Raw genomic sequence first — 57671 nt, forward strand, 5'->3', positions numbered from 1 at the left:
CTCCAGCTGACGGGTCACCAGATGCACCCGCACTTCCTGGCAGGCGAACAGATCCAGCTGTTCGTCAGGCTCGATCAGTTGGTAGGCAAACAGGGACCAGGCAGGACGCGGCATCGGGGGCTCCAATCAGGGGGGCGCCACATTAGCCGAAAGCCTGCCGCTAGAAAAGCGTCATAACAGCGGTTTTAGCGTAGGCCAGACATTTTCCAGCAACCGGCCCTGAGCCCCGGCGGCCGGGTGCAATCCATCGGCCTGCATCAGATCCGCATGACCGCCGACGCCTTCGAGGAAAAACGGCACCAGCGGGATGTTTTTCTCATCGGCGAGTTTGCCGTATACCTCTGCAAAAGCGTCGGTGTAGCGCTTGCCGTAATTGGGCGGCAATTGCATGCCAAGCAGGAGCACCTTCGCACCGCTCTGGCGGGAGCTGTCGATCATCGAGGCAAGATTTTGTTGCAATTGTGTCGGCGGCATTCCACGCAAGCCATCGTTGCCACCCAATTCGAGGATCACCAATTCCGGCTTATGCTCTGCAAGCAGCGCCGGCAGCCGCGCCTGGCCTCCCGCACTGGTGTCGCCACTGATGGAGGCATTGATCACTTTATCGTCAAAACCTTCGTCCTTGAGCCGCTGCTCAAGCAACGCAACCCACCCTGTCCGGGTATCCAGGCCGAAAGCGGCGCTGATACTATCGCCAACGATCAGGACTGTACCCGCCGCTGCGTTCTGGGCCATGCACGTCAAGGCCAGGCCAGCACTCAATAACCACACACGCATCGGATTCTCCATGGGCGCAAGTATTCTCACCGCGAAGAACCTTAGCAAAGTGGTTCCCAGCGCGGAAGGTGAACTGACCATCCTGCACGAACTCAGCCTGGAACTGAACAAGGGCGACAGCCTGGCCATTGTCGGCGCATCCGGTTCCGGCAAATCGACCCTGCTCGGCCTGCTTGCCGGCCTCGACCTGCCCAGCAGCGGTGAAGTCACCCTCGCCGGCCAGGCCTTGAGCGCTCTGGACGAAGACCAGCGCGCGCGTATCCGCGCCGAGCACGTGGGTTTTGTCTTTCAATCGTTTCAGTTGCTCGACAGCCTCAATGCGCTGGAAAACGTCATGCTGCCGCTGGAACTCGATGGTCGCAAAGACGCCCGTGGTCGCGCCACTGAACTGTTGCAGCGTGTCGGCCTCGGCCAGCGCCTGACCCATTCGCCACGCCAGCTCTCCGGCGGTGAACAACAGCGCGTGGCGATTGCCCGCGCATTCGCCGCCGAGCCCGATGTGCTGTTCGCCGACGAACCGACCGGCAACCTCGACAGCCACACCGGCGAGCGCATCAGCGACTTGTTGTTCGAATTGAACAAGGAACGCGGCACCACCCTGGTGCTGGTGACCCACGACGAACGTCTGGCGCATCGTTGCCGGCGCCTGATCCGTCTTGAAGCCGGCCTTTTGGTCGCCCCCCTGGAGCCTTGATGGCACGTTTGCCGCTGTTGCGCCTGATCAGTCTTGCCTTGCGCCAATTGCTGCGCGACGCCCGCGCCGGCGAGTTGCGCGTATTGTTCTTCGCCCTGCTGGTCGCGGTTGCCGCGAGCACCGCCATCGGCTATTTCGGCGCTCGCCTTAACGGCGCGATGATGCTGCGTGCCACGGAGTTTCTCGGCGCCGATCTGGTGCTTGAAGGCAGTTCGCCGGCTCGCGAGGAGCAAATCCGCAGCGGCACCGATTTACGCTTGAATCACGCGCAGGTCGTGGAATTCTCCAGCGTCATCGCCACCGACAACGGCATTCAGCTGTCGAGCATCAAAGCCGTGGACCGCGCTTACCCGTTGCGCGGCGAACTGAAGAGCGCGCCCGCTCCGTTTGCCGAAGAGGTCGTCGGCGACGAGCCACAGCCTGGTGAAGCCTGGGTCGAGGCTCGGCTATTGACGGCGCTGGATCTGAAGATCGGCGACAGCGTCGACGTCGGTATGAAAACCCTGAAGCTGACCCGCGTGCTGACCTACGAACCGGATCGCGCCGGCAACTTCTACAGCCTGACGCCACGGGTGATGATCAACCTCGACGACCTTGCAGCGACCGGAGTGGTGCAACCCGGCAGCCGCGTCAGTTATCGCGAATTATGGCGCGGCGAACCGCAAGCGCTGGAAACTTATCGCCAACTGATCAAACCGGGATTGGCGGCGAATCAGCGGATTCAAGACGCCCGCGACGGCAACCGGCAGATCGGCGGTGCCTTGGGCAAGGCCGAACGTTATCTGAACATGGCCAGCCTGGTTGCGGTGCTGTTGGCCGGCGTGGCGGTGGCGCTGTCCGCCAACCGTTTCGCCAGTCGTCGATTCGATGCCAGTGCATTGCTGCGCTGCCTCGGCCTGTCGCGCCGGGAAACGATGGTGTTGTTCAGCCTGCAATTGGCTGTACTTGGCCTGCTGGCCGCCGTCAGTGGCGCGGTTCTCGGCTGGTTGGCGCAATTGGGACTGTTCGCGCTGCTGCATGATCTGGTACCGACCGACGTGCCCGCAGGCGGTCTGCTTCCGGCCATCGCCGGGATCGGCACCGGGCTTGTCGCACTGGCCGGTTTCGCCCTGCCACCCCTTGCTGCGTTGGGTCGGGTGCCGCCATTGCGCGTGCTACGCCGTGACATGCTGCCGATCCCGTCGAGTAGCTGGATGGTCTACGGCGCGGCGCTGGGTGCGCTCGGCCTGATCATGTGGCGTTTGAGTCTGGATCTGCTGCTGACCTTCGCCCTGCTCGGCGGTGGCGTCGTCGCGGCACTGGTGTTGGGTGGCTTGTTGTTGCTGCTGCTGCAAAGCCTGCGACGGATGCTCGCTCGCGCTTCCTTGCCGTGGCGTCTTGGCCTGGGCCAGTTGTTGCGCCACCCATTGGCGGCCGCCGGGCAGTCATTGGCGTTCGGCTTGATCCTGTTGTCGATGGCACTGATCGCCCTGCTTCGCGGCGAGTTGCTCGACACTTGGCAAAACCAGTTGCCGAAAAACGCACCCAATTACTTTGCGTTGAACATCCTGCCGGCGGACAAACAGGCGTTCACCGACCATTTGATCAACGTGTCGGCCCAAGCCGCGCCGCTGTACCCGGTGGTTCCCGGTCGGCTTATCAGCATCAACGGTGAACCGGTGCAGGAGATCGTCAGCAAGGATTCGGCCGGCGACCGGGCGATCCAGCGCGACTTGAGCCTGACCTGGGCGGCTGATCTTCCGTCGGGCAACAAACTGACCGCAGGCTCGTGGTGGTCCGAACAGGCCCCGGACGATGTTCCCGGCGTCTCAGTAGAAGGCAAGGTCGCCGAAAGCCTCAAGCTCAAGCTCGGCGATCACCTGGTGTTCACTGTCGGCGGCGTCAACCGCGAAGCCAAGGTCACCAGCCTGCGAGAAATCAACTGGGACAACTTTCAGCCGAACTTCTTCATGATCTTCCAGCCCGGCACCTTGAAGGATCTGCCCGCGACATACCTGACCAGTTTCTATCTGGCACCGGGTCACGATCAGCAGATTGTCGAGCTGTCACGGACGTTCCCGGCCGTGACCATCCTTCAAGTCGAGGCCTTGCTCGAACAGCTGCGCAGCATCCTCGCCCAAGTCACGTTAGCGGTGGAATACGTGTTGTTGTTTGTTCTGGCGGCCGGGATGGCGGTACTGTTTTCGGGATTGCAGGCAACCCTTGATGAACGCATTCGCCAAGGCGCGCTGTTGCGTGCATTGGGTGCCGAGAGGAAGTTGCTGGTGAAGGCCCGGCGCATCGAGTTCGGCTTGCTCGGCGCCGTCAGCGGTTTGCTCGCAGCGATCGGTTCGGAGGTTGTGAGTCTGGTGCTGTATCGCTACGCCTTTGACCTGCCGTGGCATCCGCATCCGTGGTTGCTGATATTGCCGTTGATAGGCGCGGTGCTGATCGGCGGCGCCGGCGTATTCGGCACTCGTCGCGCGCTGAACGCCAGCCCCCTGACAGTGTTGCGCGAGGGTTGATAGACTCCAGCGGACTTAATCACAAGAAGTTGCCATGAGCCGTTATCGCCCGCCCCGCCCTGCCGGCACCGCGCTGATCACCCCTGAGGGTGAAGCGCGGATGCGTGCCGAATTCCATGAGTTGTGGCACGTGCGCCGTCCGCAGGTCACACAATCAGTCAGCGAGGCGGCGGCCCAGGGCGATCGTTCGGAAAACGCCGAATACACTTACGGTAAAAAAATGCTGCGCGAAATCGACAGTCGCGTGCGCTTTCTCACCAAACGTCTCGAAGCGCTCAAGGTCGTCAGCGAAAAACCAAGCGACCCCAACAAGGTCTACTTCGGCGCCTGGGTGACCATCGAAGACGAAGACGGCAAACAATCGCGCTACCGCATCGTCGGGCCCGATGAGCTGGATCTGAAACTCGGTTTGATCAGTATCGACTCGCCACTGGCCCGCGCCTTGATCGGCAAGGCGCTGGACGCCGAAGTTCGGGTGCAGACGCCGACCGGCGAGCAGTTCGTTTATATCGTGGCGATCGACTATCCCTGACGCTCAGCGCCGGGCAATCAATCCTTGCCGCGCAACGCGGGTCAGTTGCTTGATCATTTCCGGCGCATCTTCCAGCGTCGGCGACTGAATCACCGCCAAGTCAAAGCTGTCACTGGCAAAACGCGCCAGCGACTCGCCGTCTTCGACAAACTGGATCAGGAATGCGGCAGGGCCGCCGGTACGACGTGGCCAGCCATCGAGATAACGCAACAGCGTCGGCTGATGTTTTCCGCCAAGGAGTATTTTTGGATTGCGCTGAGTGATGTGTGCCGTGATCGGCGCGGGACGTGCTGGAGGGCGTAGTGCGTTCATCGTGTCGTGTCTCTGCCTCAAAAGTCTGCATGGCAGGTGAGAGGCAACACCGAACCAGCGCTTTAGCGGTATTTCGAAGCCCTGTTCCGGCTTCTGACGGCAACTGAGATGAGTTGCCTGGCGCCCCGCAAGTAGCTGTTTAAATCGGCGCATGAGCGGCATCCTAGTAAACGTGACTGCCCAGTGTCAAGAATCGCGAACAACAAAAAAGGCCCGCGCAATGCGGGCCTGAGGCTTGAGCCAGAGAGGTCAGCCGGCGATGGCGCGATCCACCGACAGCTTGCCCGCGCCTTCGATCAGTACCGCGATGCTGCCGGCGAGCAAGGCCAGCGCGAACTCGTATCCGTTGTTGGCCATGAACAGACCGTTACCGATGTGCACCGAGAAGATCGCCACCAGCGACAGGACCGCCAGGCCCAGTGCCGCCGGACGTGCCAGCAACCCGATAATCAATGCCAGACCGGCGAAGAACTCAGTACCGCCAGCCAGCGTGGCCATCAGGTAGCCGGGGGTCAGGCCGAGGCTTTCCATGTACTGCGCGGTGCCGGCGAGGCCGTAGCCACCGAACAGGCCGAAAAGTTTCTGCGAACCGTGGGCGGCGAAGATCACGCCGACGGCAATGCGCAGAACAGTCAGGCCGAAGCCGGCGCGGGTGAACAGAACCTTGTTGACGATGGTGCTCATGGGTCATTCCTTGTAGGAAAAGTGCGTGTTGGTTGGCCGCCATATTAATCAGTAAAACGAATGTTAAAAGCGCAAAAAATCCGCCATAACAATCAGTTTATTAGATCATTTGCGTGAGACAACTTTCTGTCCCCGGGGCTCCAACGACTCCCGCTCCCGGTCGAACGCCAAGTAATACTTGTTCACGCTATTAACATAGCTGACGGCGCCCATTCCCACCTGCTCCATTGCAATGCGCTCGACCTGAAAGAACCACTGATTGGGATTCAAGCCCCGCCGCCGCGCTTCCGCCCGCATGCCCTGCACCCGTTCCGGGCCCATGTTGTAGGCGGCGAGCGTGAAGGCCATGCGCTCGCGCTCGTTGAGTTTGGGGCTGGCAAAAAACTTGCGGCGGATCATCGCCAGGTACTTGGCTCCGGCCTGCACATTTGCATCGAGATTCTGGATGTTGTTCACGCCAACCCGCTGCGCCGCCGACGGTGTGATCTGCATCAGCCCGGTCGGGCCGCTGCCGCTGCGGGCATTGGGTTGCAGGCGCGATTCCTTGAAGGCCAGCGCCGCCAGATTCAGCCAATCCATGTTTTGCGCGTCGGCGTGTTTTTGCAGCACCGGCCGCAATTTCTCCAGTCGCTGGCGATCAGCCTTGGCCAACGGATAGTGGACTTGATAGAGACGGCGATAGATACGCAGAAACGCCGCATCTTCATTTGACGGTTTTTTATAACCGGTCAGGAAGCGGTCGATGCTCGCCCGCAGCATCGAAGCATCGCGGCGCACAAACCAATATTCTTCGCCCGGTTCGCTGATCATTACCTGTCGATCAAAGCGCAACTTGGGCAGGATCTTGCCCCAACGTTCGGCAATCGGTTGCTCGACGATGGTCAGGTGGAAAATGCCGCCCTGCACCATTTCCAATACGTCTTCGACTGCCAGCGTCGGATCGACCCATTCGATCTTGATCGGCGCCAATTTGCGCAGCGCGAGTTTCTGATTGAGCTGGCTGACCGCATCACCCGCCGCACTGCCGGTCGGCAACGCGAGGGTTTTGCCCGCCAGTTGCTCGACCTTGGTGTAGCGGCGCTCGCCTTTAATGCCAACCAGCACCAACGGCACGTTGCTGACAATCGGTTCGCTGCTGGCAACCGCATAACCCGGTTGCAGATCAAGCAACTCACCCGGCGCCATCAGATCACCCTCGCCGCGTTGCAAAGCGCCGAGCAATTGATCCTTGGCTTTGGGAATGATCTTGAGGGTGATTTCCTGGCCGTCGCGAGCGTGGCCATTGAGGTATTGCTCGAAGGCGCGCAGGCGATGATATTCGACGCCGATGGCCTGCCCCTGAACTTCGCCGGAGCTGTTGCGGCTCTGATTGACCAGCACACGCAGCACGCGGCTGCTGCGGATTTGCGCCAGGTCGCGAACCTTGGCGGCCGGCACCGCTTGCAACGGCCCGGGCAGGCGCGCGACCGCCGTCAACGGCAGCAGCAACGCAGCACATAACAGAAACAAAACCGAGGGACGAACCATCCACTCTCCGGAAAAAATACGGGGCGATTCACCGTTGAGCGAGGCGAAATCACCGACGAAAACAGAGCGCCATGAGCGCTGGCAAAGTTTGTGAGACTGGCACAGTGATAGCATCTCTGCCAGCACAAGCCTCGTCGCGGCATCAAGAGACCGCCATAACCCATTGTAGTTCTTGGTTTTTCTTATAAATCTACAGCTCTGATATGCTTTCCGGCCTTCGGCCCGAGGAAGCACCATGCAACTCATCGATATCGGCGTCAACCTGACCAACCCCAGTTTCGCCGACAAACACCAGGCAGTGCTCGACCGCGCCTATGCCGCCGGCGTCTGCCAACTGGTGCTGACCGGCACCAGCGTCGACGGCAGCGAACAGGCTCTCGAACTGTGCCAGCAACTGGATCAATCCGGGCAACGCCTGTTTTCCACCGCCGGTATCCACCCGCATTCTGCCAGCGACTGGAACGGTGACAGCGCGCGGCGTCTGCGCAGTTTGCTGAAGGAATCCAATGTAGTCGCCGTCGGCGAATGCGGTCTGGATTTCAATAGGGATTTCTCGCCACGCCCGCAGCAGGAAAAAGTCCTCGAAGAACACTTGGCCCTCGCGGTAGAGCTGCAATTACCGGTCTTCCTGCATGAGCGCGACGCCAGCCAGCGGCTGCTGGAGATCCTTCGCGACTTCCGCGACCGTTTGCCCGCCGCCGTGGTGCATTGCTTTACCGGCGAACAGAAAGCGCTGTTCAGCTATCTGGACATGGATCTGCACATCGGCATCACCGGGTGGATCTGTGACGAGCGTCGCGGCACGCACCTGCACCCGCTGGTGAAAGAGATCAAGCGCGGTCGCCTGATGCTGGAAAGCGACGCGCCATACCTGCTGCCACGCAGTTTGCGACCGAAGCCGAAAAACGGTCGCAACGAGCCGGCGTACCTGACCGAAGTCTTGCGCGAAGTGGCGTTGCATCGCGGCGAAACCGAGGAAGACCTGGCGGCGCATACCACCGCGTGTGCCCGGGCGTTTTTTGGTTTGCCGGTTATGTCCGAATAACCCCACTACTACAAAGGTTCTGCTGTTGACCCATATCAAGATTTTCAGATCCGCGTAGCGGCACAATACTGGCACCTTGCCAATGCTGTTTCCGCTATCAGAGAAAACCTCCATGGGTGCCTGGCTTAGCAATATCTCGCTGAAATACAAATTCTGGGCGGTCAACGCCGTCGCGTTTGTCACGACATTGTTGTTGGTGCTGTTCGCCGTGCATCTCGAACAGCAAGCCCGCAGCCACGCGGCGCAAACGTCCGCTCAGGCGCAGGCGCAACTGCTCAAGGCCTGGCCTGTCGGGCAGCCATTGCCCAGAGCCGACCATGTGCTCACCTTCGAGCGCGGTCAGGTGCCGAAGCTCAACGATCAACCGCTGCTCGAAGTGACCGACACCAACGGCTGGATCGACATCAATCCCCTGCCCCTGTTCGGTGACAACTTGCTGATGGGCGCCGACGTGTTCAGCCGCGCCGCTGGTCAGCGTGTGGCGGTGATTGCTTATGGCCCGAGCCTCAGCCAGGTCTTCGCCGAGCGCTTCGCCCACTACGCCATGGCGGTGTTCATTCTGATGTTGGTGATGCTCGGCGCTTCGCAACTGCTGATCCGCTTCCTGCTGAGCCAACTCAACACGTTGAAAGACGTGATGCTGCACGTTGAGAAAAGCGGCGACCTTTCGGCGCGAGTGCCGCTGGCGGGCAAGGACGAAGTCGGGCAGATGGCCAATGCGTTCAACGCGATGCAGGCCGGTTATCAGCGGGTGGTCGCCACCGTTGCCGACACCGCCCGGCAATTGGACGTCGGCGCGGCCCGACTGGCATCGAGCATGAACGAAGTGCGGCACGGCATGCTCGGCCAGCAAAGCGAAACCGATCAAGCCGCCACGGCGATCAACGAAATGACCGCCACCGTTTACCACATCGCCCAGCATGCCGGAGCCACCCGCGACTTGTCGCAAACCGCCGACGGCCTGGCCACCAGCGGCCAGCAAGTGGTGACACGGGTACAGCATTCGATTACCGGACTGTCCAGCGGCGTGCAGCAAACCGCCGAGATGATTCAACGGCTGGCCGAGGACAGTCAGAAAATCAACGGTGTAGTCAGCGTAATCCACAGCATCGCCGAACAGACCAACCTGCTGGCCCTTAACGCCGCCATCGAAGCCGCGCGGGCGGGCGATATGGGCCGCGGATTCGCGGTGGTCGCCGACGAGGTGCGCAACCTCGCCAAGCGCGTGCAGACCTCGACCGATGAAATCACCACGATGGTGTCGGCGCTACAGGCCGGCACCCGTGACGCGGTGGACTTCATGCAGGAGAGTTCGTACAAGGCCGATGACTGCGTGCAGCAGGCGCAAGAGGCTGGGGCGGCGCTCGTGGAAATCACTGGCGCGGTGGCGCAGATGCGTGAGAGCAACACGCAGATTGCCGTGGCGGCGGAACAGCAGAGTCAGGTTGCCGAGGAGATGAATCGGGCGGTGGTGAGCATTCGTGATGTGACCGAAAACACCGTACGGCAGACCGTGGATTCGGCGATGACCAGCAATGAATTGGCGACGTTGGCCGGGGAATTGAACAAGGCTATCGGTCAGTTGAAACTTTGAGGGCCCCATCGCGGGCAAGCCCGGCTCCCACAGGATTACAGGTGCTCACAAAATCCCGGTTCACTGGGCATCCCAGTGGAAGCGGGCTTGCAGCCGAAACGCCATCGAATCCTGCCATCGCCGCTATGGTGTCGATAGCCAAGCTTGATTCGCCGGCCTCCTCGCCCGCGCCTATTCTTCAAACATGTGTCCAAACATGGAATGAGGAGTCGCAACATGGGCAAACGTCACCCTAATCTTCCCGCATGGCAATGGCGGGCGTACCCGGGCAATCATCAGCACCCGACGAACCTGGTGCTGCACCTGATTGCCGTGCCGCTGTTTATCGTCGCGTTTCTGCTGATCGTGTCCGGGGTGTTCAGCCTGAGTCTGGCGAATGTCGCCATTGGCGTGATCGGCGTGATTGCCGCACTGGGTTTGCAGCGTCATGGTCACAGCTTGGAGGCGCAAGCCTCCGAGCCATTCAGTGGTCGTCATGACGCCGTCTCACGCTTGCTGGTCGAGCAATTTCTGACCTTTCCTCGATTCGTTCTCAGTGGCGGTTGGTGGCGCGCGTGGCGTGAGCGCCACCGTCGGCATTGAGTCAGGCAAAAATCGTCACGGTCTGTCGGCTCATGGCGATCAACTCACCCTGCGCGCTCCACAGCTTGGCGGCGGCATGGCCGTAACCGTCAGCGGCGTACTCGATTTCCACCAGGTACTTGCACCAGTCCAGCGTGCTCAGTTGGCGTAACGGCTGAACGAATTCGATCGTCCAGGTCAGGGTGCTGCCGGCCGCCGGTTTGTTCAGATACGGCAACAGCGCCGGCGGCCAGGCATCCACCAGCGCGAGGATGTGCGATTCGTTGACCGGCTCGTCCTGCACATTCCCGCGAAATTGTACCCAACCGCCCATGTCCCGCGATTTGACGCCACTGAACGGCAGACCGCCGACACTCCAGCGCATGTCCAGATGCCGCATGAATTCCGGTGTCACGCCTTTGATATACGGCAGCGCCTGGCAGGCATCCCAGTGTTTCATCTCCGGCGCCGGATGGGCGTCGACTGCGACTTCAGAACTACGCGAGGCACCGAAGCTGCCTTGCATCAGCGCCACTACCTGGCCCTTCTGCACCGCCCGCCCCATGACCTGGCTGACCGCTTTGCCTTCGCGCAAGACTTCAGCCTGAAAACTCACCGGCACGTCCGGCTCGACCGGGCCGACAAAAGTGATCACCAGCGAACGCACCGGACGATCCTCGGGCACCTGCGCGCGCATGGCTTCGTATTGCAGCGCCGCGACCAAGCCGCCAAAACTTGCACGCCCCTGGCCCCAGTCAGCCGGAATTGAAACGTCCAGCGGTTGTCGGCGGACAGCGTCGAGCAGTTCGGAAAAATCCATGGCGACCTCAATTATTGAAAAATGATGCAGGGATCTTAACCAGCGCGGCACGGCGGCACAGCGCTTGTTTCAGCCAAAAAAACGGCCAGACAGGCCGCCTACTGCGTTAAGCGACGATGACCAACGTTGTAGGAGCCGGGCTTGCCCGGCTCCTACATGATCAGGCAGCGCCTACAGGGGAGTCGTGATGTTCAGGAGTTTGTCGAGCACACGGTCGGACTTGATTTCAGCCTTGACCATGGTTGTCTGCCAGGTCGCGACACAGGGTTGCAGATCGGCTTCGTGTTCCGCCCGCGCCAGCCATTGCCAGCAATCGTGCCAGTCGCCCAAGGCGCCTTGCGCAGCCTTGAGGCGCGGCATTGCCGCTTTGGGTAGACGATCGAGCTCGGGATAGGCATCGATGCCGTAACGCACGCGCTTGATCAACAGGCGCAAGCGGTGGCGGTCGTGGGCGGGATCGCGGAGCGCCTCGTTGAGTTTCTGCCATTGTTTATCGAGGCGTTTTTCAATGGTCTTCCGTAACCCTTCGAGCAGTTTTTCGCGCTGCGCAGCCCTCAGAAAACGCGGAAACGCATCAAGGATCATCATCAGCGACGCCAGCTCCGCACTCGCCGCCAGCGCCGGATAAGCCTCATCCATCTGCGCCATGCGCCGTTGCGCCGCGTCGGGTTGATCGTGTTCGAGCAGGTACGCCGCCAGCACCTCGCGATCACGCCACGGCGTGGTCAACTCGCCAACGCTGGACGCCGCACTCTCTAATTGCTCAACCCCGGGCAACCCGCGCAATGGCCGCAACAGACTGCGCAAGCGCCGCACCGTCGTGCGCAAATCATGCAACGCCTCAGGATCGGTACGCGCCTCAAGACGCGCCTGACACGCCAAAAGCCGCACCTCAAGACTCAGAATCCGAGCCACCAAACGATCAATCATTGGACAACTCCGTTGTCAGTGTTGAGCGGCAAGCTTTGAGCTGCAAGCTGAATGTGATTGCCTTTGACTTGCAGCTTGTAGCTTAAAACTCATAGCTGCTTCTACCGTCCTGCCCGGGATTCGCGAATGTAGAAACGGGCTTTTTCAGCCTTTTTCGAGCAACCTTCGAAGCCTTCGAATTGTTGTTGGGTCTTGGCGGCTGTCAGCAACGACAGGGCTTTGGAGTAGCTGACGGTGCCGGCAAAACCTTCGGCCTTGGCCAGATCCAGCTCGTGCCATGCAGCGTCGAGGCCGCTGCCGCAGCTGTCGCGGTAAGCAGTTTTACCGGCGCAACCGGCCAATGCCAGGGCAATCAACGGCACACAGATCCAGGCTTTCATCACTTACACCTCAAAGAATGGTCAACAGTCGTGCAGGTAAGACGATCCATCGGGGAAAAAGTGCCTCGCCCCGCCGCAAACGCCTTCGCCGGCAAGGATAGCGCCCCGGGCGTCGTGGCATTGTGAAAAAAACGACGCCCCTGCCCCAGCACCGACCTGAACAATTGAACCGTGGCCCTCGATGGGTGCATTGTGGAACCTTGTCGGGGAGGATACTGGATGAAGAAACGAGTCGCACTGGTGCTGGGTTCCGGCGGCGCCCGGGGCTATGCCCATATCGGCGTCATCGAAGAAATCGAACGACGCGGCTATGACATCGCCTGCATCGCCGGTTGTTCGATGGGCGCGGTGGTTGGCGGGATTTACGCCGCCGGCAAACTGGACGATTACCGCAACTGGATCGAGAGCCTCGATTACCTCGACGTGCTGCGCCTGGTCGATGTGAGCTTTCGCCTGGGGGCAATTCGCGGCGAGAAAGTCTTCGGGCAGATCCGCAAGATTGTCGGCGAGATCAACATCGAAGACCTGCGCATTCCCTACACGGCGGTCGCTGCCGATCTCACCAATCAGCAGGAAATCTGGTTTCAGGAAGGCTGCCTGCATCAGGCGATGCGTGCGTCGGCGGCGATTCCCAGCCTGTTCACTCCGGTGATGCAAGGCAACCGCATGCTGGTCGACGGCGGCATTCTCAATCCGTTGCCGATTGTGCCGGTGGTGTCCAGCCATTGTGATCTGATCATCGCGGTCAATCTCAACTCGACCAACCAGCGCCAGTACAGCCTGCCGGTGATCCAGCGCCCCGCCGCGTTTCGCACGCGCTTCGACAGACTGATCAATTCGCTGGGCTCGAAGATGCCGTTTCGCCGTACGCAGGCCGAGCAATTATTGAAGCTTGAGCAGGAGGCATTGCGTGCCGAGGCCGCCACTCTCAATCCCTGGGAAGGTGCCGAGCCCGAGAGCCAGCAACCGGCCGCCGCGCCAGAGCGCGCCGGGGCGCCGAAATCCGCGACCGGTTCGTTCATCATCGATAACGTCGGGCCGGCGTCGCTGCTGGATCTGATCAACCAGAGTTTCGAGGTGATGCAGACGTCGTTGGCACAGTACAAGATTGCCGGTTATCCGCCGGACATCCTGATCAACGTGCCCAAGCGTGTGTGCCGCTTTTTCGAGTTCTACAAGGCGCCGGAACTGATCGCGCTGGGGCGCGAGATTGCGCGGGATACGCTGGATAGATATGAAAGCGAGCAGGGTTGAAAGTCAAAAGATCGCAGCCTGCGGCAGCGCCTACATGAGGATTGCGTACACCGTGTAGGAGCTGCCGAAGGCTGCGATCTTTTAGCCATCCAACAGACGATACCCGACGCCCGCCTCGGTCACGATAAACCGTGGCCGGGTCGGGTCATCCGCCAGTTTCTGGCGCAGATGCCCAACGACGATGCGCAGGTAATGGCTGTCTTCGGTGTGCGTTGGCCCCCAAATGTCCTTGAGCAATTGCTGCTGGGTGATGACGCGACCGGGATGCCGCGCCAGTTGCGCGAGCACCGCGTATTCCTTGCGGGTCAAAGCCACTTCGATGCCGTCGAGCAAGACCCGTCGATAAGCCAGATCCACGGTCAACGGGCCGAAACTCAGTGACGCCGGCTGTGCCTCCCCCGCTGGCGCCTGGCGCAACAAGGCCCGCACCCGGGCGAGGAACTCCTGAATGCCGAACGGCTTGGTCACGTAATCGTTGGCGCCGCCATCGAGCGCCTGGACTTTTTCACCTTCGCTGGCGCGCACCGAAAGCACCAATACCGGCGTTGTCGCCCACTCGCGAAATTCGCGCAGCACTTGCTGGCCGTCCATGTCCGGCAGCCCCAGATCGAGCACCAGCAAATCCGGTTTGTTCAGTGCCGCTTGCGCCAGCCCATCGGCGCCGGTGCCGGCCTCCAGCACTTTGTAGCCTTGGGACGCCAGGCTGATGCGCAGAAACTTGCGGATCTGCGGTTCGTCGTCGATGACCAAAATGGTCGCGGTCTGGCTCATGGATTCACATCAACGCAAAGGATGGGCGAGAGAGTAACGCAGGCGCGATCAGGCTTCACTGTCCATTCCCGGTTGCGCCTGCAAGGGCAGGTGCAAGGTGATGCAGGTGCCGCGCCCATCGATGCCGTCGGCGACGCTGATCCGGCCGCCATGCGCACCGACCATGCCCTGACAGATTGCCAGGCCGAGCCCCGTGCCCTGCCCGCCGCGATCACCGCGCGCGGCGGTGTAGAACATGTCGAAAATCTTTTCCCGCTCGTCCTCGGGAATGCCCGGGCCTTCGTCGCTGACCGAGAAAAAAATCTCGTGCTCATCGGCGCCGGCAGTGAGTTGCAAACGGCCATGAGCCGGGGAAAACCGCGCGGCGTTTTCCAGCACATTCACCAGCGCCTGTTCGATCAGCGCCGCGTGTACATACAGCAACGGCAACTCGGCGGGCACATCGGTGCTGACCTGCAACGGCGCCAGCACCGCACGCAGGCGATTGAGCGCACTGCCGACGATGTCTGCCGGCGCCACCCAGTCCCGCGCCAGTTTCAGGGCACCGTGGCCGAGACGGGTCATGTCCAGCAGGTTTTGAATGTAGCGGTCGAGTCGTTCGGCTTCGTCGCGGGTGCCTTCGAGCAGCTCACGGCGATCCTCCAGCGGGATTGCCTCGCCGAGCGCCAACAGGCTGTCGATGCTGCCGCGCATGGCCGTCAGCGGCGTGCGCAAATCGTGGGACACCGAGGCCAGCAAGGCACTGCGCAATTGCTCGGTTTCGCCATGCAGGCGCGCGGCTTCCAAGTCGTCCGCCAGTTGCGCACGGGCCAACGCCTGCGCCAGTGGCTGGCTCAACGCGGTGAGCAATCGACGGCGCTGGCCGCTCAAGGTCTGGCCTTCTTTGGCGCAGACACCGAGCAGCGCCAACGGCCCGTCTTCGACCGATAACGGCCACCACCACCAACGGCCGAACGGCAGCGTGCCGGTGCCCATGCCCGCCGGTTGATCGTGCTGCCAGGCCCAATCGGCGGCAGCGCGCTCGGCGTCGGTCAATTGCAGCGGGCCGCCGGTTTCGACTTTCCAGTCACCCGCGCCGTCGCGATTGAGCAGGCACAGTTGAAGATCACTCCAGCCGTTGAGGTGCTGGGCGGCGGCACTGATTACGGCTTGGCGGTCGGTGGCGGCGGTGAGTTTGCGCGACAGATCGAGCAGCTCACTGGTTTCTTCCTGAGTGTCACGCAACGCCTGCAACTGCCGACGCTGGCGGGCAGCGAGGTTGCCTGTCAGCGCTGCCATCAGCAGGAAAAACAGCAAGGTCAGGACGTCTTCTTCGCGCTGGATGGTCAGGGAAAAATTCGGCGGAATGAACAGAAAGTCATAGGTCAGAAACGACAGTGCCGCACACGCCAGCGCCGGCCCGAGACTGCTGCGCACCGCCACCAGCAACACCGCCGCGAGAAACACCAGCGAGATATTCGGCAGTGGCAACACACTCGACACCGCCCACGCCAGCGCACTGGCCAACACCGTCGCCACCAGCGCCAGACCGTAATCGAACCAAACGAACGTCGGCGTGCTGCGCACTCGCGGTTGCGCAGGTAACTGGTCGCTGTCGAGAACGTTGATTTCCAGACCGTGGGCCTGACGCAGCAACCGCGCCGCGAGCCCGCCGCCGAACAATCGACGGCGCAAACGCGGCCGCGACTGACCGACCAGCACCAGCGTCGCGCGGCGTTCGGTGGCGTGCTGGATCAGGGTTTTCGCCACTTCACCGGCACGCAGCAACACCACTTCGCCGCCGAGGCGCTCAGCCAGTTGTTGAGCGCTTTGCAGGCGCAAGCGTGATTGCTCATCGCGCGCACTGCCGTTGTCGACGTGCACCAGACTCCAGGGCAAATGCCGACGCTGGGCGACGCGACTGGCGTGGCGCACCAGCCGTTCCGCCTGGGCATCGCCATCGACGCCGACCAGCAGACGCCCGCGCACGGCCGGCGCGGCCTGACCGAGTTGTCGGTAGCCCTGCGCCAGATCGTTATCGACTTGCGCGGCGGCGGTTTGCATCGCCAGTTCGCGCAGTGCGGTGAGGTTGGTCTGAGTGAAAAACGCATCGATGGCTGCCCGCGCCTGCTCCGGCACATACACCTTGCCTTCGCGCAGACGCTCCAGCAATTCGCGCGGGGGCAGGTCGATCAGCAGCAGTTCGAAGGCTTCTTGCAGCACCCAGTCGGGCAGGGTTTCGCGCACTTGCACTCCGGTAATGCCGCGCACCTGATCGTTGAGGCTTTCGAGGTGCTGGACGTTGACCGTGGTGAACACATCGATGCCGGCGGCGAGCAGTTCCTGAATGTCTTGCCAGCGTTTGGCGTGGCGGCTGCCAGGGGCGTTGCTGTGGGCGAGTTCGTCGACCAGTACCAGTTTTGGCATGGCGGCGAGCAGGCCGTCGAGATCCATTTCTTCAAGCATCACGCCACGGTATTCAGAGCGCAACAACGGCTGTTGCGGCAAGCCGCCGAGCAACGCTTCGGTCTCGGCGCGGCCATGGGTTTCGACCACGCCGGCGATGACTTTCACGCCCTGACGCAGTTGGGTATGGGCAGCCTGGAGCATGGCGTAGGTCTTGCCGACACCGGGGGCGGCGCCGAGGAAGACTTTGAGCCGGCCACGGCCGTCACGGGGCAGGTCTGCTAACAGCGCGTCGGCGCGGCCGGAATTGCTCATGCTTGATGCTCTCTCGTCCTGATGATCGTTCCCACGCTCTGCGTGGGAATGCAGCCCGGGACGCTCTGCGTCCCACCAAAGCGGACGCAGAGCGTCCATTGATGCATTCCCACGCAGAGCGTGGGAACGATCATCTTCTACAGTTTTTCCAGCGCCATGTTCAGCTCAAGCACATTCACCACGGGCGGCCCCACCAGCGGCTGTTCGAGGTGCGCATCGAGCAGTTGCTGCAAGGTCGATACCGGCAGATTTCGCGCCGCCGCGACTCGCGCCAGTTGATAGGCAATCGCCGCCGGTGGCAAGTGCGGATCGAGACCGCTGCCGGAGGTGGTCAACAGCGCCAGCGGCACCGGGCCTTGACCTGCGACTTGCAGCTTGTTGGCGTCATCGATCACCCGCGTGGCGAGCGCCGGATTGCTCGGCGACAGGTTGCTCGCGCCGCTCGATACGGTGGCGAATGCACCGGCGGATGGGCGGGGATGGAACCAGGCATCGCCAACGAAATCCTGAGCGATCAGGGATGAGCCGCGCACTTTGCCGTCGGCGTCGTGGATCAGACTGCCGTTGGCTTGCGCGGGGAATGCGACTTGCGCGATGGCGGTGACGGCGAGGGGGTAGGCGATGCCGGTGATGGCGGTCATCAGCAGCAATAGGCTCAAGGCCGGCCGCAATAGTTTGGACATGTTGGATCCTCGAATTCAGTGAGCGGATATGGCGTGAGGTCAGGTCGACCGCGCCGAGTTCTTCGCGAGCAGGCTCGCTCCCACAGGGGGAATGAATTTAAATGTGGGAGCGAGCCTGCTCGCGATGGCGTCAAACCAGATGCAACGCCGTCAACAGCATGTCGATCGCCTTGATGCCAACGAACGGCACCAGCAACCCACCCACCCCGTAGATCAACAGATTGCGTCGCAGCAGCGCCGACGCACTCGCCGCCTGCACCCGCACGCCGCGCAACGCCAATGGAATCAACACCACGATGATCAGCGCGTTGAACACAATCGCCGAGAGAATCGCGCTCTGCGGACTGGTCAACTGCATGATGTTGAGCACGCCCAGTTGCGGATAGATCGCTGCAAACAATGCCGGCAGAATCGCGAAGTATTTGGCCACATCGTTGGCGATGGAAAACGTCGTCAGCGCACCCCGGGTGACCAGCAATTCCTTGCCGATCTGCACCACGTCGAGCAGCTTGGTCGGATCGCTGTCGAGATCGACCATGTTCGCCGCTTCGCGCGCTGCTTGGGTGCCATCGTTCATCGCCATGCCGACGTCGGCCTGGGCCAGCGCCGGCGCGTCGTTGGCGCCGTCACCGCACATGGCGACCAAGCGTCCGTCGTTCTGTTCAAGGCGAATACGTGCGAGCTTTTTCTCCGGCGTGGCTTCGGCGAGGACATCATCGACACCCGCTTCAGCGGCGATGGCCGCAGCGGTCAGCGGGTTGTCACCCGTGACCATGACCGTGCGAATTCCCAGTTTGCGCAATTCGGCGAAGCGCTCGCGGATGCCGGGTTTGACCACGTCTTTGAGGTGGATCACGCCGAGCAGTTTGCCGTCGACGCACACCAGCAACGGTGTGCCGCCGCTCTGGGCGATCTTGTCGACTTCCCGCGACAGTGCCGGTGCGAGGTCGGCACGTTGCTGGCCGATAAAGCTCAGCAGTGAATCCACCGCGCCTTTGCGATAGACACGGCCCCGATAGTCGACACCGGACAAACGGGTTTCAGCGCTGAACGGGACGCCGGTCAGGGTTTCTGGCGCCGGCTCCGATTGTGGATGCAGGTTGCGCAAGTACTCGACGATGGATTTGCCTTCGGCGGTGTCGTCGGCCAGCGAGGCGAACAACGCGCCTTCGGCCAACTCCCGGGGGCTTACACCGGGCGCGGCGTGGACCGCGCTGCAACGACGGTTGCCGAAGGTGATGGTGCCGGTCTTGTCGAGCAGCAGCACGTGTACGTCCCCCGCCGCTTCCACTGCGCGGCCGGATTTGGCTATCACGTTTAACCGCACCAGGCGATCCATCCCGGCGATGCCGATGGCTGAGAGCAGGCCGCCAATGGTGGTGGGAATCAGCGTGACCAGCAGCGCCACCAGAAACACCAGCGGCAGGCTGCCGTTGGCGAAGTGGGCGAACGGTTGCAGGGTCACGACCACCAGCAAAAAGATCAGGGTCAGGCCGATCAGCAGGATGTCGAGGGCGACTTCGTTCGGGGTCTTTTGACGTTTGGCGCCTTCGACCAGCGCGATCATGCGATCGAGGGTCGATTCACCGGGATTGGCGGTGATCTTCACCAGCAGCCAGTCGGACACCAGACGCGTATTGCCGGTGACGGCGGATCGGTCGCCGCCGGATTCGCGAATCACCGGTGCCGATTCACCGGTAATCGCTGCTTCGTTGACCGCCGCGATACCTTCGATGACTTCGCCGTCGCCGGGGATCATTTCCCCGGCCTCGACGCGCACCACATCGTCCTTGCGCAGACTGGCGGCGGGTACGACCTGGAACGTGCCATTGGCCAGTTTCTTTCTCGCACTCAGGCCTTCGCTGCCGGCCTTGAGGCTGTCGGCGCGGGCCTTGCCGCGACCTTCGGCCAAGGCTTCGGCGAAGTTGGCAAACAGCACGGTGAACCACAGCCACAGGGCAATTTGCGCGGCGACGAACGTCGATACGCTGCTGTCAGGAATGAAGCACAACACGGTGGTCAAAATCGCAGTGAGTTCGACCACCAGCATCACGGGCGAGCGCTTCAACTGTCGCGGATCAAGCTTGACGAAGGCTTGTACCAGCGCCGGACGCCAAAGTGCGCTGATCGCGGTTTTTGCTTGTTCCGGCGCCTTGACGCCAGCCGGTTTGATCGCAGGCATATTCATCATCGATTCCTTAGAAGCCCATGCTCAGATGTTCGGCAATCGGGCCCAGCGCCAGGGTTGGCAGGAAGGTCAGGCCACCCACCAGCAAAATGGTCACGGTCAGCAACGTCACGAACAGCGGGCCGTGAGTTGGAAAACTGTTCTGGCCAACCGGCGCGGTCTTCTTCATCGCCAGGCTGCCGGCCAGCGCCAGCACCGGCAGGATGTAACCGAAGCGACCGATCAACATGCCCAGGCCCAGCATCAGATTGTGAAACGGCGTATTCGCACCGAAGCCGCCGAACGCCGAACCGTTGTTGGCGCCGGCCGAGGTGTAGGCGTAGAGCAACTGACTGAAACCGTGAGGGCCGGGGTTGCTCACCGCCGCGACCGAGACCGGCAGGCTCGCGGCAATCGCGCTGAGCACCAGCACGCCCACCGGCATCACCAGCAGCGTGACCACCAGCAATTGCACCTCTTTGGCCTGAAGTTTTTTGCCAAGGTATTCAGGGGTGCGGCCGATCATCAGGCCGGCGAGGAACACCGCGATCAGCACGTTGAGCAACATGCCGTAGAGCCCCGCGCCGACGCCGCCGAAGATCACTTCGCCGACCATCATGTTGACCAGCGCAACCATGCCGCTGAGCGGGCTGAGGCTGTCGTGCATGCCGTTGACCGAGCCGTTCGACGCTGACGTGGTTGTCACCGACCAGAGCACGGTCGCCGTGGTGCCGAAGCGCGACTCCTTGCCTTCCAGCGGCGCGGTCTGCTCGACGATCGGGTTATTCAGCGCAGGATTCGGCTGGTATTCGGCCCACAGGGACGTCGCACCGCCGATGATGAACAGCGCGAGCATGCAAGCGATGATTGCGCGGCTCTGACGTAGATCCTTGACGTAGTGGCCGAAGGTGAACACCAACGCGGCGGGGATCAGGATGATCGAGGCGAGCTCGAACAGGTTGCTCCACGCGGTCGGGTTTTCGAACGGGTGCGCCGAGTTGACGCCGAAGAAGCCACCGCCGTTGGTGCCCAGTTGCTTGATTGCAATCTGGCTGGCGGCCGGGCCGAGCGGAATGACCTGATCGACGCCCTGCATCGTCACGGCATTCACGTAGTGCGCGAAGGTTTGCGGCACGCCTTGCCAGACCAGAAACAGCGCAAGCAGCAGGCACAACGGCAACAGGCCGTAGAGCGTGGCGCGGGTCATGTCGACCCAGAAGTTGCCAAGGGTCTGCGCCGACTTACGGCCGATGCCACGGCACAGCGCGACCAGTACGGCGAGGCCGGTGGCGGCGCTGACGAAGTTCTGCACGGTGAGACCGACCATCTGGCTCAGGTAACTGAGCGATGCTTCGCCGCTGTAGGCCTGCCAGTTGGTGTTGGTCATGAAACTGACGGCGGTGTTGAACGCCAGCGTCCATTCCTGACCCGGCAGGTTTTGCGGGTTCAGCGGCAAGTGATCCTGGAACAGCAGAATCGTGAATAGCAGCAGAAAACCGGCAAGGTTGAAGGCCAGCAGCGCCAGCGTGTATTTCTGCCAGCTCTGTTCAGCCTCGGCGTCGACCCCGGCGATGCGATAGCAGCCGCGTTCGACCGGTCCAAGAATCGGCGACAGCCAGGTGCGCTGGCCTTCCATCACCTTGTAGTAGAAGCGTCCGAGGAATGGCGCTGGCAGCAGCACCAGCGCAAAAAACCCGAGGATCAGCCAATAGTCATTACTGTGCATAGCCGCTCCTAGCCCCGATCCGCGCGCAACAGCGCAACCAACAGATAAATGAACAGCCCCGCTGCCAGCAGCAGCGACACCCCGTCCAGAACGCTCATGGAAAATCTCCGTGTTACGGCGTATTGCCGCGTGTGGAGGGATTGTCGGGATGGAGGCTGTAAAGGCGCGAGATCGAGCCGAGTGGCTGGGCATAAAAAAAGCGTAAAGAGTGGGTTCAAGCGCGGGTTACAGCGGTGTGTGCACTGGCCTCATCGCTGGCAAGCCAGCTCCCACAGTGATCTCGGTCGTTCACAAAGTTTGTGTACACCTGGAAACCTGTGGCAGCGGCCTTGCCCGCGAAGACAGCAGCGCAGACACCATCGCACCCAACTGGCGCACGAGAATGTTCCCATCCGGCAGCGAACATCCCCAATACGACAGCTTTCCGCTCAATACGACCTGATCTCAAAGACTGGCATGCCCACTGCACGCGCCCTCCCCCGAGCTTTCCAAACCTTCAGGGAGCAAACGCATGAACACACAACTCAAACCCACGCTGGGCACTCTGCACTTGTGGGGCATCGCGGTGGGACTGGTGATTTCCGGGGAGTATTTCGGCTGGAGTTACGGCTGGGGCGTGGCCGGGACGCTTGGATTTCTGGTCACATCATTCATGGTCGCGACCATGTACACCTGCTTCATCTTCAGCTTCACCGAACTGACCACTGCGATTCCCCATGCGGGCGGGCCGTTTGCCTACAGCCGCCGGGCTTTCGGCGAGAAAGGCGGATTGATCGCGGGGCTGGCCACGCTGATCGAATTCGTCTTCGCCCCGCCGGCCATTGCCCTGGCCATCGGTGCTTACCTGAACGTGCAATTTCCCGCGCTCGATCCCAAACACGCAGCCGTCGGCGCCTATTTCGTGTTCATGACCTTGAACATTCTCGGCGTGAAGCTCGCGGCGACCTTCGAACTGGTGGTCTGCGTATTGGCCGTCGCCGAGTTGCTGGTGTTCATGGGCGTCGTCGCCCCGGCGTTCAGCTTCAGTAACTTCGCCCTCAACGGTTGGGCGGGTTCTGACGTGTTCGGCGCGCCGGCCATTGCCGGGATGTTCGCGGCCATTCCGTTTGCGATCTGGTTTTTCCTGGCCATCGAAGGCGCGGCCATGGCGGCCGAAGAAGCGAAAGATCCGAAGCGCACGATTCCCAAAGCCTACATCAGCGGCATCCTGACCCTGGTGTTCCTGGCAATGGGCGTGATGTTCTTCGCCGGTGGCGTGGGTGACTGGCGCACCCTGTCGAACATCAACGACCCGCTGCCACAAGCGATGAAAACCGTGGTCGGTGAAAACTCCGGCTGGCTACATATGCTGGTGTGGATCGGCCTGTTCGGTCTGGTGGCGAGTTTTCACGGGATCATCCTCGGTTACTCGCGGCAATTCTTTGCACTGGCCCGCGCCGGTTATTTGCCAGCTTCGCTGGCAAAACTTTCGCGCTTCCAGACGCCACATCGGGCAATCATCGCCGGTGGCGTAATTGGCATCGCCGCGATCTACAGCGACGGTCTGATCAACCTGGGTGGCATGACGCTGACGGCGGCGATGATCACCATGGCCGTGTTCGGCGCCATCGTGATGTACATCATGAGCATGCTCAGTCTGTTCAAACTGCGCAAAACCGAACCCAATCTGGAACGCACCTTCCGTGCGCCGTGCTACCCGCTGGTGCCGAGCATTGCGTTGCTACTGGCGGCGGTGTGTCTGGTGGCGATGGCGTGGTTCAACACCCTGATCGGCCTGATCTTCCTCGGCTTCATGGCAATCGGATTCATCTATTTCATGCTCACCGGCCAGTCGCGCGCCAACGCCCCCGCCGACGCCATGCTCACAGGCTTGTAATCCGCCTGGTGTAGGAGCTGCCGCAGGGTGCTTCGGTCATAACCGGCCTAGAATGGAACCACTGCGAGCGCGTTTCGCTCAAAGTGGTACGCAGCGTCGCACGGCGAAATCCTCGTCCGTCGATCTGCCCTTAAGGAGAGCCGTTATGCCTTGGTATGCGTGGTTGATTCTGGTCGTTGCCATCGGCTCGATCGTTGGCGGTTTAATGATGTTGCGCGACACCGCCAACAAGGTCGAACTGACCGAAGAACAACGCAAACGCGTCGCTGAACGCAACGCGGAAATGGACGCAAAGGACGCCCAGGATCGCTGAACGAAAAACCCCGCCGAATGGGCGGGGTTCGTTTTTCAGTCTCTATCGAACTCACTCCCAGGCTTTCCTGGAAGTAGAAGTACAGTCACCATCTAATTTTCCTTGGTTAAGATGGGCGCACTGTTGCGGAGATTCGACAATGCGTTACTCGCAGGACCATAAAGCCCAGACCCATCAGCGCATCATCAAGGAAGCGTCAGCACGATTTCGCAAGGACGGTATCGGCGCCACGGGTCTGCAACCCTTGATGAAGGCGCTCGGGTTGACCCATGGCGGCTTTTACTCACACTTCAAATCAAAAGATGAGTTGGTGGAAAAAGCCCTTCAGGCTGCCGGCGGTGAGGTCGATACGCTCTGTGCGATGCTCTTCGCCGAGGAGCGTCCTTTGGACGCATTCATTGACTGCTATTTGTCCCAATGGCATGTGACATCCCCACATGAGGGTTGCCCATTGCCGACCATGTCTTCGGAAATGGGCTTGCGTGGCCAGGCGAGCCCTACCACCGACGACGTCCTCAACGCCCGGTTGGAACAAGTGGCGAGCACCTTGAAAGGTGACACCGCTGACGATCGCAGCCTGGTGATCATGTCGACGCTGGTCGGCGCACTGGTGTTGTCGCGAAGTGTCGAGAACCCGCAACTGTCGCAGCGGATTCTCGATGTCACCCGCGATTACCTCAAGCACATGCCGGATTAGCCCGCCCAACGCTTGAACAGCACGCTCGCATTGACCCCGCCGAAGCCGAATCCGTTCGACAATGCATATTCGATAGGCATCGGCCGTGCCTGGCCATGAACGATGTCCACGCCTTCACTCGCCGGATCGGGATTGTCGAAATTGAGCGTGGGCGGCACCACTTGATCGCGGATCGCCAGCAACGTGAAGATCGCCTCAAGCCCGCCAGCCGCACCGAGCAAATGCCCGGTGGCGGATTTGGTCGATGTCACGGCAATTTTATTCTCCGCGCCAAACAACGCCTTGATCGCGGCCAGCTCGCCCAAGTCGCCGACCGGCGTGGATGTAGCATGCGCATTGAGGTGCTGCACCTGACCCGGCGTCACGCCAGCCTGAGCGAGCGCCAGTGTCATGGCCCGTCGTGCGCCGCTGCCGTCTTCGGGGCCGGCGGTGAGGTGATAAGCGTCCGCAGTGGTGCCGTAACCGACCAATTCAGCGAGTGGTTGCGCGCCGCGAGCCAACGCATGCTCCAAAGACTCGATCACCAACAGGCCGGCGCCCTCGCCCATTACAAATCCGTCACGACCGCTGTCGAACGGACGTGACGCACGCTCAGGCGTCTCGTTGTAGCCGCTGGACAATGCTCGCGCTGCAGCGAAACCGGCGAGGCTGACACGGTCGATGCAGGCTTCAGCACCTCCACAAACGGCGATATCGGCCTCGCCGGCGCGGATCAAACGCGCAGCATCACCAATCGCCTGCACGCCGGCAGCGCACGCCGTCACCGGAGCGCCCAGCGGCCCTTTGAACCCGTGTTGAATCGACACGTGACCGGCCGCGAGATTGACCAGAAACGATGGGATGGTGAACGGCGACAAACGCCGGGGACCACGGGTATCGGTGGTTCTCACCGCTTCGGCAATCGCACCGAAACCGCCCACGCCCGAACCAATGATGGTTGCAGTGCGCTCTTGCGCCTCGGCATCGCCGGGTTGCCAGCCGGCTTGCTCCACCGCCTGCCGCGCAGCCTCCATGGCGAACAGAATGAAACGATCCATCTTCTTCTGTTCTTTCGGCGACGTGGCACGATCCGGATCAAACCCGGCCTCGCTATCTTCCGTAGCTGTCGGCACAACACCGCCGACGCCAGCCGGCAAATCAGCGACCACCTCTGGCGGCAACTTGCGCAACCCCGAACGCCCTGCCAGCAATCGCTGCCAAACCGTTTCGACACCGCTGCCCAACGGCGACACCAAACCCATGCCGGTGACCACAACACGACGCTGATCCATGACGCAGTACCTCAAATCGATTCAAAAATGTCTTACTTGTAACGTTCGGCCGCAGAACTGCGAGAAAGGTTCGGCGCCATCACATAACGGGCCGACACAAAGGCCTGCCAGTCCCCGGCATCCGGCAACGATGGAATAGTGATCAACTCGCCCTGATCCAGACCAGCCAGTGCTGCATCAACCATCTCACCGGCCTCCATCACCATTTCCGCCGGGATACCGCTGGCATCGATACCGGAGCGCTCCCAGATTTCAGTCCGCGTGACGCCCGGCAACACGGCTTGCACCTTGACCCCAGTGCCATCCAGCTCGGCGTTGAGCGATTGGGTCAGGCTCAACACGTAAGCCTTGCTTGCGCTGTAGGTCGCGTTGAAACGCTCAGGAAACAATGCAACGACGGATGCAATGTTGATGATCGTGCCACGGCCCGCCTTGGTGAACCCGGCGGCCGCAGCCGAAGCCAGTCGAGTGACGGCAGTGACATTCAGTTGAATCAACCGCTCGAGTTGATCCACATCAGCGTTGGCCAGCAAACCGTCGGCAGCGACGCCGGCGTTATTGACCAGCAGGCTGATGCTGGAATCGCTGCGCAGGCGTTGTTCGAGTTTCAGCACATCATCCTTTTGCGTCAGATCGGCTTTCAGTACTTCGACCTGCACGCCGTGGGATTCACGCAGCGCGTTCGCCGCTGAATCGAGCCGTTCTTTATCACGAGCCACCAACAGCAAATCAAAACCACGCGCCGCCAGACGCTCGGCGTAAATCGCACCGATGCCCGATGAGGCGCCAGTGATCAGGGCAGTACCGTGGACGTTGGACGAATTCATGAAATGGCTCCTGGAACGATTGGAGGAAGATCGCCACGGAAGGATATTCCGACGCAGCGCAAATTATTATAGGCATAATCTTGAAGCAATATGATAGCCATAATTTTAAGCTTCACGATCAAACTCGCTGCGCCTGCGTGGATGTCGGCTGCGCCAGAAAGCAAAAAGACCGGTCAAATGACCGGCCTTTCCATGGTTGAGTGAACAGCTTAGTTCACTTCCAGCTTCTCACGATTGCGATCCAGAATTGCCTTGCCGATCCCCTTCACTTCCAGCAACTCCTCTACCGAAGAAAACGGCCCATTGGTTTCACGATACGCAACAATCGCCTTGGCTTTGGATTCACCAACGCCCGAGAGCTCCTTTTGCAAAGTGCCCGCATCCGCGTTGTTGAGATCGACTTTTTCACCGTTGGCCGGCGCTGAAATATTCAACTCCAACGGCGCCTTATTGACCTCCGGCACCGCAGCGGGTGCGGCAATGGCGGCAATCGAAGCGCTGGTGAGCAGGGCAAAAACCAAAGAGTAGAAATAACCGGTACGCATGAGAGATGCTCCATCATCGTTTGAGAAAGCAGCTTTTCCGAAGCTGCCTCTCAAACTTAGGCGATGGGGAGCCAGTGTCAAAAATGGGTGCGTTACAGGATGTGAAACAATCAGGGTTGGAGCCGATGCTGCTGATAGATCCAGTCGACAATATCGCCATCCGGTGCATAGCCACTGACGGTGTCCCGTAGCAACTGACGGACTTTCGCGTAATCATCCAGTTCGATCGCAATCAACAGCTCATCCAATCTCGTCTTGAAGACATCCCATGGCAGATGATCCTCGTTGGCACTCATGATCATCGGATGCCGCGTCGCAACGACGTTGTCGCCGATCAGCAACTCTTCGTACAGCTTCTCACCAGGGCGCAGGCCGGAGAATTCAATTGAAATATCGCCGTGAGGATTCTTTTCCGAACGAACACTGAGACCTGAGAGATGAATCATTTTCTCCGCCAGTTCGACAATCTTCACCGGCTCTCCCATATCCAGTACAAACACATCGCCACCCAACCCCATGGAACCCGCTTGAATAACCAACTGAGCCGCCTCGGGGATGGTCATGAAATAACGGGTAATCTTCGGATGGGTGACGGTCAGCGGACCGCCGGACTTGATCTGTTTGTGAAACAGTGGAATGACCGAACCGGACGAGCCCAGTACATTGCCAAACCGCACCATGGTAAAGCGGGTTTTGTTGACACGCGAGACATTATCCTTGTCCCCGAACAGCACAGGCGCCAGCTCACGACTAAGAGCCTGCAATGTCATTTCCGCGAGCCGTTTAGTACTACCCATCACGTTGGTGGGACGTACCGCTTTGTCTGTGGAAATCAATACGAAGTTCGACACCCCGGCCTGCAGCGCTGCCTGCGCCGTGTTCAGCGTTCCGATGACATTATTCAATACGCCTTCGGCAATATTGTGCTCAACCATCGGAACATGCTTGTAAGCGGCAGCATGGTAAACCGTGTCGACATTCCAGGTTCTCATTATGTCGAGCAATTTATCCTGATCGCGAACCGATCCCAGGATTGGCAACAACCGAACGTTCAACGATTCACGAGCTATTCGAGGTTCCAGTTCGGACAGGATGCTGTACAAGTTAAATTCGCTATGCTCGACCATCAACAAGGTAGTTGGCTTTAGCGCAAGAATCTGTCGACACAGTTCGGAGCCGATCGACCCGCCCGCCCCTGTCACCAAAACAGATAATCCTGTGATGCAATGCTCCAGCAAATCGGGTTGTGCTGGTACAGCATCGCGTCCGAGTAGATCCGCAATATCTACTTCTTGAATATCATCGACCTTCACTCGGCCGCTCGCCAGATCCATGAAGCCCGGAATACTGCGAACATGCAGCGGAAAGCCCTCAAGCAACGTCAATACCTCTCGACGACGACCGCGCGAGGACGACGGTATCGCCAACAGAATTTCCTGAGCGCCGGTTGAATCGATCATTTTTTGGATATGTCGTGGTTCATAGACCTGAAGCCCGGCGATCACCCGGTCGGCGATACTCCTGTCATCGTCAATGAACGCAACCGGGCGCATCACTCGACCCATGCGCAATGCGGCGACCAGCTGATTGCCCGCAGCGCCAGCACCATAGATAGCAACCTTCGGCAGGCCATCATCACGGTTAGTGAACGGCACGTGCTGAGCGGCAGTGAACCAGTCGCCCAAAAAGTATTGCCGCATCACCAGGCGCAAACCGCCGATCATGATCAGGCTCAGCCACCAGTAATTAAAAATGATCGAGCGTGGTACAACGGTTGTATGGTTGCTGTACCAATACACAGCGAGAGCCAACAGCAACGCTGAAAGGCTGACGGCCTTGCAAATGGTGATTAATGCATCGTTGCCGAAGAAGCGCATGACTGCGCGGTACATGCCAAAGCGAACAAAGATGGGGATGGCGATCAACGGTGCAGAGCCAAAAAGCCAAAGATGCGTTTGAATCGGGCTGGCCATTGCATCAACTCCCAGCCGAACGACGAACGCCAGCCAAAGCGCGACCCAGACCAACACAACATCAGTAGCGACCTGGACTGCACGCTTGTGTCGTCTGGGCAGACCAAGCAACGTTACCCTGAAATTATCCATAAAACCTTTGCACACTCTGGCCAGCTCCTAAGCATTCCGTTCCTGCCGCATGCGGTACGACTAATAACCGCAAATCCTGTAACTACGACAACCAAACCTTACCCTTAAATCAATTCTTCTCAAGCTCACCTGCATGAAACCTGACGGCCAGCCAAACCAACGGTGCATAAGCCACTAACAATGCCAATGACCCGTCTACATTCCACAAAACAACACTCGCCGCCACCGGCAACAACCAAAGTACGTTGATCGCAGCAACCGTCAGTGTCACTGGCAGATGCCGACCGTACTGGCGCGAAGCGAACTGATAAGCGTGACTGCGGTGAGCCTCGTAAACCTTGTCTCCTCTCAACAGGCGACGTATAAGCGTGACAGAGGCATCCACAATAAACACGCCCAGCAAGATCAACCAGACCCATAGCAGCTGCGGTGAGTACGAGGCCGCTTGAATGGAGAGCAAAGCGAGGATAATCCCTAGAAAACCACTGCCAGCATCTCCCATGAAAATCCTTGCGGGAGGGAAGTTCCAATAAAGGAAGCCTGCTACAGCCACTGCCAGTACTAAAGGTGCCGCCAGCAAATAGTCAAATCCTCCCAACCAATAGACCAACGAAGCCCCAACGCAGGCACATATAGCCTCGACACTTGCGATGCCGTCGATACCATCCATGAAGTTGTAGAGATTGAGCATCCAGACTATATAAAACGCGGCGCAAATATGGCCCAGCCATCCAAGATCAACGCTGTAGCTCGCCACACTGATGACAGGGAGTCCATTAAGCCAGGACAACGCCCAGATAGCGGCGCAAAAATGCCCAAGAAGACGCCAGCGTGCAGCAATATGGCCATGATCATCAAGAAAACCCAGAACAGCGACTGCTGTACCCGCACCTAAAAATGCATAAACACAATTCCATGTCAGCGCGCCTGCTAATCCCATCAGAGGCACAGCAACAAGAAAACTCAGCACAATGGCGACCCCTCCCCCGCGGGGGGTCGGAACCGTGTGCGAGCTTCTTGCATTGGGGACATCGATCAGACTGCGACTCAATGCGTAGCGTCGTAATATCCAAGTCAAGAAATACGCCGAGAAACAGACGGCAAACATCAACGGAAGCAAGAACGTCATTAAAAACTCCATTTGTCAGCCCGTTCGTCAGGATGACAGCACCAAAACTAGTTGGAGCCAGGTTCAAAATCTTTCGCCACTTTTCCCAACCCTCCATCAAGGCCTTCGATTGGATTCCAGCCAAGCAAGTCACGAGTCTTGTGAATGTCGACCTGAAGAGAGCCGTTGAGGCGTCGAGCTATATCCTTGCGTCCCAATACCAATGCCAGAGCATTCAGGAACATTGAAGGCACTGGAATCAGCCGAGCGGGTTTTCCCAACGCTTTACCCATGCGAAGCAAAAGCTCTGTAGTAGAAACATCCTCATCATCACTGACCATGAACGTCTGGTTAGCGGCACGCGGATGATCCAGGCAAGTAACGATCAAGTCCACCAGGTTATCGAGCGAGACCAGACTGCGTTTATTTCGGATAGCGCCGAATGGTAAAGGAACACCTTTATCAAGCCACTTCATCATGCTGCGAAAGTTGGCTTTCACACCCGGGCCGTAAACCAACACGGGACGAATGATAACAACCTCGATCCCGAATTGCTCAGCAATGCTCCGCAACCCTTGCTCGGCCTCCATTTTTGAAACCCCATAAGGATCCATGGGCGATGGCGTATCATCCGCAGTAAAAGGATGACCAGGAAAAGTTTCCTCTCCGTTAACCTTGATTGAACTGAGAAAAACGAAACGCTTGACGCCAGCCTCCGCCGCTCTACGTGCCAAATCCAATGTGAATTTCACATTGACTTCACGAAAATCCGCCAGCGGATCAGCTGAATTGTCGTTCATCACGTGCACTCGTGCCGCACAATGGACAACTGACTGTACGTCATCGAAATCCATTGCTGAAATATCTGGATCTTTGGAAAGCACTGACACTAGAACTTCCGAAGGAAACTGCATTTCAGTCTGACGAACCAGCGCGATGATTTTTTTATTCTGACTAGACAACAGCCGTCTGATCAAAGCACTACCGACAAAACCGTTAGCACCAGTAACAAGGATCTTTTCATTCATGATCAAACGCCCGCTCAAGCTTTGAATAAATATCCAAATGCTGTTGCACTATGTTATCCACATTAAATTCGTTTTCGGCCAGCACACGACCCGCTGCGCCCATGCGCTGGCGCATAGTTTTATCTTCAATAAGCAACTGCAGACCATCTGCCAACGCAACGGAATCACGCACGGGAACCAATAGCCCAGTAACATCTGGGTCGATGGCATCGCGACAACCTGGAACATCCGAAGTGACGACTGCACGACCGCAGGCCGCCGCTTCGACCAAAACCTTCGGTAGTCCTTCGCGATAAGACGGCAAAGTTACAAGATGCGCATCTGCGAACAACGCGGCTATGTCTTTTCGATAGCCCAATATCTCGACTAGGCCTTCATCACGCCACGCATTTGTTTCGGCTTCAGTAATAGTGGCCGGGTTGCCTGGATCAATGGCACCAATCAGCTGATAACGAGCCTTGATCCCCCTGTCACGAAGAATTCTTGCCGCCTCGACAAACTCAAGAACCCCTTTGTCTCGCAGGAGTCGAGCGGCGAGACAAATGACAGGCAAATAACTATCGGACTCGGGAACACATGGATACAGACCAAGATCAACGCCGGAACCGCGAATGAGTTCGGCCTTCTTTAGATCTAGTACACCCAGGCCGGTCAATAGGTCACGGTCATCCGAATTTTGAAAAATAACCCGCAGATTCTTTTTCCCGAGTGCCAGCCAATAAAAAAAACTCACTACTTTACGCAACAACGTAGCCTTGAATCCCCGCAAAAGAAACACGAATCCAAGGCCCGAGACCGCCGCGACTACTGATTTTACCGGCGCCAAACGGGCCGCGATCCCACCATAAATGACAGGTTTTATGGTAACCAGATGCAACATGACCGGTTTGATACGCCACAATAAGCGCCAAATAAAGAACAGTGTAAAGAGTTCTCGGAGTGGATTACTTCCACTTCTGGACATAGGCAAAAGGTGATGGATAAAGCCGCTATCCTCAATCCTCTTGACGGCATCGCCGTCCATGGACGCAATATGAACGCGATAGCCCGCTTTTCTGGCTCCCTCTGCCACCGCCAAGCGGTGAGAAACAAAAAAAGCAGGATCATTCACAATCATCAGAAATACGGGGGCCATCAAAATTCACCTAGCCAAGCTTGAAACATTCCATACGCTCCTCTGATGTCCAGCCGATACAGCATCCGTCGAAAACAGGCTATTCGATTAATGCTTACCCCAAACAGTTCGATTTATATAATCAACGTAACTCAACACCACCCTAACCACCTGAATAGACACGGGGCCGCCTTTATAATCATTTACAACCGGAATAACCCGGTTGTGACGATCATGTTGATCGGTGATGATCTTCACAGCTTCCAAAACGCGGTCAACTTTCAAGCCGCTCATGATCAAGGTGCCCTCATCCATGCCTTCAGGTCTTTCGTGGGCATTGCGGATGGTAATGGCGGGCAAGTTAAGCAAAGACGCTTCTTCTGTAATCGTTCCGCTGTCAGAAAGCACACAGAATGCAGACATCTGCAACTTGATATAGTCGAGCAACCCGAATGGCTTCATGAAGTGAATCAGCGGATTATCCATTGCTACGCCGATAGCTTCTAGACGTTTGCGAGTACGCGGATGAGTCGAAACGATGACCGGATATTGATATTGCTCAGCCAATGCAGTAAGCGTATCGACTAGATCCTTCAAGTTGTCAGGACTGTCGACATTCTCTTCGCGGTGCGCGCTGACTATAAAAAATTTATCTTCTTCCAGAGACATTCGAGTCAACACGTCAGACTGAACAATCTTAGGTAGATAAAAATCTAAAACCTCAGCCATGTGTGAGCCGGTTTTGATGATGGTCTCGGGCCGAACGCCTTCAGCGATGAGATAGCGTCTTGCATGCTCAGTGAGAACCATATTGATATCACTGAGATGATCAAGAACCTTGCGATTCAGTTCTTCAGGCACGCGCTGATCGAAACAACGATTTCCTGCTTCCATGTGAAAAACAGGTATCTTGCGGCGTTTTGCCGCAATGACCGCCAGACAGGTATTAGTATCTCCATACAACAACACGGCATCAGGTTTTTCTAGTTCAAAAATGCCGTCCGCTTTACTAATTACTTCAGCAATCGTCTGCGCTGCCGTCTCGCCTACCGCACCTAAAAAATGATCCGGCTTTCGGATTTCAAGCTCGTCAAAAAAAACCTGATTCAATTCGTAGTCGTAATTCTGACCCGAATGTACAAGTACGTGATTAACTTGCCTGTCCAGCTCGGCAATGACACGGCTCATTTTGATCAGCTCAGGACGCGTACCAACCAGCGTCATTACCTTAAGCATTCAGAACCTCCTGGATGTAATCCAGTTTCAGCAATACTTCTTTGATAGCCTCGACCGAGAGTCGCTCAGTATTGTGAGAAGTGTAGTCGTCCAGTTCAGAGATTCTTTGCTCGCCCTCGACGAAGTACTTTTTGTAGTTGAGGTCGCGGTTATCCGCGGGAATTCGATAATAACGACCCATATCCTCGGATTTGGCCATCTCCTCTCGAGACACTAAAGACTCATATAGCTTTTCACCGTGGCGCGTTCCGATAACTTTTACAGGGGACTCGCTTCCCAGCAATTCCTTCAGAGCCTCTGCTAGCTCACCTACCGTGGAGGCCGGGGCTTTTTGAATGAAAATATCCCCTTGCTGGCCATGCTCAAATGCATGCAACACGAGATCAACGGAATCTTCTAACGACATCAGAAAGCGAGTCATTTCGGGGTCAGTTACTGTTAATGGCTCACCACTTTTGATCTGACCGACAAACAATGGAATGACCGAACCACGTGACGCCATAACGTTTCCGTAACGTGTGGCACAAACAATCGTACCACCCTCGGGGATCATTCGAGATTTCGCTACCATCAGCTTTTCAGCCATTGCCTTGGAAATGCCCATGGCGTTGATCGGGTATACAGCTTTATCTGTACTCAGTACAACAACGCGCTGAACGCCACTTGCAATTGCTGCGCTCAGAACATTGTCAGTACCGTTGACATTCGTTTTAACAGCTTCCATTGGATAAAATTCGCATGAAGGCACTTGCTTCAGTGCAGCAGCGTGAAAAACATAGTCAACGCCTATCATTGCTTGTGCCAGACTTTGATAGTCCCGTACATCCCCAATGTAAAACTTCACTTTATCGTTGGCCAACGCGATGCGCATATCTTCTTGCTTTTTTTCATCGCGGCTGAAGATGCGTATTTCTCGAACGTTGGTATTAAGGAATCGTTTAAGAACAGTATTACCGAAAGAACCAGTACCTCCAGTAATCATCAAAACTTTATCATCAAACATAATGCCACCCAAAATTATCCAAAATATTCAACAGACCCAGTCTCGTCAGATTCCGGGCTTTAACAGTGATTGCGTGGCAATTGCCGGCACAACCGTGCCTGTAAAAAGTCACTCAGAACCTTGTCTCTGAGCATCATGCATCTTACCAATCAAGTCGGGCCAGGCTGGAGCAGTATAACCTGTAGCCGTACGGAAACGCTCTCCATCGAGTGACCGATCAATTTCCAGGTTTGCATCAGGGTTGATCTCAATATCTTTCCCGTATCGAGCAGCAACTAACTGTAGCAATTCCAGCTTATTGATTGGAGAAGAGGCTACATGGTACAGGCCAGACAGCTGGGGATTCGTTAATACATAATCCTTTATTACAAAGGCCAGTTCGACTGTAGGCAGACCGCTAAAAATAGCTTTGGAATAGCCTTTCACCGATTTTTCCTGAGCAAGAAACCATTCAACGAGTGCAAATCGGCTGTTCAATTCATGGCCGATAATTGATGTTCGCAAGGTAATTGCATTCGTACGATTGTAAACCTCGCCGATATACTTGGATTTGCCATAAAGATCTTCGGCATCCGACAGATCCGTTTCTTTATACATCCCTACGCGACCGGAAAAAACACAGTCAGTGCTGATATGAATCAGGCGAGCCTGCATGAGCCCACATAATTGAGCAAGCCGATGCGGCAGCATGGCATTGACAGGCAGGGTAATCAGCGGATCCTGAGCATGGGCCAGTTGTTTGATCAGCCCAACACAGTTGATTACGACTTCCGGCTTCACCTCTTCCAGCACTCGAATCAATGCGTCTTGGTCAAGGACATCAACCCCGGCCAACAGCCTGGCTTGTATGTCTTCGTTGAAGAAGCGCTTCGAAGACTCACTACGAATTGTTCCCCAGACCTCATGGGAATCATCTTCACAGAAAACGCTAAGCACCGAACTGCCCAGCATTCCGGAAGCGCCGAGGATTAATATCCGCATAAATATATCTCCAATCGTAGATTTTCACAGCTCGAACCGATTATTGACCGGTCAGCATCAATTCAGAAGTCGATCCGTCACACCCTTCTCAAGAGCAAACCACGTAAATGGGTAGTTACGGTCGCGACCTCTTGAACTCGTAATATTTGTAGGCAGATATAATAAACAAGAACAAATGGAATGAAAACCAGCAACCAATAATTTGCGAATAGATCGTTGATCCAACGCAGGAACGCATAGGCAATCGCGCCGCCGATCGCACAAGTGATAAACATCTTGAAGGCTGCTAAAAATAGAATTGAAGGTGCTTCTTTTTGAACCAGATAGATCGCTGCGACACAGTTGACGACTGTAGAAATCACAGCCGCAATCGCCAGCGCTTCCAATCCATAAGTTTTATAGAAAAAGAAACATATGGTGGAATTAAGCACCAACGCAGCCAAAGATAGAAATACGGGCGTAAGTGTATTTCCATGAGAAAAAAACACACGATTCATAATATCTCTAATCAAGCACAATGGCAGAGCAAGCAATACGATGGAAAATATCGACCCGACTTTCATCACATCATCACTCATGAATTTCCCGCGATGAAAAAGAGTAGCGACAATCTCGTGGGAATAGAAACCCATGTACAACACTATCGGGAACGAGCAAATAATAACAATTCGAATACATGTAGTCAGATAACGCAGAAGTTCCGCCTGATCATTACGCGCAGCCACAGCCGCGATGCGCGGAAACAACGAAGCCGTCAGGAAGACGAGGAAAACCGACAAAAATATTAGGTTCAATTTATTCGCATATGCAAAAACAGAAATGGCACCAACGCCTAACTCTGTAGCGAAGTAAACAGCTACAAATCCGTTTAGCTGCTCAACATAGAAAGAAAGCACCGCCGGAAGGAAAAGAAATACGAAACGTTTATCAACAAAATAGCTGAATACAGCATTCATCTTGAATACATAATATCTCCGAGAAAGGGAAAAATTGACTAATACTAAAAATAGCCACGAGAACACACCCAACACCAGCACCCGCTGGAAATTCTCCACCGAATTATAAAAATATAACCCGCCGCAAAAAACCACATTATTTACAACTGGCACTATGTAACTTGGAAGCACGACTCCGTTGACCGACTGAATCGAATTAAACAAGGAAACGAGCGTTGACAATACAAAAGTCAACGCCATGATCGACAGATAGACTGTAGAAAGTTCCCGAACTTTATCGCTTACATCCCCCGAGAAAATCATAACCAGCAAATGCGAAGCACCAAATGCGAGCACAGCTATACATGCAGAAATAGCAAAAAAGAAGAAAATAGCTGAAGACAACCCTTCATTCAGTCTTTTCCTGTCGCCCGTTTCCATTAGACGTGAGTACAATGGGACGATTAAAACAGGTATGGCGGAATAGATCGCCATGTATATTACAGATGAAATGGAATTAGCCAAAAAAAAGGCATCTGTAACACTAGATACGCCGTGATAGAACGTAAAGGCCAAGTCTTTCAAAAAGCCCGTGGCCTTACCCAGTAAAACCAACCCCAATATCAAAACAAGACTTTTATATCGACTCATGAAAATTCACCCTTCGCAGGTGCGGATTCAACCAGGCGAGATTCTAATTTCTTGTTTGCAAAATATAACCATCCCGAAACGAGTAATGCTAGTACAATCACACCGGCCAGACCGTGCATAATCTGGTTATTAGCGTAACTGAATATCAGTCCCATGGAGCAATAGATGAACAGAGGCCCAGCAAACGGGTTACTTGCCTTAACCGCCTGCAACCAGAATCTCGCATAGAAGAAAGCGAAAATCGGCGTTATTGCGAGAACACCAAAGAAGCTGATATCAGAAGCCATCCACGAAAACAGTGAATGCCATTTATCCATTCCCCAACCATATTCAACTCCGACACGGTAAGGATATGTATGGTCAAAAACTGCTCCATTGCTGGAAATCGCAATCTCAACGATCCGACCTAAAGAATATGAATTACCGACAAAATAAGTCCATTCAAAAGGCAATGTCAGACTGAGATATAGTCCATATAAGCCATTTGTGAAATATCCCAAAAATATACCTAAGGCAAGCCCATAATCGAAGCTTACCCAATTGAAGATCGCAGATCGTTCGTCCCACGAAATAAGTGGGTGAGTCTTTTCATAGATGTTATCCAGTGTTATGCCCGCCGCCTGATAACGTTGACGAAGGATTTCAATAAACATCAGAAAAATCGCAGCACCAGCAATGCCCGCCACGAGCACAAGTGAGGGCTTGAAGCGGGCGCGCTTAGAAGCAAGATTAATCATGGTGCAAAAAAAGGTGAATATTATTATGTCGCCAAGATATTTTTGTTTACCGCTACCGATGACGTTTACCAGTAGATAAGTAGCGACGATAAAAAGAAACGCTAAGCGCGGAATTTTTTTCATTGCTGAGAAATAGTAAACACCGACCAAGATAAGAAACAGAGAAAGTGCCTGATCCAAGATATTCACTATGTACATAACATCAACTTTAGCCTGGCCCCGCTCATAGTCCTTATAGCCAGCGACGTAATTTTCACCTATGTTATTTAAACTGAAACCGCCGCCTGACGAAAGAAAAAGATAAAGCTGGATGAGAGAACTTACCGCCCCCAGGAGCAATAAAAATTGCACTAAACGCCTGACTCTTCGATACGTAAACTCACGCTCCGCCAATAAGTTTTCAGTTGGCCTGTAACTACCTCGCGCACCAAAAATATAGCCAACAGAAAACAACAGCAACATACAGCCGATAAACGGAACCAGCACGAGATAGTCCATACCCCTGTATTCGATCGGCCCTACAAACAGACAGAGCAAAACGAACAATGAATAGCCAATGTACAGATTTAACGGCAAATATCTGTAGCTTAAAATTTTCATATTTTGTTGAATATCTTCTTGTAGGCCAAAACCTTTTCGTTTCCTACCAAATGTCCAATTTTCAACGATTTGTTCTGAGCACGCTCAAGAAAATCCTTAGTTAAGCTAACGACGCGGGCAGGATTACCTGCAACAATAGTTCCATCAGCGACGTCTTTAGTAACAACAGCGTTCGCGCCTACGATGCAGTCGTTACCAATTCGAACATTTGGAAGAATTAAAGCTCCCATTCCGATAAAGACATTATCACCAACAATAATTTCGCCCGCCAATTCGAGGTCGGGAATGGCCTGTCTGAAGGGTAGCGTTGAACCGTCATGACATACAAACTTAGCTTTTATGCTGATAAAAACATTATCACCAAGGGTAACCAGGTAAGGTTCGGTGCTGAACATCTCATAACTGGAGCCATAGATCGTTAGCCGACCTTTTGTGCTGACGCCTATCTTTTTTGCATACGAAACTGGATATAGAACCGCATGCAACATATTAAACGGCGCTGAAAAAACCTTTAGTAACCGTCGCGCACTCATATCAAACTCCAACCTCATCCAAAAATACCGCAACCTTTAGCGAGTAATTTCGATAGTCAAACGCATTGGACGAATAAGCCTTTTGCTTGATCGAACTAATCTCATCCGGTGTGAGCGCCATCAATTTCTTGACTAACTCTAACTCCTTGCCCCGATCAGCCAAGAAGAGACAGTCAACATGCTCATAACTCTTGAGACTGACCATTTTATTAGATATTACAGGGGTTCCGCAGCTAACTGATTCTGCCAACTTCGAAGGGAACCCAGCCAGTGTTACCCGGTTTTGGTCTCTGAAAAAAATGCTGAAATCGCTAGACCCAACTTCACGTAATATGTGCTCGTTAGGCTGTCTACCATTAAAAATGACACATTCAATCATTTGTCCCAATTTATCTTCATGCTCTGGGAATACGTGTAAATAATATTCTTTCGTAATGCCATAAATGGCAAAGCTAAAATCTTCACCATCACTGTAAAGCTGGTAAAAAATATCGATACACAGATCCAGACGCTCCTTAAGGTTAGAACGCTTTACATTCACGCGACCCGCGTCAAAAGGAGATCCTACATAAATAAATTTTTTCTTCGCGCCACCGTCTCTAACTGCAGGTGGGCTAAATTTATTGGCATCGAACAAAGTAGGAAGTTCAACAGTCAATTTGCCCATGTCGTTGTAGAAATTGGTTAGATATCGACTGGTCGTTATAACGCCATCTGCCGCTTTATGAACAAATTTCATCCGCAGTGAAGTGTCCACGAATTTGATTATTCGATGAAAAATGCTTCCCGCGCTTGCGTCATACCATTCTGTGGCATCGGACATTATTTTGACTTTGGTATCTTTATAAACCCTTCCAATTCGTAACTGGGCAAGCGCTGGATAATTGTAGCAAACCACACCAACGACACGAGAACGCTGCTCTTTGTCCGCTAAAAAAGATAATATCGCTGACGAGCCTGATACGTATTTCAACCAGGAAATACTACCTTTGGGATAAGGGACACTCCAGCACTCGAAATCAAAGAAATCCTGTCTTCTTAATACTTCTTTAGATGTACATGAGCTGTCCACCCCAATAAAAACTACACGATACCCGAGCTCACGGAATATTTTACCGTTTGCTAAAACTCGGTGCGCCGCGGCATTCCTATCAGGCAACTCGAAGCCACCTATATAAATTATTGTACCTTTGTCCATATCAAAATACACCACACGCCGAAATCACTACGAAACACTCTACAAACACAGCGTATCAGGCTCAAGACTTCTTGCCGTCAGCGCTATACAAAGCTATGTACCAAGGCATCGCTAACGAAATACCCGATTGAATATCGTAAGCGGGCTCGTAACCGAGGTTTAGTCGCGCTTTACTAATATCAGCTTGTGAATGCCGAACATCCCCTTCACGAAAATCACGGTAAACAGCTTCCTTCGTGTACAGGACATCGTTAACTTTCAACGCTTCGGAAAGATAGGCGAAAAGTTCATTGAGAGTTGTGCGATCACCTACAGAAACATTATAGATTTCATTCTTTGCGCTAGACTCTGCGGTGGCGGCCAAGAGGTTGGCTTGAATAGCATTATCCACAAAACAAAAATCGCGACTGGTTTCTCCATCGCCGTTCATGAACACGCTTTCGTTGCTTATCATCGCGTCAGTCCATTTTGGAATTACTGCCGCGTATGCACCGTTTGGATCTTGCCGCTTCCCAAACACATTAAAATAGCGCAAACCGATTGTCTTGAACTGATAGCAACGAGCGAACACGTCGGCGTACAGTTCATTAACATACTTGGTCACCGCATATGGAGACAAAGGACTGCCGATTAGATTTTCAACTTTAGGCAAGCCAGGGTGATCGCCGTAAGTTGAACTGCTGGCGGCGTATGTGAAACTGCTTACCTGCGCGTCACGCGCAGCAACCAACATGTTGAGAAAACCGGTAATATTATTTTCGTTAGTCGTTATGGGATCATTAATCGAGCGAGGTACAGACCCCAGCGCGGCCTGATGCAATACGTAGTCGACACCAGCGCATGCACGGTGGCAATCTACTAAGTTGCGGATATCGCCTTCAATGAAGGTAAGCCGCGCCCATTGCTCTTCACTTACAGACTTACGTACCTCATCGAGATTTCGCTGATGGCCTGTCGAGAAATTATCGAGACCGACAACGCGCTGATCTAGCTTAAGCAACTTCTCCAAAAGATTGGAGCCAATAAAGCCAGCAATCCCGGTTACAAGCCAAGACTTAGGATCGTTGGGTAGTGACTTTAGCAATGTTTCATAGCGCATTATTAATATCTACTTTAAGGTTAAGAAATCTTTACTCAGAGTATCTAAAAGCTTTTAAGTCAAAGCCTCAGATCCGCCTCGTCAGCGCTCAACAGATATTTAAGGTCGTAAAGTACATGCTGGGGCTTTCCTAGACGACGAATGTTTTCGGCGCCCATGCGTTTGAATTGGTCATGGGCTACAGCCAGGATAAGGCCGTCGTAAGCTCCTGCACATGGCTCGGAAATCGGTAGAATTCCATATTCGTGCTGAGCTTCTTCAGCCGAAACCCATGGATCATAGATATCTACACTTATATTGTAGTCGGCCAGTTCGCGAATGATATCAACCACCTTCGTATTGCGCAGATCTGGGCAGTTTTCTTTGAATGTCAGACCCATAACGAGCACTCGAGCACCGTCTACGTGAATACGTCGCTTAAGCATGGCTTTAACGAGCTGCGAAGCCACGTACGCACTCATGCTATCGTTAAGGCGACGACCAGCCAGGATAATTTCAGGGTGGTAGCCAATAGCCTGAGCCTTATGAGTAAGATAATAAGGGTCAACGCCGATACAATGGCCACCTACCAGGCCGGGTCGAAACGGCAAGAAGTTCCATTTCGTTCCGGCAGCCTTCAACACCTCTTCGGTATCAATGCCCATTTTATTGAAAATAATTGCCAGCTCGTTGATGAGTGCAATATTAAGATCACGCTGGGTGTTTTCAATAACCTTTGCAGCTTCTGCCACTTTAATGCTGCTGGCCAGATGAGTACCAGCAGTGATGATCTGATTGTACAAAGCATCCACTAGTGCTGCCACTTCTGGCGTTGAACCGGACGTCACTTTTTTAATAGTCGTAACCCTATGCTCTTTATCACCAGGGTTAATTCGTTCAGGGCTATAGCCTGCAAAGAAATCGACGTTAAATTTCATGCCCGAAACTTTTTCTAGCACTGGAACACAGTCTTCTTCAGTCGCACCTGGATAGACGGTAGATTCATAAATGACGATATCGCCTTTTTTCAAAACTTTACCGATACTCTCGGAGGCTTTGATCAGCGGTGTCAGATCAGGCTGTTTGTATTGATCGATTGGTGTAGGAACAGTGACGATGAAAACGTTACAATCACTCAGCTCATCCAATTTCGAGGAATAGCCCAAAAGAATTGCTTTCTTTAGCTCTTCACTAGATACCTCAAGTGTCGAATCATGACCAGCCTTTAAAGTATCAATACGGTGCTGATTAATATCAAACCCGACGACAGAGCGGTGCTTGCCAAACTCTACAGCTAAAGGCAAGCCGACATAACCCAGGCCAATAATGGCTAATTTGATCTCTTCCAGCTGGTGCATAATCGAACCCACATTATAAATAATTGAAACGTTTCAAAATTAAATCTGACGCTAAACCACCCATCAGGTTTTCGCGGCCAGCTCAACCATAACGAACATTTTTTTTCAATGCCTTCTTATCATGGATCCTCATCGCTTACTGATAGTTTCCAAATGGAAAATGCCGAACCGTCCAGAGGATTAGCTAGCGCGCCTTCGATCATAACATGATAGTTTTTTTTGGCTCAGACTTGGAGCCTTATCTTGCATACTGAAGAAAATTGTGTGGATGCCTTTGCTGGACGCGTCTTCCATAGCTGAATGATCCATATTTTTGATAGATTATGTCTTCTGGCTTGATATGTAATCAAAGCGCATCTTGAAGGACAATGATGCAGATGCGCTGGTGTCTCGCCTGCACTGAATCAATTCGCAGCATTATACGCCTATGCTAGGCGTATTTGCTGGGAGCAAAAAGGTACCGCCTACCGGATAAACGGCCCTTTTACAAGACTCGATTTCGCTTGATCTAGCAGCATTAATGCATGAGATTGATTCTTACAGCCTGCCAGTTTGGCACTAGCCGAGCCCACGACAGCCGCAAATTTTCGGCCAAATTAGAGCGTATTGCTTAATAAATAGCCTCCACTGGCAATGCGCTCCAATCAACCCATTAAGATAAAAGGTAATATGCAGCTATCGAAGGGAGAGAATAAGCGAGAACGGCGGGTTGAACGCTCGGCCTTGGAACTTACTTTCCGGCCGAGCATACTTTATAGCGGATTTCGTGGAGTGGCGAATGCTCAAGAATCTTCGTTCTGTTGCACCAACCTAAACAATGAAGATCATCAGACTTATGATAATGCGCCTTCATCTTTTTTGTGACCAAAACCAACCCTGATCAGCGCAATGAAACTACCAATGAATAATCCAGCGATCAAACCCAGTATGATAATAATGGCTTTGCGAGGCTTAATCGGGCTCTCGGGAACCTCGACATTACCATCCTGCCTGTAAACAGAAATACTTTCCGGATCGACTTTCATATGATTGTAAAAACTGTATTGCATCTGCAGTGGACGCAATTCCTTGATAAACGCATCATCGGACGATCTAGCCTTAAATACATCGACTTCTGCAGCCAATGCTTTACTCCCCCGCTGATAATCCAATTTATCACTTGTATCTAGAACGATATCAACCGTGGCGGAAGAATGAACTGATGGCAAAGTTAAACCGATACTCTCTGCAATCTTCAACCCCTCTTCCAATTGCTGAATACGATCCTCGCGAATCCGCTGTGCGGTTTCTCGCAAGCTAGCTATCTGTTGCTCCAAGTTACGAGCGCTCACCAATGCCTCGGCTTTGACGTTTTTTACCAGTTCCGCCTCGGCCGCTTCGCTGGCACGCTCCACATAATTCTTGGCCCACTCCGTGGCGCGAACTGGGTCTTCGCCTTGTACGATCACCGAGAAACGATCGGGCGTGTCCTTACCCGGCCCCTTGACCATTAATACGCGAGAAAAGCGCTCATACAACCGGTCAAGCGGGGCTTTTCGGTCAGAATCATCCAGCGAGGGTAGATAGACGCCTTGGAAAAACTTCTGCCGCAGGGATTCACCTTGAAGATTTCTGGCGAATACTTCATATACATATTTGATGGAGTAAGGATCTAGGTCAGTGCTTTTGCCGCGACCATAATTTAGTTCGGCAATATCGTTTTGCGTTGGAGGCATTATTACGAGCTTGGACTCATAAACTGGCTTACTTAAAAATGCATAAGCAGCTGCGCCAACAGTAACCAGAAAAGCGACCGCAAGAATAAGTTTTTTTTGAGCCAAAAGCCGTCGCCCAAGCGCAATCAGGTCAATCTCATCAGAGACATGAGTTTCAACATGATTATTTTGCATTTGCGACCTCACTTCCTTTAACCGCTATTGGATTTGCGAAAAAACTGGACGCATCGAAAGGGATCACCAGCAAGGCCCCGGCAGTTGCGACAGGGAGTTCAGCCAAGTTAAATACGATCAAAACGCACCCAATGCAAAGAGTTTGTAGTAAGTAATTCATGAATCAAAGACATCGACAGGTTGATTACTTCAACCGCCGACGCACAACAATGAGCCACGAGAGTAATGGGCCGATCATCATACCAGCGAGAAGCGCTAACAGCACTAAAACTGAAACAGGAAACCGCGGCACTGACAAACCGAAGAGCAGCAGTCCGACAGACTGGTTGTTCTCCAGCACGAACATAACGACGATGGCAGCAATGAACAGTGTGAACAGGACAAACGCAAATCGCTTAAAGCTTCGCATGACTACACCAACGCACTGACTTTCCGTCAAAGATCATCCTCTTCCTCCTCGTTTACGCGATCTCGCAGTTCTTTTCCCGGCTTGAAGTGAGGAACGAACTTGCCGTCAAGGCTAACGGACTGGCCGGTTTTAGGATTGCGCCCCACACGCGGCGCTCGGTAGTGCAAAGAGAAACTACCAAACCCACGGATCTCGATACGATCACCAGTGGCCAGGCATTGGGACATTTGTTCAAGCATGGTCTTGATGGCCAACTCCACATCCTTGGATGAGAGCAGCCCTTGATGGGTGACAATTCGTTCGATCAACTCCGACTTCGTCATATTTTTCCCTTCTTTTTCAAGCAGCTAGATCAGCGCTTGAAAGGTTTTAGCATGCCATGAAGAATTTGAACAGCCCAAGGATTGACATATCTTCATCCACGCCGGGACGCGCTTTTTCAGGGCAATGCGAATCACCCAACGGCACTGATTTCACCGACAGATCACCAGCATGGTGCGAGTCAGGTAACCCGCCGGATTGAACCCAAAGGGAAACTCATCTTCCTCTTTTGCATCATCCGACCTAGCTATCACTTTGAAGCCAGCACCCCCGCACTCCTTGGCTGCTCTCTTTTGGCACTTCTCCCAACCGGAGCCCAGCCCGGAACAATCCACTTCTATGCCGCTGACACCACGTACAGCATGCGTCTTGGCATTTGTGGTACAGCCCGCCAGTGCCAATATCGCGATGAATACCATTAGCCTGCTCATTCAGCTCCTTATGCCGAGCGCTATGCTCGACTGTCGCTTTCAAGGCTAAGCCTAGCCGTGAATGGACAATTGATCCGACTATGAAACAGACAACTCGTTGAAATGATTGGTTCGACCCCACCGGGAACGCATCGAGCTGGCCAAATCGCAGACACAAAAAAGGGCGACCGAAGTCGCCCTTTTTCATGATCAAGCAGAACTTAGTTCTGTTTGGCCATTGCTTGACGCAGCAGTGCCGCCATAGTGGTGTCACCTGCTTCGCCTTCCGGAGCTGCTTTCAGGCTCTGGATGGCTTCTTTCTCTTCAGCGTCATCTTTCGACTTGATGGAGAGTTGGATCACGCGGCTCTTACGATCGACGCTGATGATCTTGGCTTCAACTTCCTGGCCTTCTTTCAGAACGTTGCGCGCGTCTTCAACGCGGTCACGGCTGATTTCGGAGGCTTTCAGCGTTGCTTCGATATCGTCGGCCAGAACGATGATGGCGCCTTTGGCGTCAACTTCTTTCACGGTACCGGTCACGATTGCGCCCTTGTCGTTAACCGAGACGTACTCGGAGAACGGATCGCTTTCCAGTTGCTTGATACCCAGGGAGATGCGCTCGCGCTCTGGGTCAACCGACAGGATAACGGTGTCCAGCTCGTCGCCCTTCTTGAAGCGGCGTACGGCTTCTTCGCCCACTTCGTTCCAGGAGATGTCGGACAGGTGAACCAGGCCGTCGATGCCGCCGTCCAGACCAATGAAGATACCGAAATCGGTGATCGACTTGATGGTGCCGGAGATTTTATCGCCCTTGTTGAACTGGCCAGAGAAGTCTTCCCATGGGTTCGACTTGCACTGCTTGATGCCCAGGGAGATACGACGACGCTCTTCGTCGATGTCCAGAACCATGACTTCCACTTCGTCGCCGACTTGTACGACTTTCGAAGGGTGGATGTTCTTGTTGGTCCAGTCCATTTCCGAAACGTGTACCAGACCTTCAACGCCTTCTTCCAGCTCAGCGAAGCAGCCGTAGTCGGTCAGGTTGGTTACACGAGCGGTAACGCGAGTGCTTTCTGGGTAACGGGCTTTGATAGCAACCCATGGATCTTCGCCCAGTTGCTTCAGGCCCAGGGAAACACGGTTGCGTTCGCGATCGTATTTCAGAACCTTGACGTCGATTTCGTCACCAACGTTGACGATCTCGGAAGGATGCTTGATGCGCTTCCAGGCCATGTCGGTGATGTGCAGCAGGCCGTCCACGCCACCCAGATCGACGAATGCGCCGTAATCGGTGAGGTTTTTGACGATACCTTTGACTTGCTGGCCTTCCTGCAAGGATTCCAGCAGAGCTTCGCGCTCGGCGGAGTTCTCGGCTTCCAGGACGCTACGACGGGAAACGACAACGTTGTTGCGCTTCTGGTCCAGCTTGATGACCTTGAATTCCAGCTCTTTGCCTTCCAGGTGCGTGGTGTCGCGCACTGGACGGACGTCAACCAGGGAACCTGGCAGGAACGCACGGATGCCGTTAACGTCGACAGTGAAGCCGCCTTTAACCTTACCGTTGATAACGCCCTTGACCACTTCCTCAGCTGCGAAGGCTGCTTCCAGAACGATCCAGCATTCAGCGCGCTTGGCTTTTTCACGGGACAGCTTGGTTTCACCGAAACCGTCTTCAACCGAGTCCAGCGCAACGTGAACTTCGTCACCGACATTGATAGTCAGATCGCCAGCGTCGTTGTAGAACTGCTCAAGCGGGATGAGTGCTTCAGACTTCAGGCCAGCGTGAACGGTTACCCAACGTGCTTGGTAATCGATATCAACGATAACACCGGTGATGATGGAGCCTGCCTGAAGGTTCAGGGTTTTTAGGCTTTCTTCAAAGAGTTCCGCAAAGCTTTCGCTCATTTTAATTCCTGTAGATGAGGGCGAAGGATACGCCCATCTCCACACCCCAGACGGTGTGGGTTAGTTTCATATAAAAGAAGCGCCGCAGGACTATGACTGGTCCCCTGCGGCCCTCTTGGTCACCCGGCGATATCGCGAATGGCGATCTCACTCATGATGCGTTGCAACACCTGGTCGATGGACAATTCCGTGGAATCCAGCTGTATGGCGTCAGCCGCCGGTTTGAGCGGGGCTACCGCTCGCTGGGTATCACGCTCATCGCGTGCACGTATCTCATCTAGCAGACTCGACAGACTAACACCCTCAACTTTGCCCTTCAACTGCAAATATCGACGGCGCGCCCGCTCCTCGGCGCTGGCGGTCAGGAAAATCTTCAATGGCGCACCGGGAAACACCACCGTGCCCATGTCGCGGCCATCGGCCACCAGACCCGGCGCTTCCTGAAAAGCACGCTGACGCTGCAGCAGCGCCTCGCGTACGGCGGGCAATGCAGCCACTTGTGACGCACCGGAACCGATGCTTTCAGTACGAATGACATCGCTGACTTCGTCGCCTTCGAGGATGATCCGCTGGAGCTGACCGTCCGTCGCCGCGATGAATTGCACGTCCAGATGAGCGGCCAGTTTCTTCAGCAGCTCTTCGTTGGTCAGGTCGACGCCGTGGTTGTGCGCAGCAAACGCGAGCAATCGATACAGCGCACCGGAGTCCAGCAGGTTCCAGCCCAGGCGCTTGGCCAGAATCCCGGCGACGGTGCCTTTGCCGGAGCCGCTTGGCCCATCAATGGTGATGACCGGTGCGATGTAGTTCACGACTGAGCCTCTTGTGCCACACGAATGCCAACCTGCTCGCACAGCGCAAGGAAGTTGGGGAACGATGTCGCGACGTTGGCGCAGTCATGGATGCGGATCGGTGCATTCGCGCGCAGTGATGCCACGCTGAAGGCCATCGCGATTCGGTGATCGCCATGACCGTGCACTTCACCGCCGCCGATCTGGCCGCCGTCGATAATGATGCCGTCCGGGGTCGGCTCGCACTTGACGCCGAGCGCCAGCAGACCGTCCGCCATGACCTGAATGCGGTCTGACTCCTTGACCCGCAATTCTTCAGCGCCGGTCAATACCGTGCGCCCTTCCGCACAGGCTGCCGCCACGAACAATACCGGGAACTCATCGATAGCCAGCGGGACCAGCGCTTCGGGAATCTCGATACCTTTGAGCTTAGCTGCTCGCACGCGCAAGTCAGCCACCGGCTCGCCGCCCACTTCACGCTGGTTTTCCAGGGTGATGTCGGCGCCCATCAGGCGCAGAATATCGATCACGCCGGTGCGGGTCGGGTTGATGCCGACATGTTCCAGCACCAGCTCGGAGCCTTCGGCAATCGAGGCCGCCACCAGGAAAAACGCCGATGACGAAATGTCGCCCGGCACTTCAATGTGAGTTGCTGTCAGCTTGCTGCCGGACTCGACCGAAGCCGTGGCACCGTCGACAGTGACCGGGTAACCGAAACCACGCAGCATACGCTCGGTGTGGTCACGGGTCGGCGCCGGCTCGGTGACCGTGGTCTTGCCTTCGGCGTACAGACCGGCGAGCAACAGGCAGGATTTCACCTGGGCGCTGGCCATCGGCATGGTGTAGGTCAAGCCCTTGAGCTTGTGTCCACCACGAATGACCATCGGCGGACGACCTTCAGCAGCGGTCTCGATCACGGCGCCCATTTCACGCAGCGGGTTGGCCACGCGATTCATCGGACGCTTGGACAACGAGGCATCGCCAGTCAGGGTGCTGTCGAAGTTTTGCGCAGCCAGCAGGCCGGACAGCAAACGCATCGAAGTACCGGAGTTGCCTAGATAGATCGGGCCCGGCGCCGGTTTCAAACCGTGCAGGCCGACACCGTGAATGGTTACGCGGCCGTGGTGCGGGCCTTCGATGACCACGCCCATGTCGCGGAATGCCTGCAAGGTGGCCAGGGCGTCTTCGCCCTCAAGGAAACCTTCAACTTCGGTCACGCCCTCCGCCAGAGAGCCGAGCATGATCGAACGGTGGGAAATCGATTTGTCGCCTGGTACGCGAATCCGACCGGACAGGCGGCCACCAGGTTGAGCCAGGAAAATCAGATCGTTGGAATTCATAGCGTCCACATAGGCCCTGCGGGCCAGGATTTTACTGAAATGCTCGCGGGCAACCCGGGCGCGCGTGAAGACGCCCAACAATTGGTGCCCATCCCCTGCATCGACCGCGTCGCGCAAGGCGTCGAGGTCGCTGCGAAATGTATCGAGTGTGCGCAGGACAGCCTCGCGGTTGGCGAGGAAGATGTCGTGCCACATCACCGGGTCGCTTCCAGCGATTCTTGTGAAATCGCGGAAACCGCCCGCAGCGTAACGGAAGATCTCAAGGTTTTCATTGCGCTTGGCCAATGAATCGACAAGACCAAATGCCAACAGATGCGGCAGATGACTGGTCGCGGCCAGCACTTCGTCGTGACGCTCGACCTGCATGTGCTCGACATCGGCGCCCAATTCGCGCCACAAGCGATCGACAACCGCCAAGGCTTGCGGATCGGTTTGCGCGAGCGGTGTCAGAATCACTTTATGACGACGGAACAGTTCGGCATTGGAGGCTTCCACCCCGCTCTGCTCAGAGCCGGCAATCGGATGGCCCGGTACGAAGCGCGCCGGCATGCCGCCAAACGCCTCGGTCGCCGCACGCACCACATTGCCCTTGGCGCTGCCGACATCCGTGAGAATCGCCTGCCCCAGATCCATGCCAGCCAAACGGGCGAGCACTTTTTCCATGGCCAGGATCGGCACCGCCAACTGAATCACATCGGCGCCCTGGCAGGCCGCCAGCAGATCCTCTTCGCAGCGATCCACCACACCCAACTCGACCGCCAACTTGCGCGATTGCGGATCGAGATCGACCCCGACCACTTCGCGGCAAACGCCGCTTTCGCGCAAGCCTTTGGCAAACGAACCACCGATCAATCCCAGACCGACCACCACCAGGCGACCGATCATAGGTGCAGCAGATTGCAGTGCAGTGACATCAACCACGAGCCATAACCTTGCGCAGCGCTTCAAGGAAGCGGCTGTTTTCTCTTTCAAGACCGATGGTGACGCGCAAATGGTTCGGCATGCCGTAGTTGGCCACTGGACGCACAATCACGCCTTCGCGCAACAAGTCTTCGAACACCGGCGCCGCCACTTGACCGAGATCGACACAAATGAAATTGCCTTTCGACGGAATCCAGGTCAACCCCAGCGCACTGAAACCGGCTTCCAGCTGTTGCATGCCGGCTTCGTTCAAGCGGCGGCTTTTGGCCAGGTAGTCTTCATCCTTAAGCGCCGCACACGCTGCGGCCAGTGCCAGGCTGTTGACGTTGAACGGCTGACGAACGCGGTTCAGCACGTCCGCCACCACTGGCGTCGACAAGGCGTAGCCAACGCGCAGCGCTGCCAGGCCGTAGGCCTTGGAGAATGTCCGGGAGACGAGCATATTCGGATAAGCCGCGAGGAAATCCAGCCCATCCGGCAAGTCGCTACCCTCGGCGTATTCGATGTACGCCTCGTCCAGCACGACAAGCACATGTTCCGGCACATCTTGCAGGAATTCGTCCAGCGCCTCGGCGTCGAACCAGGTGCCGGTCGGGTTGTTCGGGTTAGCAATAAAGACGACGCGAGTGTTGGCGTCGATCGCCGCCAGCATCGCCGGCAGGTCATGCCCCCACTCCTTGGCCGGAACGACCTTGGCCTGAGCGCCCACTGCCTGGGTCGCGATCGGATACACCGCGAACGCATGCTCGCTGAACACCGCGTTCAGGCCCGGCGCCAGATAGGCGCGCGCGACCAGTTCGAGAATGTCGTTGGAGCCGTTGCCCAAGGTCACCTGGTTCAGCTCGACGCGGCACTGCTCGGCCAGCAGCGACTTAAGGGCAAAACCGTTGCCATCCGGATAACGGGTCAGCTCGGTCAACTCGCTACGGATCGCCGCCAGCGCTTTCGGACTGGCGCCCAGCGGGTTTTCATTGCTGGCCAGTTTGATGATGCTCGCTGGATCAAGATCCAGCTCACGTGCCAGTTCGTCCACTGGCTTGCCCGGCACGTATGGCGAAAGTTGTTGCACGCCCGGCTGTGCCAGAGCGAGGAAATTGCCACTCATTTGCTACCGCCCCTTAGAGAACTGCTTTCGGGTAGGAACCCAGTACTTTGAGTGCTACTGCTTCCTGACTGATCTTCTCCAGCACACCTTTGATCAACGGATCGCGGTGGTGGCCAACGAAGTCGATGAAGAACACGTAAGTCCATTTACCGCTGCGCGAAGGACGTGTCTCGATACGAGTCAGGTCGATCCCGTTGTCGTGGAACGGCACCAGCAGCTCATGCAGCGCGCCGGGCTTGTTGCTCATGGACACGATGATCGAAGTCTTGTCGTCGCCAGTCGGCGGCACTTCCTGATTACCGATCATCAGGAATCGCGTGGAGTTGTCCGGGCGATCCTCGATTTTCTCGGCCAGACGGGTCAGGCCATACAGGCCAGCAGCCATGTCACCGGCAATCGCCGCCGAGTTCCACTCACCCTTGACCCGCTTGGCCGCTTCGGCGTTGCTCGAAACCGCCACGCGCTCGACGTTCGGGTAATGCGCGTCGAGCCACTTGCGGCACTGGGCCAGCGACTGCGCATGAGAATAGATGCGGCTGATACTGTCGGTCTTGGTGTTTTCGCCGACCAACAAATGATGGTGGATACGCAGCTCAACTTCGCCGCAGATCACCATGTCGTGCTCGAGGAAGCTGTCGAGGGTGTGATTGACCGCGCCTTCGGTGGAGTTTTCCACCGGCACCACGCCGAAGTTCACCGCACCGGCTGCCACTTCACGGAACACTTCGTCGATCGCCGCCATCGGCTTGCTGATCACGGCATGGCCGAAGTGCTTCATCGCGGCCGCTTGGGTAAAGGTGCCTTCCGGGCCGAGATAAGCCACTTTCAGCGGCTGCTCCAGCGCCAGGCAGGAAGACATGATTTCGCGGAACAACCGCGCCATCTCTTCGTTGCCCAACGGCCCCTGATTTCGCTCCATCACGCGTTTGAGCACCTGGGCTTCACGCTCCGGACGGTAAAACACCGGGACTTCGCCCTCGGCCAGCGACGCCATTTTCACCCGCGCCACTTCCTGGGCGCAGCGTGCGCGCTCGCTGATCAGCTCCATGACTTTGGTGTCCAGCGCATCGATACGGACGCGCAGCGCCTTGAGTTCTTGCTCGGACATCAGCCGTGTTCCTTCTCGAACTCCGCCATGTACGCCACCAACGCGTTGACCGCAGTGATGTCGACAGCGTTATAGATAGAAGCGCGCATGCCACCCACGGAGCGGTGGCCCTTGAGGTTAAGCAGGCCGCGTTCGTCGGCGCCGGCCAGGAACGGCTTGTCGAGGCGGTCATCGGCCAGACGGAACGGCACGTTCATCCACGAGCGATCCGACTTGTTGATCGGGTTGCTGTAAAGGCCGCTGGCGTCGATGAAGCCGTACAGCGTGCGCTGCTTGACGTCGTTGAGCTTGGCGATCGCGTCGACGCCGCCCTGCTCTTTCAGCCACTGGAACACCAGGCCGGACAAGTACCAGGCCAGTGTCGGCGGGGTGTTGTACATCGAGCCGTTATCGGCCGCGACCTTGTAGTTGAGCATGGTCGGGCACAGGGCACGCGCCTTGCCAAGCAGATCTTCGCGGACGATGTTGACCACGATGCCACTCGGGCCGATGTTCTTCTGCGCGCCGGCGTAGATCATGCCGAAGCGGGAAATGTCGACCGGACGCGACAGAATGTCCGAAGACATGTCAGCCACCAGCGGCACGTCGCCGGTTTGCGGAATCCACTGGAATTCCAGACCACCGATGGTTTCGTTCGGCGCGTAGTGAACGTAGGCCGCGTCTTTGGACAGGTTCCACTCGTTCTGGCCCGGAATGGCGAAATAGTCATATGGCTTGGCGGTGGCGGCAACGTTGACGTGACCGTAACGCGAGGCTTCTTCGATGGCTTTCTGCGACCAGATACCGGTGTCGATATAGTCGGCGCTGCCGCCTTCGGGCAACAGGTTCAGTGGAATCTGCGCAAACTGCTGGCTCGCGCCACCTTGCAGAAACAGCACTTTGTAGTTCGACGGGATATTAAGCAGGTCACGCAGATCCTGCTCGGCCTGGGTCGCGATGGACACGAACTCATCACTGCGATGGCTCATTTCCATGACCGACAGGCCTTTGCCGTGCCAGTCGAGCAATTCACCCTGGGCGCGCTGCAGGACAGCTTCGGGAAGCGCCGCGGGACCGGCACAGAAGTTATAGGCTCTCTTGCTCACATCCAATCTCGCTCTGGCTTGGTGATACACAATAATTCTTTGATCGGTCACAGGATCTTTGCAGGAGCAGCCTTCGGCAGCACCTGCACAGGCATTTCATGCCTGACAAACAACAAGGGGGCGAATTTTCATCCGCCCCCTGTTTGTCCACTTACTCTTGTGGCTCTTCGTCGGCGGCAGCGTCGAGTTGCTGGTCTTCTACAGCGTCGTCGACCACGACATCGCCTTCGAACACCTCGCCCTCTTCGCCTTCAAGCTCTTCGCCCTCGATTTCCGACGGCTCCTGTACCCGCTCCAGCCCGACCAGGGTTTCATCCTTGGCCAGTTTGATGAGGGTCACGCCCTGGGTGTTACGCCCCAGACTGGACACTTCGTCAACGCGAGTACGTACCAGGGTGCCCTGGTCGGAAATCAGCATGATTTCCTCGCCGTCGAGCACCTGGACTGCGCCGACCAGACGGCCGTTACGCTCGTTGCTGACCATGGCGATCACGCCCTGACCGCCACGTTTGTATTCAGGGAACTCGCTGATGGCCGTACGCTTGCCGTAACCACGTGCAGAGGCGGTGAGGATCTCGCTGCCTTCTTCCGGGATCAGCATGGAAATCAGCTTCTGGCCTTCCGGCAGACGCATGCCGCGAACACCGCGAGCGGTACGGCCCATGGCGCGAACGTCGGATTCCTTGAAGCGGGTCACCTTGCCACCGTCGGAGAACAGCATGACTTCACGCTCGCCATCGGTGATGGCTGCGGAGATCAGCACGTCGCCTTCATCCAGCTCCAGCGCGATCAGACCGACGCTGCGCTGACGGCTGAAGGATTCCAGCGGGGTCTTCTTCACGGTGCCGAGTGCGGTCGCCATAAAGATGTAGTGACCTTCGGTGTATTCCTCGACCGGCAACATGGTGGTGATGTATTCACCGTCATCCAGCGGCAGCAGGTTGACCAGCGGACGACCACGGGCGGCGCGCGATGCTTCCGGGATCTCGTAGGTCTTCAGCCAGTACACCTTGCCTTTGCTGGAGAACAGCAGCAGCGTGGTGTGGCTGTTCGCGACCAGCAGGTGAGCAATGTAGTCCTCATCCTTGACGCCGGTCGCCGATTTGCCTTTACCGCCACGACGCTGAGCCTGATACGCAGCCAATGGCTGGGTCTTGGCGTAGCCACCGTGGGAGATGGTCACGACGCGCTCTTCTTCCGGGATCATGTCACCCAGGGTCAGGTCGAGACGGGCATCGAGAATTTCGGTGCGACGCACGTCGCCGTATTCGGCGCGGATCACTTCCAGCTCTTCGCGGATCACTTCCATCAGGCGCACGGCGCTGTTGAGGATGCGGATCAGCTCGCCGATCTGGTTGAGGATCTCCTGATACTCGGCCAGCAGCTTCTCGTGTTCCAGACCGGTCAGGCGATGCAGACGCAGTTCGAGAATGGCTTGCGCCTGTTCCGGCGACAGGAAGTACTTGCCTTCACGCAGACCGTATTGCGGATCGAGGTTCTCGGGACGGCACGAATCGGCGCCGGCACGCTCAACCATCGCCACCACGGCGGACGATTCCCAAGGGGTGCTGATCAGCGCCTCTTTGGCTTCCGACGGCGTTGGCGAGGCCTTGATCAGGGCGATGACAGGATCAATGTTCGACAGGGCAACGGCCTGGCCTTCGAGAATGTGACCACGCTCGCGGGCTTTACGCAGTTCGAACACGGTGCGTCGGGTAACCACTTCGCGACGGTGGCGAACGAAGGCTTCCAGCAGATCCTTGAGGTTCAGGATGCGTGGACGGCCGTCGATCAACGCGACGATGTTGATACCGAACACCGCTTGCAATTGAGTCTGGGCGTAGAGGTTGTTGAGAATCACCTCAGGCACTTCGCCGCGACGCAGCTCGATCACGACGCGCATGCCGTCCTTGTCGGATTCGTCGCGCAGTTCGGTGATGCCTTCGAGCTTCTTCTCTTTAACCAGCTCGGCGATCTTCTCGATCAGACGCGCCTTGTTCAACTGGTACGGCAGTTCGGTGATGACGATCTGCTGGCGGCCACCGACCTTGTCGATGTCTTCGATGGTCGAGCGGGCACGCATGTAAATGCGCCCGCGACCGGTGCGGTAGGCTTCGATGATACCGGCGCGACCGTTGATGATCGCGGCGGTCGGGAAGTCCGGGCCGGGGATGTATTGCATCAACTCGTCGACCGTCAGCTCGGGATTGTCGATGAGCGCCAGGCAACCGTCGATGACTTCACCGAGGTTGTGCGGCGGAATGTTGGTCGCCATGCCCACGGCGATACCGCTGGAGCCGTTGACCAACAGGTTGGGAATACGGGTCGGCATGACCGCCGGGATCATTTCGGTGCCGTCGTAGTTCGGCACCCAGTCCACAGTTTCTTTATGCAGGTCGGCCAGCAGCTCGTGCGCCAGCTTGGTCATGCGGACTTCGGTGTATCGCATGGCCGCAGCGTTGTCGCCGTCCACCGAACCGAAGTTGCCCTGACCGTCAACCAGCAGGTAGCGCAGGGAGAAAGGCTGGGCCATGCGGACGATGGTGTCGTACACCGCAGTGTCACCGTGCGGGTGATACTTACCGATCACGTCACCGACGACACGGGCAGATTTCTTGTACGGCTTGTTGAAGTCGTTGCCCAGCTCGCTCATCGCGAACAGCACGCGACGGTGCACGGGCTTGAGGCCATCGCGCGCATCCGGCAGTGCACGGCCGACGATCACGCTCATCGCGTAGTCGAGGTAGGACTGTTTCAGCTCGTCTTCGATATTGACCGGGAGGATTTCTTTGGCCAGTTCGCCCATGAGAAGCCTGATTCCTTTTTCTGGTGAAACTTCGTCATTTCCATATGGGATCAACGAAGCTCGTCGATGCAGGCTGAGTGCCATGCACCGACTTACGACAAATCAACAAGTTGACCCTGGATTTGCGCAGTGAAGACAACCCCGCAGGGCTGTCTCGGAAAACGCCGGATGTTATCACAAGAGCCGCCACGCACCTATCCCCCAGACGCGCATGGAGCATAGTTAGTTGACCGGTGACAGGCTTGACGGGGACGAGAGAGGCTTAGAGATGCATCGAATGCTCAAATTGAGATCTATTCGGGGATGTTTATTGACTTATACGGCCTCATCGCTGGCAAGCCAGCTCCCACAGGTTGCGTGATCACTCGATTCCTGTGGGAGCTGGCTTGCCAGCGATGGGCCCGCTCAAACGCCAAGGCCAATCAATGCAGGCGTTTGCGGCACATGAGCTGGGCCATTTTCGCGGTGTCGGGGCGTTCGACGATGCCTTTTTCGGTGACGATGGCGTCGATCAAGTCAGCCGGGGTGACATCGAACACCGGGTTGAATGCCTCGACGTCGGCACCCACACGCTTGCCGCCGACTTCCAGCAGTTCGGCACCGTCACGCTCCTCAATCGGAATGTCATCGCCGCTGGCCAGGTTCATGTCGATGGTCGAACTCGGCGCCACCACCATGAAACGCACGCCGTGGTGCATGGCATTGACCGCCAGTTGATAAGTACCGA

52 protein-coding genes (2 of these 52 running past the window's edge) are annotated in these 57671 nt (G+C 56.2%); 10 read left to right on the top strand and 42 right to left on the bottom strand.

What is annotated here, in order from left to right; all coding sequences use genetic code 11:
* Positions 1–114 carry the beginning of a hypothetical protein gene (locus GIW69_RS05180; protein WP_236481062.1) on the bottom strand. It extends 180 nt beyond the left edge of the window, so 114 of the gene's 294 nt are visible here — the first part of the coding sequence; its start codon is at positions 112–114; its stop codon lies beyond the left edge, outside the window.
* 57 nt (positions 115–171) lie between these two features.
* Positions 172–777 (bottom strand): arylesterase, encoded by a 606-nt coding sequence (locus GIW69_RS05185; RefSeq protein WP_236481063.1) that lies wholly within the window; start codon positions 775–777, stop codon positions 172–174.
* 10 nt (positions 778–787) lie between these two features.
* Between GIW69_RS05185 and GIW69_RS05190 the strand changes: the two genes are divergently transcribed.
* Genes GIW69_RS05190 through greB form a run of 3 tightly spaced genes read left to right on the top strand, consistent with a single transcriptional unit; the run spans position 788 to position 4507 of the window.
* Positions 788–1471 carry an ABC transporter ATP-binding protein gene (locus GIW69_RS05190; RefSeq protein WP_236481064.1) on the top strand — a complete coding sequence of 228 codons (684 nt, stop codon included), beginning with the start codon at positions 788–790 and terminating at the stop codon, positions 1469–1471.
* On the top strand, positions 1471–3975 hold the full coding sequence (locus tag GIW69_RS05195; RefSeq protein ID WP_236481065.1) for an ABC transporter permease: 2505 nt from the start codon (positions 1471–1473) through the stop codon (positions 3973–3975). Before GIW69_RS05190 ends, GIW69_RS05195 begins: the two co-directional genes overlap by 1 nt.
* A gap of 34 nt (positions 3976–4009) precedes the next feature.
* Complete coding sequence (greB, locus tag GIW69_RS05200; protein ID WP_016985509.1) at positions 4010–4507, top strand: transcription elongation factor GreB; 498 nt, start codon at positions 4010–4012, stop codon at positions 4505–4507.
* A gap of 3 nt (positions 4508–4510) precedes the next feature.
* Here the strand turns inward: greB and GIW69_RS05205 are convergent, their stop codons facing one another.
* The 3 genes from GIW69_RS05205 to GIW69_RS05215 form a co-directional block, all read right to left on the bottom strand.
* Positions 4511–4819, bottom strand: a complete 309-nt coding sequence (locus tag GIW69_RS05205; protein WP_236481066.1) for a class I SAM-dependent methyltransferase — start codon at positions 4817–4819, stop codon at positions 4511–4513.
* A 249-nt stretch (positions 4820–5068) separates the two neighbouring features.
* Entirely contained in the window at positions 5069–5503 is a 435-nt protein-coding gene (locus GIW69_RS05210) for a DoxX family protein (protein ID WP_236481067.1), read from the bottom strand.
* Between the two features lie 105 nt (positions 5504–5608).
* Complete coding sequence (locus tag GIW69_RS05215; RefSeq protein ID WP_236481068.1) at positions 5609–7030, bottom strand: transglycosylase SLT domain-containing protein; 1422 nt, start codon at positions 7028–7030, stop codon at positions 5609–5611.
* 235 nt (positions 7031–7265) lie between these two features.
* Between GIW69_RS05215 and GIW69_RS05220 the strand changes: the two genes are divergently transcribed.
* From GIW69_RS05220 to GIW69_RS05230, 3 genes are all read left to right on the top strand, one after another.
* Positions 7266–8075 carry a TatD family hydrolase gene (locus GIW69_RS05220; RefSeq protein WP_236481069.1) on the top strand — a complete coding sequence of 270 codons (810 nt, stop codon included), beginning with the start codon at positions 7266–7268 and terminating at the stop codon, positions 8073–8075.
* A gap of 112 nt (positions 8076–8187) precedes the next feature.
* Positions 8188–9669: a methyl-accepting chemotaxis protein gene (locus GIW69_RS05225; RefSeq protein WP_236481070.1), complete on the top strand. Its 1482-nt coding sequence runs from the start codon at positions 8188–8190 to the stop codon at positions 9667–9669.
* Positions 9670–9885: 216 nt separating this feature from the next.
* Positions 9886–10251 (top strand): terminase small subunit, encoded by a 366-nt coding sequence (locus tag GIW69_RS05230; protein ID WP_236481071.1) that lies wholly within the window; start codon positions 9886–9888, stop codon positions 10249–10251.
* 1 nt (position 10252) lies between these two features.
* Here the strand turns inward: GIW69_RS05230 and GIW69_RS05235 are convergent, their stop codons facing one another.
* The 3 genes from GIW69_RS05235 to GIW69_RS05245 all read right to left on the bottom strand — a co-directional run bounded on the left by GIW69_RS05235 (position 10253) and on the right by GIW69_RS05245 (position 12360).
* Entirely contained in the window at positions 10253–11050 is a 798-nt protein-coding gene (locus GIW69_RS05235; protein WP_236481072.1) for an acyl-CoA thioesterase domain-containing protein, read from the bottom strand.
* Between the two features lie 171 nt (positions 11051–11221).
* Positions 11222–11980, bottom strand: a complete 759-nt coding sequence (locus tag GIW69_RS05240) for a CHAD domain-containing protein (RefSeq protein ID WP_236481073.1) — start codon at positions 11978–11980, stop codon at positions 11222–11224.
* 101 nt (positions 11981–12081) lie between these two features.
* Entirely contained in the window at positions 12082–12360 is a 279-nt protein-coding gene (locus tag GIW69_RS05245) for a hypothetical protein (RefSeq protein WP_236481074.1), read from the bottom strand.
* A 219-nt stretch (positions 12361–12579) separates the two neighbouring features.
* On the opposite strand from GIW69_RS05245, the gene GIW69_RS05250 reads away from it, so the two are divergent.
* Entirely contained in the window at positions 12580–13614 is a 1035-nt protein-coding gene (locus GIW69_RS05250; RefSeq protein WP_236481075.1) for a patatin-like phospholipase family protein, read from the top strand.
* Between the two features lie 81 nt (positions 13615–13695).
* On the opposite strand, the gene GIW69_RS05255 is transcribed toward GIW69_RS05250, so the two are convergent.
* The 6 genes from GIW69_RS05255 to kdpF all read right to left on the bottom strand — a co-directional run bounded on the left by GIW69_RS05255 (position 13696) and on the right by kdpF (position 21759).
* Complete coding sequence (locus GIW69_RS05255; protein ID WP_236481076.1) at positions 13696–14385, bottom strand: response regulator; 690 nt, start codon at positions 14383–14385, stop codon at positions 13696–13698.
* A gap of 48 nt (positions 14386–14433) precedes the next feature.
* Positions 14434–17085: a sensor histidine kinase gene (locus GIW69_RS05260; RefSeq protein WP_236481077.1), complete on the bottom strand. Its 2652-nt coding sequence runs from the start codon at positions 17083–17085 to the stop codon at positions 14434–14436.
* A 137-nt stretch (positions 17086–17222) separates the two neighbouring features.
* Positions 17223–17768, bottom strand: a complete 546-nt coding sequence (gene kdpC, locus GIW69_RS05265; RefSeq protein WP_236481078.1) for a potassium-transporting ATPase subunit KdpC — start codon at positions 17766–17768, stop codon at positions 17223–17225.
* Between the two features lie 130 nt (positions 17769–17898).
* Complete coding sequence (kdpB, locus tag GIW69_RS05270) at positions 17899–19956, bottom strand: potassium-transporting ATPase subunit KdpB (RefSeq protein ID WP_236481079.1); 2058 nt, start codon at positions 19954–19956, stop codon at positions 17899–17901.
* A gap of 10 nt (positions 19957–19966) precedes the next feature.
* Complete coding sequence (gene kdpA, locus GIW69_RS05275) at positions 19967–21661, bottom strand: potassium-transporting ATPase subunit KdpA (RefSeq protein WP_236481080.1); 1695 nt, start codon at positions 21659–21661, stop codon at positions 19967–19969.
* A gap of 8 nt (positions 21662–21669) precedes the next feature.
* On the bottom strand, positions 21670–21759 hold the full coding sequence (gene kdpF, locus GIW69_RS05280; RefSeq protein WP_003226853.1) for a K(+)-transporting ATPase subunit F: 90 nt from the start codon (positions 21757–21759) through the stop codon (positions 21670–21672).
* A 413-nt stretch (positions 21760–22172) separates the two neighbouring features.
* Between kdpF and eat the strand changes: the two genes are divergently transcribed.
* From eat to GIW69_RS05295, 3 genes are all read left to right on the top strand, one after another.
* Positions 22173–23537 carry an ethanolamine permease gene (gene eat / locus GIW69_RS05285; protein ID WP_236481081.1) on the top strand — a complete coding sequence of 455 codons (1365 nt, stop codon included), beginning with the start codon at positions 22173–22175 and terminating at the stop codon, positions 23535–23537.
* Between the two features lie 145 nt (positions 23538–23682).
* Positions 23683–23850 carry a DUF2897 family protein gene (locus GIW69_RS05290; protein WP_236481082.1) on the top strand — a complete coding sequence of 56 codons (168 nt, stop codon included), beginning with the start codon at positions 23683–23685 and terminating at the stop codon, positions 23848–23850.
* A 139-nt stretch (positions 23851–23989) separates the two neighbouring features.
* On the top strand, positions 23990–24547 hold the full coding sequence (locus GIW69_RS05295) for a TetR/AcrR family transcriptional regulator (protein ID WP_236481083.1): 558 nt from the start codon (positions 23990–23992) through the stop codon (positions 24545–24547).
* Here the strand turns inward: GIW69_RS05295 and fabF are convergent.
* The 28 genes from fabF to mtnA all read right to left on the bottom strand — a co-directional run.
* Positions 24544–25818, bottom strand: a complete 1275-nt coding sequence (fabF, locus tag GIW69_RS05300; RefSeq protein ID WP_236481084.1) for a beta-ketoacyl-ACP synthase II — start codon at positions 25816–25818, stop codon at positions 24544–24546. The genes GIW69_RS05295 and fabF overlap by 4 nt on opposite strands.
* 32 nt (positions 25819–25850) lie before the next feature.
* On the bottom strand, positions 25851–26645 hold the full coding sequence (locus tag GIW69_RS05305; protein ID WP_236481085.1) for an SDR family NAD(P)-dependent oxidoreductase: 795 nt from the start codon (positions 26643–26645) through the stop codon (positions 25851–25853).
* 209 nt (positions 26646–26854) lie between these two features.
* Positions 26855–27190, bottom strand: coding sequence for a helix-hairpin-helix domain-containing protein (locus GIW69_RS05310; protein ID WP_236481086.1), 336 nt, complete (start codon positions 27188–27190; stop codon positions 26855–26857).
* A 110-nt stretch (positions 27191–27300) separates the two neighbouring features.
* A complete protein-coding gene (locus GIW69_RS05315) occupies positions 27301–29295 on the bottom strand; it encodes a nucleoside-diphosphate sugar epimerase/dehydratase (RefSeq protein WP_236481157.1) in 1995 nt (664 codons plus the stop codon).
* A gap of 109 nt (positions 29296–29404) precedes the next feature.
* A complete protein-coding gene (locus GIW69_RS05320) occupies positions 29405–30424 on the bottom strand; it encodes an MraY family glycosyltransferase (protein ID WP_236481087.1) in 1020 nt (339 codons plus the stop codon).
* Positions 30425–30471: 47 nt separating this feature from the next.
* Complete coding sequence (locus tag GIW69_RS05325) at positions 30472–31431, bottom strand: UDP-glucose 4-epimerase family protein (RefSeq protein WP_236481088.1); 960 nt, start codon at positions 31429–31431, stop codon at positions 30472–30474.
* Complete coding sequence (locus GIW69_RS05330; RefSeq protein WP_236481089.1) at positions 31424–32566, bottom strand: glycosyltransferase family 4 protein; 1143 nt, start codon at positions 32564–32566, stop codon at positions 31424–31426. Before GIW69_RS05330 ends, GIW69_RS05325 begins: the two co-directional genes overlap by 8 nt.
* An 87-nt stretch (positions 32567–32653) precedes the next feature.
* Positions 32654–33781, bottom strand: a complete 1128-nt coding sequence (wecB, locus tag GIW69_RS05335) for a non-hydrolyzing UDP-N-acetylglucosamine 2-epimerase (protein ID WP_236481090.1) — start codon at positions 33779–33781, stop codon at positions 32654–32656.
* Positions 33774–34784 (bottom strand): polysaccharide biosynthesis protein, encoded by a 1011-nt coding sequence (locus GIW69_RS05340; protein ID WP_236481091.1) that lies wholly within the window; start codon positions 34782–34784, stop codon positions 33774–33776. The genes wecB and GIW69_RS05340 overlap by 8 nt, the downstream gene beginning before the upstream one ends.
* 108 nt (positions 34785–34892) lie before the next feature.
* The gene (locus tag GIW69_RS05345) at positions 34893–35765 is read right to left on the bottom strand and encodes a dTDP-4-dehydrorhamnose reductase family protein (protein WP_236481092.1); all 873 of its coding nucleotides are present in this window, start codon (positions 35763–35765) and stop codon (positions 34893–34895) included.
* Positions 35766–35842: 77 nt separating this feature from the next.
* Complete coding sequence (gene murJ, locus GIW69_RS05350) at positions 35843–37351, bottom strand: lipid II flippase MurJ (protein ID WP_236481093.1); 1509 nt, start codon at positions 37349–37351, stop codon at positions 35843–35845.
* Positions 37348–38586 (bottom strand): hypothetical protein, encoded by a 1239-nt coding sequence (locus tag GIW69_RS05355; RefSeq protein WP_236481094.1) that lies wholly within the window; start codon positions 38584–38586, stop codon positions 37348–37350. The genes murJ and GIW69_RS05355 overlap by 4 nt, the downstream gene beginning before the upstream one ends.
* 98 nt (positions 38587–38684) lie before the next feature.
* Positions 38685–39221 carry an acyltransferase gene (locus GIW69_RS05360; protein ID WP_236481095.1) on the bottom strand — a complete coding sequence of 179 codons (537 nt, stop codon included), beginning with the start codon at positions 39219–39221 and terminating at the stop codon, positions 38685–38687.
* Position 39222: 1 nt separating this feature from the next.
* The gene (locus GIW69_RS05365; protein WP_236481096.1) at positions 39223–40419 is read right to left on the bottom strand and encodes a glycosyltransferase family protein; all 1197 of its coding nucleotides are present in this window, start codon (positions 40417–40419) and stop codon (positions 39223–39225) included.
* Between the two features lie 61 nt (positions 40420–40480).
* On the bottom strand, positions 40481–41521 hold the full coding sequence (locus GIW69_RS05370; RefSeq protein ID WP_496570896.1) for an NAD-dependent epimerase/dehydratase family protein: 1041 nt from the start codon (positions 41519–41521) through the stop codon (positions 40481–40483).
* 56 nt (positions 41522–41577) lie between these two features.
* Positions 41578–42855, bottom strand: a complete 1278-nt coding sequence (gene tviB / locus GIW69_RS05375; protein ID WP_236481098.1) for a Vi polysaccharide biosynthesis UDP-N-acetylglucosamine C-6 dehydrogenase TviB — start codon at positions 42853–42855, stop codon at positions 41578–41580.
* An 833-nt stretch (positions 42856–43688) separates the two neighbouring features.
* Positions 43689–44744, bottom strand: coding sequence for a Wzz/FepE/Etk N-terminal domain-containing protein (locus GIW69_RS05380; protein WP_236481099.1), 1056 nt, complete (start codon positions 44742–44744; stop codon positions 43689–43691).
* 184 nt (positions 44745–44928) lie between these two features.
* Entirely contained in the window at positions 44929–45153 is a 225-nt protein-coding gene (locus tag GIW69_RS05385; RefSeq protein WP_236481100.1) for a DUF1049 domain-containing protein, read from the bottom strand.
* Positions 45154–45179: 26 nt separating this feature from the next.
* Positions 45180–45476 (bottom strand): integration host factor subunit beta, encoded by a 297-nt coding sequence (gene ihfB, locus GIW69_RS05390; RefSeq protein WP_236481101.1) that lies wholly within the window; start codon positions 45474–45476, stop codon positions 45180–45182.
* Between the two features lie 150 nt (positions 45477–45626).
* Positions 45627–45905, bottom strand: a complete 279-nt coding sequence (locus tag GIW69_RS05395; RefSeq protein WP_236481102.1) for a hypothetical protein — start codon at positions 45903–45905, stop codon at positions 45627–45629.
* 200 nt (positions 45906–46105) lie between these two features.
* Positions 46106–47791 (bottom strand): 30S ribosomal protein S1, encoded by a 1686-nt coding sequence (rpsA, locus tag GIW69_RS05400; protein WP_236481103.1) that lies wholly within the window; start codon positions 47789–47791, stop codon positions 46106–46108.
* A 119-nt stretch (positions 47792–47910) separates the two neighbouring features.
* A complete protein-coding gene (gene cmk, locus GIW69_RS05405) occupies positions 47911–48600 on the bottom strand; it encodes a (d)CMP kinase (RefSeq protein ID WP_236481104.1) in 690 nt (229 codons plus the stop codon).
* Positions 48597–50804, bottom strand: coding sequence for a bifunctional prephenate dehydrogenase/3-phosphoshikimate 1-carboxyvinyltransferase (locus GIW69_RS05410; protein WP_236481158.1), 2208 nt, complete (start codon positions 50802–50804; stop codon positions 48597–48599). The genes cmk and GIW69_RS05410 overlap by 4 nt, the downstream gene beginning before the upstream one ends.
* A gap of 28 nt (positions 50805–50832) precedes the next feature.
* Positions 50833–51945, bottom strand: coding sequence for a histidinol-phosphate transaminase (gene hisC, locus GIW69_RS05415; protein WP_236481105.1), 1113 nt, complete (start codon positions 51943–51945; stop codon positions 50833–50835).
* 13 nt (positions 51946–51958) lie between these two features.
* Complete coding sequence (pheA, locus tag GIW69_RS05420; RefSeq protein ID WP_007908404.1) at positions 51959–53053, bottom strand: prephenate dehydratase; 1095 nt, start codon at positions 53051–53053, stop codon at positions 51959–51961.
* Positions 53053–54138, bottom strand: a complete 1086-nt coding sequence (gene serC / locus GIW69_RS05425; protein WP_236481106.1) for a 3-phosphoserine/phosphohydroxythreonine transaminase — start codon at positions 54136–54138, stop codon at positions 53053–53055. The genes pheA and serC overlap by 1 nt, the downstream gene beginning before the upstream one ends.
* A 151-nt stretch (positions 54139–54289) precedes the next feature.
* Positions 54290–56944: a DNA gyrase subunit A gene (gene gyrA / locus GIW69_RS05430; RefSeq protein WP_236481107.1), complete on the bottom strand. Its 2655-nt coding sequence runs from the start codon at positions 56942–56944 to the stop codon at positions 54290–54292.
* Positions 56945–57366: 422 nt separating this feature from the next.
* A protein-coding gene (gene mtnA / locus GIW69_RS05435; protein WP_236481108.1) for an S-methyl-5-thioribose-1-phosphate isomerase crosses the window boundary here: on the bottom strand, positions 57367–57671 show its 3' end. 772 nt of this gene lie beyond the right edge of the window; 305 of the gene's 1077 nt are visible here — the last part of the coding sequence; its start codon lies beyond the right edge, outside the window; its stop codon occupies positions 57367–57369.

Origin of the sequence: Pseudomonas syringae, from assembly GCF_021605415.1 — a bacterium.
In the GTDB taxonomy this organism is placed as follows: domain Bacteria; phylum Pseudomonadota; class Gammaproteobacteria; order Pseudomonadales; family Pseudomonadaceae; genus Aquipseudomonas; species Aquipseudomonas syringae_S.

Bases quoted from the DNA above. Each gene is read 5' to 3' on its own strand.
- GIW69_RS05185 (WP_236481063.1), bottom strand. From the start codon at position 777: ATGCGTGTGTGGTTATTGAGTGCTGGCCTGGCCTTGACGTGCATGGCC.
- GIW69_RS05190 (WP_236481064.1), top strand. From the start codon at position 788: ATGGGCGCAAGTATTCTCACCGCGAAGAACCTTAGCAAAGTGGTTCCC.
- GIW69_RS05195 (WP_236481065.1), top strand. From the start codon at position 1,471: ATGGCACGTTTGCCGCTGTTGCGCCTGATCAGTCTTGCCTTGCGCCAA.
- greB (WP_016985509.1), top strand. From the start codon at position 4,010: ATGAGCCGTTATCGCCCGCCCCGCCCTGCCGGCACCGCGCTGATCACC.
- GIW69_RS05205 (WP_236481066.1), bottom strand. From the start codon at position 4,819: ATGAACGCACTACGCCCTCCAGCACGTCCCGCGCCGATCACGGCACAC.
- GIW69_RS05210 (WP_236481067.1), bottom strand. From the start codon at position 5,503: ATGAGCACCATCGTCAACAAGGTTCTGTTCACCCGCGCCGGCTTCGGC.
- GIW69_RS05215 (WP_236481068.1), bottom strand. From the start codon at position 7,030: ATGGTTCGTCCCTCGGTTTTGTTTCTGTTATGTGCTGCGTTGCTGCTG.
- GIW69_RS05220 (WP_236481069.1), top strand. From the start codon at position 7,266: ATGCAACTCATCGATATCGGCGTCAACCTGACCAACCCCAGTTTCGCC.
- GIW69_RS05225 (WP_236481070.1), top strand. From the start codon at position 8,188: ATGGGTGCCTGGCTTAGCAATATCTCGCTGAAATACAAATTCTGGGCG.
- GIW69_RS05230 (WP_236481071.1), top strand. From the start codon at position 9,886: ATGGGCAAACGTCACCCTAATCTTCCCGCATGGCAATGGCGGGCGTAC.
- GIW69_RS05235 (WP_236481072.1), bottom strand. From the start codon at position 11,050: ATGGATTTTTCCGAACTGCTCGACGCTGTCCGCCGACAACCGCTGGAC.
- GIW69_RS05240 (WP_236481073.1), bottom strand. From the start codon at position 11,980: ATGATTGATCGTTTGGTGGCTCGGATTCTGAGTCTTGAGGTGCGGCTT.
- GIW69_RS05245 (WP_236481074.1), bottom strand. From the start codon at position 12,360: ATGAAAGCCTGGATCTGTGTGCCGTTGATTGCCCTGGCATTGGCCGGT.
- GIW69_RS05250 (WP_236481075.1), top strand. From the start codon at position 12,580: ATGAAGAAACGAGTCGCACTGGTGCTGGGTTCCGGCGGCGCCCGGGGC.
- GIW69_RS05255 (WP_236481076.1), bottom strand. From the start codon at position 14,385: ATGAGCCAGACCGCGACCATTTTGGTCATCGACGACGAACCGCAGATC.
- GIW69_RS05260 (WP_236481077.1), bottom strand. From the start codon at position 17,085: ATGAGCAATTCCGGCCGCGCCGACGCGCTGTTAGCAGACCTGCCCCGT.
- kdpC (WP_236481078.1), bottom strand. From the start codon at position 17,768: ATGTCCAAACTATTGCGGCCGGCCTTGAGCCTATTGCTGCTGATGACC.
- kdpB (WP_236481079.1), bottom strand. From the start codon at position 19,956: ATGAATATGCCTGCGATCAAACCGGCTGGCGTCAAGGCGCCGGAACAA.
- kdpA (WP_236481080.1), bottom strand. From the start codon at position 21,661: ATGCACAGTAATGACTATTGGCTGATCCTCGGGTTTTTTGCGCTGGTG.
- kdpF (WP_003226853.1), bottom strand. From the start codon at position 21,759: ATGAGCGTTCTGGACGGGGTGTCGCTGCTGCTGGCAGCGGGGCTGTTC.
- eat (WP_236481081.1), top strand. From the start codon at position 22,173: ATGAACACACAACTCAAACCCACGCTGGGCACTCTGCACTTGTGGGGC.
- GIW69_RS05290 (WP_236481082.1), top strand. From the start codon at position 23,683: ATGCCTTGGTATGCGTGGTTGATTCTGGTCGTTGCCATCGGCTCGATC.
- GIW69_RS05295 (WP_236481083.1), top strand. From the start codon at position 23,990: ATGCGTTACTCGCAGGACCATAAAGCCCAGACCCATCAGCGCATCATC.
- fabF (WP_236481084.1), bottom strand. From the start codon at position 25,818: ATGGATCAGCGTCGTGTTGTGGTCACCGGCATGGGTTTGGTGTCGCCG.
- GIW69_RS05305 (WP_236481085.1), bottom strand. From the start codon at position 26,645: ATGAATTCGTCCAACGTCCACGGTACTGCCCTGATCACTGGCGCCTCA.
- GIW69_RS05310 (WP_236481086.1), bottom strand. From the start codon at position 27,190: ATGCGTACCGGTTATTTCTACTCTTTGGTTTTTGCCCTGCTCACCAGC.
- GIW69_RS05315 (WP_236481157.1), bottom strand. From the start codon at position 29,295: ATGGATAATTTCAGGGTAACGTTGCTTGGTCTGCCCAGACGACACAAG.
- GIW69_RS05320 (WP_236481087.1), bottom strand. From the start codon at position 30,424: ATGACGTTCTTGCTTCCGTTGATGTTTGCCGTCTGTTTCTCGGCGTAT.
- GIW69_RS05325 (WP_236481088.1), bottom strand. From the start codon at position 31,431: ATGAATGAAAAGATCCTTGTTACTGGTGCTAACGGTTTTGTCGGTAGT.
- GIW69_RS05330 (WP_236481089.1), bottom strand. From the start codon at position 32,566: ATGGCCCCCGTATTTCTGATGATTGTGAATGATCCTGCTTTTTTTGTT.
- wecB (WP_236481090.1), bottom strand. From the start codon at position 33,781: ATGCTTAAGGTAATGACGCTGGTTGGTACGCGTCCTGAGCTGATCAAA.
- GIW69_RS05340 (WP_236481091.1), bottom strand. From the start codon at position 34,784: ATGTTTGATGATAAAGTTTTGATGATTACTGGAGGTACTGGTTCTTTC.
- GIW69_RS05345 (WP_236481092.1), bottom strand. From the start codon at position 35,765: ATGCGGATATTAATCCTCGGCGCTTCCGGAATGCTGGGCAGTTCGGTG.
- murJ (WP_236481093.1), bottom strand. From the start codon at position 37,351: ATGAGTCGATATAAAAGTCTTGTTTTGATATTGGGGTTGGTTTTACTG.
- GIW69_RS05355 (WP_236481094.1), bottom strand. From the start codon at position 38,586: ATGGACTATCTCGTGCTGGTTCCGTTTATCGGCTGTATGTTGCTGTTG.
- GIW69_RS05360 (WP_236481095.1), bottom strand. From the start codon at position 39,221: ATGAGTGCGCGACGGTTACTAAAGGTTTTTTCAGCGCCGTTTAATATG.
- GIW69_RS05365 (WP_236481096.1), bottom strand. From the start codon at position 40,419: ATGGACAAAGGTACAATAATTTATATAGGTGGCTTCGAGTTGCCTGAT.
- tviB (WP_236481098.1), bottom strand. From the start codon at position 42,855: ATGCACCAGCTGGAAGAGATCAAATTAGCCATTATTGGCCTGGGTTAT.
- GIW69_RS05380 (WP_236481099.1), bottom strand. From the start codon at position 44,744: ATGCAAAATAATCATGTTGAAACTCATGTCTCTGATGAGATTGACCTG.
- GIW69_RS05385 (WP_236481100.1), bottom strand. From the start codon at position 45,153: ATGCGAAGCTTTAAGCGATTTGCGTTTGTCCTGTTCACACTGTTCATT.
- ihfB (WP_236481101.1), bottom strand. From the start codon at position 45,476: ATGACGAAGTCGGAGTTGATCGAACGAATTGTCACCCATCAAGGGCTG.
- GIW69_RS05395 (WP_236481102.1), bottom strand. From the start codon at position 45,905: ATGAGCAGGCTAATGGTATTCATCGCGATATTGGCACTGGCGGGCTGT.
- rpsA (WP_236481103.1), bottom strand. From the start codon at position 47,791: ATGAGCGAAAGCTTTGCGGAACTCTTTGAAGAAAGCCTAAAAACCCTG.
- GIW69_RS05410 (WP_236481158.1), bottom strand. From the start codon at position 50,804: ATGATCGGTCGCCTGGTGGTGGTCGGTCTGGGATTGATCGGTGGTTCG.
- hisC (WP_236481105.1), bottom strand. From the start codon at position 51,945: ATGAGTGGCAATTTCCTCGCTCTGGCACAGCCGGGCGTGCAACAACTT.
- pheA (WP_007908404.1), bottom strand. From the start codon at position 53,053: ATGTCCGAGCAAGAACTCAAGGCGCTGCGCGTCCGTATCGATGCGCTG.
- gyrA (WP_236481107.1), bottom strand. From the start codon at position 56,944: ATGGGCGAACTGGCCAAAGAAATCCTCCCGGTCAATATCGAAGACGAG.